The sequence below is a fragment of the Flavobacterium denitrificans DSM 15936 genome (assembly GCF_000425445.1).
GTDB classification, from domain to species: Bacteria; Bacteroidota; Bacteroidia; order Flavobacteriales; family Flavobacteriaceae; genus Flavobacterium; species Flavobacterium denitrificans.
Map to the genome: position 1 here is coordinate 57,672 of NZ_AUDL01000011.1, position 57,671 is coordinate 115,342.

General features: G+C 32.5%; 52 protein-coding genes (2 of these 52 cut by a window edge). 29 read left to right on the plus strand and 23 right to left on the minus strand.

Features of this window, described 5'->3' with window-relative positions:
• A protein-coding gene (locus tag H600_RS0106250) for an LTA synthase family protein (protein ID WP_245176542.1) crosses the window boundary here: on the plus strand, nucleotides 1–99 show its 3' end. It extends 1,854 nt beyond the left edge of the window; only the last 99 of its 1,953 coding nucleotides appear in the window; its start codon lies off the left edge, out of view; its stop codon occupies nucleotides 97–99.
• Between the two features lie 81 nt (nucleotides 100–180).
• Here the strand turns inward: H600_RS0106250 and meaB are convergent, their stop codons facing one another.
• The 3 genes from meaB to H600_RS0106265 form a co-directional block, all read right to left on the minus strand.
• Nucleotides 181–1,278, minus strand: a complete 1,098-nt coding sequence (gene meaB, locus H600_RS0106255; protein ID WP_026727982.1) for a methylmalonyl Co-A mutase-associated GTPase MeaB — start codon at nucleotides 1,276–1,278, stop codon at nucleotides 181–183.
• A gap of 166 nt (nucleotides 1,279–1,444) precedes the next feature.
• Nucleotides 1,445–2,086: an NAD(P)-dependent oxidoreductase gene (locus tag H600_RS0106260; RefSeq protein WP_026727983.1), complete on the minus strand. Its 642-nt coding sequence runs from the start codon at nucleotides 2,084–2,086 to the stop codon at nucleotides 1,445–1,447.
• 57 nt (nucleotides 2,087–2,143) lie between these two features.
• A complete protein-coding gene (locus tag H600_RS0106265; RefSeq protein ID WP_026727984.1) occupies nucleotides 2,144–2,551 on the minus strand; it encodes an RrF2 family transcriptional regulator in 408 nt (135 codons plus the stop codon).
• 348 nt (nucleotides 2,552–2,899) lie between these two features.
• On the opposite strand from H600_RS0106265, the gene H600_RS0106270 reads away from it, so the two are divergent.
• Together H600_RS0106270 and H600_RS0106275 are read left to right on the plus strand one after the other, a co-directional pair.
• The gene (locus tag H600_RS0106270; RefSeq protein ID WP_026727985.1) at nucleotides 2,900–3,811 is read left to right on the plus strand and encodes an AEC family transporter; all 912 of its coding nucleotides are present in this window, start codon (nucleotides 2,900–2,902) and stop codon (nucleotides 3,809–3,811) included.
• 112 nt (nucleotides 3,812–3,923) lie between these two features.
• Entirely contained in the window at nucleotides 3,924–4,562 is a 639-nt protein-coding gene (locus H600_RS0106275) for a peroxiredoxin (protein ID WP_026727986.1), read from the plus strand.
• A 181-nt stretch (nucleotides 4,563–4,743) separates the two neighbouring features.
• Here the strand turns inward: H600_RS0106275 and H600_RS0106280 are convergent, their stop codons facing one another.
• The 4 genes from H600_RS0106280 to H600_RS0106300 form a co-directional block, all read right to left on the minus strand.
• Nucleotides 4,744–6,972 carry a cation:proton antiporter domain-containing protein gene (locus tag H600_RS0106280; RefSeq protein ID WP_026727987.1) on the minus strand — a complete coding sequence of 743 codons (2,229 nt, stop codon included), beginning with the start codon at nucleotides 6,970–6,972 and terminating at the stop codon, nucleotides 4,744–4,746.
• Nucleotides 6,973–7,210: 238 nt separating this feature from the next.
• Nucleotides 7,211–8,557, minus strand: a complete 1,347-nt coding sequence (gene purB, locus H600_RS0106290; protein ID WP_026727988.1) for an adenylosuccinate lyase — start codon at nucleotides 8,555–8,557, stop codon at nucleotides 7,211–7,213.
• Nucleotides 8,558–8,638: 81 nt separating this feature from the next.
• The gene (locus H600_RS0106295) at nucleotides 8,639–9,328 is read right to left on the minus strand and encodes an SIR2 family NAD-dependent protein deacylase (protein ID WP_026727989.1); all 690 of its coding nucleotides are present in this window, start codon (nucleotides 9,326–9,328) and stop codon (nucleotides 8,639–8,641) included.
• Between the two features lie 199 nt (nucleotides 9,329–9,527).
• Nucleotides 9,528–10,835: a BNR repeat-containing protein gene (locus tag H600_RS0106300; protein WP_026727990.1), complete on the minus strand. Its 1,308-nt coding sequence runs from the start codon at nucleotides 10,833–10,835 to the stop codon at nucleotides 9,528–9,530.
• Between the two features lie 196 nt (nucleotides 10,836–11,031).
• On the opposite strand from H600_RS0106300, the gene H600_RS0106305 reads away from it, so the two are divergent.
• Nucleotides 11,032–11,694 carry a TrmH family RNA methyltransferase gene (locus H600_RS0106305; RefSeq protein ID WP_026727991.1) on the plus strand — a complete coding sequence of 221 codons (663 nt, stop codon included), beginning with the start codon at nucleotides 11,032–11,034 and terminating at the stop codon, nucleotides 11,692–11,694.
• Between the two features lie 63 nt (nucleotides 11,695–11,757).
• Here the strand turns inward: H600_RS0106305 and H600_RS0106310 are convergent, their stop codons facing one another.
• From H600_RS0106310 to H600_RS0106345, 7 genes are all read right to left on the minus strand, one after another.
• The gene (locus H600_RS0106310; protein WP_026727992.1) at nucleotides 11,758–13,353 is read right to left on the minus strand and encodes a PepSY domain-containing protein; all 1,596 of its coding nucleotides are present in this window, start codon (nucleotides 13,351–13,353) and stop codon (nucleotides 11,758–11,760) included.
• Nucleotides 13,354–13,444: 91 nt separating this feature from the next.
• Entirely contained in the window at nucleotides 13,445–15,604 is a 2,160-nt protein-coding gene (locus H600_RS0106315) for a TonB-dependent receptor (protein WP_026727993.1), read from the minus strand.
• A gap of 93 nt (nucleotides 15,605–15,697) precedes the next feature.
• Complete coding sequence (locus tag H600_RS0106320; protein ID WP_035108439.1) at nucleotides 15,698–16,042, minus strand: hypothetical protein; 345 nt, start codon at nucleotides 16,040–16,042, stop codon at nucleotides 15,698–15,700.
• 205 nt (nucleotides 16,043–16,247) lie between these two features.
• Nucleotides 16,248–19,592, minus strand: coding sequence for a preprotein translocase subunit SecA (gene secA / locus H600_RS0106330; protein WP_026727995.1), 3,345 nt, complete (start codon nucleotides 19,590–19,592; stop codon nucleotides 16,248–16,250).
• A gap of 87 nt (nucleotides 19,593–19,679) precedes the next feature.
• Complete coding sequence (locus H600_RS0106335; protein ID WP_007138072.1) at nucleotides 19,680–19,901, minus strand: DUF2795 domain-containing protein; 222 nt, start codon at nucleotides 19,899–19,901, stop codon at nucleotides 19,680–19,682.
• A 216-nt stretch (nucleotides 19,902–20,117) separates the two neighbouring features.
• Entirely contained in the window at nucleotides 20,118–20,687 is a 570-nt protein-coding gene (locus H600_RS0106340) for a cob(I)yrinic acid a,c-diamide adenosyltransferase (protein ID WP_026727996.1), read from the minus strand.
• An 89-nt stretch (nucleotides 20,688–20,776) separates the two neighbouring features.
• On the minus strand, nucleotides 20,777–21,469 hold the full coding sequence (locus H600_RS0106345; RefSeq protein ID WP_026727997.1) for an ABC transporter ATP-binding protein: 693 nt from the start codon (nucleotides 21,467–21,469) through the stop codon (nucleotides 20,777–20,779).
• 287 nt (nucleotides 21,470–21,756) lie between these two features.
• On the opposite strand from H600_RS0106345, the gene H600_RS0106350 reads away from it, so the two are divergent.
• Complete coding sequence (locus H600_RS0106350) at nucleotides 21,757–22,416, plus strand: DUF6565 domain-containing protein (protein ID WP_026727998.1); 660 nt, start codon at nucleotides 21,757–21,759, stop codon at nucleotides 22,414–22,416.
• Between the two features lie 56 nt (nucleotides 22,417–22,472).
• Here the strand turns inward: H600_RS0106350 and H600_RS0106355 are convergent, their stop codons facing one another.
• From H600_RS0106355 to H600_RS0106385, 6 genes are all read right to left on the minus strand, one after another.
• Nucleotides 22,473–23,276: an O-methyltransferase gene (locus tag H600_RS0106355; protein ID WP_026727999.1), complete on the minus strand. Its 804-nt coding sequence runs from the start codon at nucleotides 23,274–23,276 to the stop codon at nucleotides 22,473–22,475.
• 25 nt (nucleotides 23,277–23,301) lie between these two features.
• The gene (locus H600_RS0106360) at nucleotides 23,302–23,772 is read right to left on the minus strand and encodes an FKBP-type peptidyl-prolyl cis-trans isomerase (RefSeq protein ID WP_026728000.1); all 471 of its coding nucleotides are present in this window, start codon (nucleotides 23,770–23,772) and stop codon (nucleotides 23,302–23,304) included.
• Nucleotides 23,773–23,850: 78 nt separating this feature from the next.
• On the minus strand, nucleotides 23,851–24,216 hold the full coding sequence (locus H600_RS0106365; RefSeq protein WP_026728001.1) for a four helix bundle protein: 366 nt from the start codon (nucleotides 24,214–24,216) through the stop codon (nucleotides 23,851–23,853).
• An 81-nt stretch (nucleotides 24,217–24,297) separates the two neighbouring features.
• Nucleotides 24,298–26,160 carry an ABC-F family ATP-binding cassette domain-containing protein gene (locus H600_RS0106370; protein ID WP_026728002.1) on the minus strand — a complete coding sequence of 621 codons (1,863 nt, stop codon included), beginning with the start codon at nucleotides 26,158–26,160 and terminating at the stop codon, nucleotides 24,298–24,300.
• 201 nt (nucleotides 26,161–26,361) lie between these two features.
• Complete coding sequence (locus H600_RS0106380; RefSeq protein ID WP_026728003.1) at nucleotides 26,362–27,429, minus strand: acyltransferase family protein; 1,068 nt, start codon at nucleotides 27,427–27,429, stop codon at nucleotides 26,362–26,364.
• A 120-nt stretch (nucleotides 27,430–27,549) separates the two neighbouring features.
• Nucleotides 27,550–28,515, minus strand: a complete 966-nt coding sequence (locus H600_RS0106385) for a hypothetical protein (protein ID WP_026728004.1) — start codon at nucleotides 28,513–28,515, stop codon at nucleotides 27,550–27,552.
• Between the two features lie 456 nt (nucleotides 28,516–28,971).
• Between H600_RS0106385 and H600_RS0106390 the strand changes: the two genes are divergently transcribed.
• The 16 genes from H600_RS0106390 to H600_RS0106465 all read left to right on the plus strand — a co-directional run bounded on the left by H600_RS0106390 (nucleotide 28,972) and on the right by H600_RS0106465 (nucleotide 47,617).
• Nucleotides 28,972–29,397, plus strand: a complete 426-nt coding sequence (locus H600_RS0106390) for an adenylyltransferase/cytidyltransferase family protein (protein ID WP_026728005.1) — start codon at nucleotides 28,972–28,974, stop codon at nucleotides 29,395–29,397.
• A gap of 13 nt (nucleotides 29,398–29,410) precedes the next feature.
• The gene (locus tag H600_RS0106395) at nucleotides 29,411–30,361 is read left to right on the plus strand and encodes a GDP-L-fucose synthase family protein (RefSeq protein WP_026728006.1); all 951 of its coding nucleotides are present in this window, start codon (nucleotides 29,411–29,413) and stop codon (nucleotides 30,359–30,361) included.
• A gap of 76 nt (nucleotides 30,362–30,437) precedes the next feature.
• On the plus strand, nucleotides 30,438–31,520 hold the full coding sequence (gene gmd / locus H600_RS0106400) for a GDP-mannose 4,6-dehydratase (RefSeq protein ID WP_026728007.1): 1,083 nt from the start codon (nucleotides 30,438–30,440) through the stop codon (nucleotides 31,518–31,520).
• A gap of 119 nt (nucleotides 31,521–31,639) precedes the next feature.
• The gene (locus H600_RS21920; RefSeq protein ID WP_051234386.1) at nucleotides 31,640–32,554 is read left to right on the plus strand and encodes a glycerophosphodiester phosphodiesterase family protein; all 915 of its coding nucleotides are present in this window, start codon (nucleotides 31,640–31,642) and stop codon (nucleotides 32,552–32,554) included.
• Nucleotides 32,555–32,713: 159 nt separating this feature from the next.
• Nucleotides 32,714–33,136 carry an FAD synthase family protein gene (locus H600_RS0106410; protein ID WP_026728008.1) on the plus strand — a complete coding sequence of 141 codons (423 nt, stop codon included), beginning with the start codon at nucleotides 32,714–32,716 and terminating at the stop codon, nucleotides 33,134–33,136.
• 4 nt (nucleotides 33,137–33,140) lie between these two features.
• Nucleotides 33,141–35,039, plus strand: coding sequence for an asparagine synthase (glutamine-hydrolyzing) (asnB, locus tag H600_RS0106415; protein ID WP_026728009.1), 1,899 nt, complete (start codon nucleotides 33,141–33,143; stop codon nucleotides 35,037–35,039).
• Nucleotides 35,040–35,087: 48 nt separating this feature from the next.
• Entirely contained in the window at nucleotides 35,088–36,365 is a 1,278-nt protein-coding gene (locus H600_RS21925) for an oligosaccharide flippase family protein (RefSeq protein ID WP_035108441.1), read from the plus strand.
• Nucleotides 36,365–37,594, plus strand: a complete 1,230-nt coding sequence (locus H600_RS0106425; protein WP_026728010.1) for a CDP-glycerol glycerophosphotransferase family protein — start codon at nucleotides 36,365–36,367, stop codon at nucleotides 37,592–37,594. The genes H600_RS21925 and H600_RS0106425 overlap by 1 nt, the downstream gene beginning before the upstream one ends.
• Nucleotides 37,595–37,670: 76 nt before the next feature.
• Entirely contained in the window at nucleotides 37,671–38,879 is a 1,209-nt protein-coding gene (locus H600_RS0106430) for a glycosyltransferase family 4 protein (protein ID WP_035108442.1), read from the plus strand.
• Nucleotides 38,872–39,531 (plus strand): acyltransferase, encoded by a 660-nt coding sequence (locus H600_RS21930; protein WP_084157359.1) that lies wholly within the window; start codon nucleotides 38,872–38,874, stop codon nucleotides 39,529–39,531. Before H600_RS0106430 ends, H600_RS21930 begins: the two co-directional genes overlap by 8 nt.
• 15 nt (nucleotides 39,532–39,546) lie before the next feature.
• Nucleotides 39,547–40,689, plus strand: a complete 1,143-nt coding sequence (locus H600_RS0106440) for an EpsG family protein (protein WP_084157360.1) — start codon at nucleotides 39,547–39,549, stop codon at nucleotides 40,687–40,689.
• Nucleotides 40,690–40,786: 97 nt separating this feature from the next.
• Complete coding sequence (locus H600_RS0106445; RefSeq protein WP_026728013.1) at nucleotides 40,787–41,566, plus strand: glycosyltransferase family 2 protein; 780 nt, start codon at nucleotides 40,787–40,789, stop codon at nucleotides 41,564–41,566.
• A gap of 100 nt (nucleotides 41,567–41,666) precedes the next feature.
• Entirely contained in the window at nucleotides 41,667–42,680 is a 1,014-nt protein-coding gene (locus H600_RS21935; protein ID WP_084157361.1) for a glycosyltransferase, read from the plus strand.
• Between the two features lie 211 nt (nucleotides 42,681–42,891).
• Nucleotides 42,892–44,310: an undecaprenyl-phosphate glucose phosphotransferase gene (locus H600_RS0106455; RefSeq protein ID WP_026728014.1), complete on the plus strand. Its 1,419-nt coding sequence runs from the start codon at nucleotides 42,892–42,894 to the stop codon at nucleotides 44,308–44,310.
• Between the two features lie 133 nt (nucleotides 44,311–44,443).
• Nucleotides 44,444–45,211 (plus strand): polysaccharide biosynthesis/export family protein, encoded by a 768-nt coding sequence (locus tag H600_RS0106460; RefSeq protein WP_026728015.1) that lies wholly within the window; start codon nucleotides 44,444–44,446, stop codon nucleotides 45,209–45,211.
• Between the two features lie 9 nt (nucleotides 45,212–45,220).
• The gene (locus H600_RS0106465; RefSeq protein WP_026728016.1) at nucleotides 45,221–47,617 is read left to right on the plus strand and encodes a GumC family protein; all 2,397 of its coding nucleotides are present in this window, start codon (nucleotides 45,221–45,223) and stop codon (nucleotides 47,615–47,617) included.
• Nucleotides 47,618–47,700: 83 nt separating this feature from the next.
• On the opposite strand, the gene H600_RS0106470 is transcribed toward H600_RS0106465, so the two are convergent.
• Nucleotides 47,701–48,444 carry a tyrosine-protein phosphatase gene (locus H600_RS0106470; RefSeq protein ID WP_026728017.1) on the minus strand — a complete coding sequence of 248 codons (744 nt, stop codon included), beginning with the start codon at nucleotides 48,442–48,444 and terminating at the stop codon, nucleotides 47,701–47,703.
• Between the two features lie 140 nt (nucleotides 48,445–48,584).
• Between H600_RS0106470 and H600_RS0106475 the strand changes: the two genes are divergently transcribed.
• The gene (locus tag H600_RS0106475; protein ID WP_026728018.1) at nucleotides 48,585–49,775 is read left to right on the plus strand and encodes a DUF5009 domain-containing protein; all 1,191 of its coding nucleotides are present in this window, start codon (nucleotides 48,585–48,587) and stop codon (nucleotides 49,773–49,775) included.
• A 71-nt stretch (nucleotides 49,776–49,846) separates the two neighbouring features.
• On the opposite strand, the gene H600_RS0106480 is transcribed toward H600_RS0106475, so the two are convergent.
• Nucleotides 49,847–50,239: a hypothetical protein gene (locus H600_RS0106480; RefSeq protein WP_026728019.1), complete on the minus strand. Its 393-nt coding sequence runs from the start codon at nucleotides 50,237–50,239 to the stop codon at nucleotides 49,847–49,849.
• 3 nt (nucleotides 50,240–50,242) lie between these two features.
• On the minus strand, nucleotides 50,243–50,836 hold the full coding sequence (locus H600_RS0106485; RefSeq protein ID WP_026728020.1) for a hypothetical protein: 594 nt from the start codon (nucleotides 50,834–50,836) through the stop codon (nucleotides 50,243–50,245).
• Between the two features lie 147 nt (nucleotides 50,837–50,983).
• Between H600_RS0106485 and H600_RS0106490 the strand changes: the two genes are divergently transcribed.
• The 7 genes from H600_RS0106490 to H600_RS0106520 form a co-directional block, all read left to right on the plus strand.
• Nucleotides 50,984–52,165 carry an outer membrane protein assembly factor gene (locus H600_RS0106490; RefSeq protein ID WP_245176543.1) on the plus strand — a complete coding sequence of 394 codons (1,182 nt, stop codon included), beginning with the start codon at nucleotides 50,984–50,986 and terminating at the stop codon, nucleotides 52,163–52,165.
• A 30-nt stretch (nucleotides 52,166–52,195) separates the two neighbouring features.
• Nucleotides 52,196–53,359, plus strand: coding sequence for a glycosyltransferase family 2 protein (locus H600_RS0106495; protein WP_026728022.1), 1,164 nt, complete (start codon nucleotides 52,196–52,198; stop codon nucleotides 53,357–53,359).
• Nucleotides 53,360–53,443: 84 nt separating this feature from the next.
• Nucleotides 53,444–54,790, plus strand: coding sequence for a dihydrolipoamide acetyltransferase family protein (locus H600_RS0106500; RefSeq protein ID WP_026728023.1), 1,347 nt, complete (start codon nucleotides 53,444–53,446; stop codon nucleotides 54,788–54,790).
• Between the two features lie 215 nt (nucleotides 54,791–55,005).
• Nucleotides 55,006–55,776 carry a 3'-5' exonuclease gene (locus H600_RS0106505; RefSeq protein ID WP_026728024.1) on the plus strand — a complete coding sequence of 257 codons (771 nt, stop codon included), beginning with the start codon at nucleotides 55,006–55,008 and terminating at the stop codon, nucleotides 55,774–55,776.
• 77 nt (nucleotides 55,777–55,853) lie between these two features.
• Nucleotides 55,854–56,465: a fumarylacetoacetate hydrolase family protein gene (locus H600_RS0106510; protein WP_026728025.1), complete on the plus strand. Its 612-nt coding sequence runs from the start codon at nucleotides 55,854–55,856 to the stop codon at nucleotides 56,463–56,465.
• Nucleotides 56,465–56,809: an Hpt domain-containing protein gene (locus H600_RS0106515; protein ID WP_026728026.1), complete on the plus strand. Its 345-nt coding sequence runs from the start codon at nucleotides 56,465–56,467 to the stop codon at nucleotides 56,807–56,809. Before H600_RS0106510 ends, H600_RS0106515 begins: the two co-directional genes overlap by 1 nt.
• Before the next feature lie 184 nt (nucleotides 56,810–56,993).
• On the plus strand, nucleotides 56,994–57,671 hold the 5' portion of the coding sequence (locus tag H600_RS0106520) for a CinA family nicotinamide mononucleotide deamidase-related protein (RefSeq protein WP_026728027.1). Its footprint extends 576 nt past the window's final position; only the first 678 of its 1,254 coding nucleotides appear in the window; its start codon is at nucleotides 56,994–56,996; the stop codon falls past the right edge of the window.

The following is a 57,671-nucleotide window of genomic DNA, read 5'->3' on the forward strand; positions in this document are numbered from 1 at the left end:
AAATTAAATGAAGATTTAGCAAAAGATGCTTTGGCTCATGTAATTACAGCAGGAAATTTGTATAAAGAAAGTAAATATAAACTTAGAGCTAAAAAATAGGTTCAAAGTAACAAAGGTTCAAAGCAACAAAGTGACAAAGGTTTAAAGAAGCAGAGAAAACTTTGCCACTTTGAACCTTTGTCACTTTGTCCCTTTATCAAAATAAAATTTTAATAACTCAGAAGCCGCTGCAAAAGGTGAAATCTCATCATTTTGCACTGCTTTTTTATTTTGTTCCAATAATGAAATAATTTCCGATTGATTGTAGAAGTTTTGTTTTAACTGTTCATTAATCGTTTCCATCATCCAAAATTGATTTTGTTCGTTTCTTTTTTCTTGAAAAAAACCGGATTGTTTTGTCATTTCAAAATAATCGGAAATAGTGTTCCAGATTTCTGAAATGCCTTCTTTTGTAATAGCACTACAAGTTGTCACTTTTGGTTGCCAGTTTGATGATTTGAGCGGAAATAAATGTAAGGCTTTGTTGAATTCTAATTTCGCTTGGTTGGCTTTTTTCACATTATCGCCATCAGCTTTGTTGATCACAATGGAGTCTGCCATTTCCATAATGCCACGTTTGATGCCCTGAAGTTCGTCGCCGGCACCAGAAATTTTTAGTAAAAGAAAAAAATCAACCATGCTATGAACCGCAGTTTCACTTTGGCCAACACCAACAGTTTCGATAATTATCGTGTCAAAACCAGCGGCTTCGCATAAAATAATCGATTCGCGGGTTTTTCGAGCCACACCGCCCAAAGTCTCTCCAGAAGCACTCGGACGAATAAACGCATTTTCATCTTTCACTAATTCTTCCATTCGGGTTTTGTCACCCAAAATACTTCCATGCGAAATAGAACTGCTTGGATCAACTGCCAAAACAGCCACTTTTTTGCCAAGATTAGTAAGAAAGGTTCCAAAAGATTCAATAAAAGTACTTTTTCCAACTCCGGGAACTCCGGTAATCCCAATTCGAATTGACTTATTAGCTTGAGCTAAACAGCCGTTTATAATTTCGTTTGCTTTTTCGGCATGTTCAGGATTAGTACTTTCGATAAGCGTAATGGCACGGCTTAGAGAGGTTCTGTTTCCAGAAAGAATTCCTGAAATCAATTCATGAGCAGAAGGCTGTTGTCTGCGTTTGTTCTTAATTTGATTTATAGCCGAAACATTGGTGATTTCAGGAGATGAAATTCCAGCTTTTTCAGTTAAACTACTCGATGTTTTCTTTAAGCTTGACAAAATACTTTTTTAGTATCGTAAAAGTACTGAAAACAAAAACAGTTTCAAAAGACAAATACTCCTTTGAAACTGTGTTGGTAAGTTTGCCACAAATTAGTGTAATTTGTGGCAAAAAAAACTAAGAATTTGAAAGCCTTAGCAACTTAGTATCTCAGCAACCTAAAACTTAATATCCAGCAGTAAAACGAATTTGGTGGTGTTTTGGACTTTCTGTTTCGTCAGCAATTACGACTGCTAGATCTTCAACAGATAAAATACTTCTTTGTTCGTCATTGAAAACTGGATTTTCTAATCCTAAACGGTATTTTCCTGTTCTTCCTGTTTTAGTTCCAGCGTGCATTTCAAAAGCCGGACTAAAAAATGCCCAATCCAAATCTTTTTCTTCTTTGATAATATTCAAATAATGTCTTGCAGCGTTTGCACCTGGAAAAATTTCTTTTGGAAAATCAGGAGTATCTACCGCTTGTAAATCAGGCGCAACAAATAAACTTCCTGCGCCACCAATAGTTATAAAACGTTTAACACCAGATTTTTTTACCGCTTCCTGAATTGCTTTTGATCCTGCTAAAAAATCATCATAGATGTTTGGGTTCGTCCAACCTGGATTGTAAGCATTTATAACGGTATCATGTCCTTTTAAAATTTCTGCTAAAGCATCAACATTAAAAATATCTCCAGCAACCCATTTTGCATTGTCAGTATCTTTTGGAGTTCTTGCAATGGCTGTAATTTCGTGTTTTCTGTCTGCTAATTCGTTTAAAATTGCTGAGCCAACAAATCCTGTAGCTCCAATAAGTGCGATTTTCATAATATATAAATTTATTTAGTAATAAAAAATGTTACAGTTTAAGTCAAAAAAATAGTTTTAAAACTGATTCGAAAAATCTTCTAATGAAATTTTTTCGAGTTGTGTGCTGACTTTTTGATTCATTTCGGCATATAAAGCATCCAGATTCTGATTGATTTTTTTTCCAACTGGACAATCAGGATTTGGTTGATTTTTGGCATAACCTAAACCAATGGTTTCAAAAGTCATTTCAAAAATCTCTTTTAATGTCAGTTTAGATGAATCTACAGCCAATTTTGTTCCGCCATTTTTTCCTTCTTTACTTTCTACAATATGATGTGCTTTTAGGTTTGCAATTTCTTTTCGAACCAGAACAGGATTTAAATTCATGCTTCCCGCAATGTATTCCGACGACAAATAATCATTTGGGAATTTATTGAGCAAAGTAAGAATGTGAATCGTTATGGCAAATTTACCTGAAAGCATACTGTAATAAAATATGTTACAAATGTAAGAGGTTTTTTAATACGAAAATAAATTTTAACTAACTTTTTGGAAATTAAGGAGTGAGTCGAAAGTCGAAAGTCGAAAGTCAAAAGTCGAAAGTCGAAAGTCAAAAGTTGAAAGTTGGAAGTTGAAAGTTGAAAGTTGGAAGTTGAAAGTTGAAAGTTGAAAGTTGAAAGTCAAAAGTCGAAAGTCAAAAGTCAAAAGTGTGATGTTATCTTTCTAACAAAAGAAATTCAATAGTTAGTATTTGTAAAAAAGAGCTAATTACCATTCACTTTTCATTAATCACTAATACAGAAATAACTATTTTTGTCCTGATCTTATTATATGAACAACTTTATTCTAATATTTTTATTTCTTTCTCTGGGCTTAGTTTTACAGCACGTAAAACAATTTCCTACTCATATTTATAAGACGCTTAATAAGATTGTCATCTATTTTTGCCTTCCTGCGATTACCTTATATCATATTCCAAAGATAAAATGGAGCAGTGAATTGTTGTTTCCAATAGGAGCGGGGTGGATTACTTATATTTTAGCTTTTATCTTTTTTCATTTTTTAGGAAGAAGAAATGGCTGGTCTAATAAATTAATTGGCTGTCTGATTTTGACAGCGGGATTAAGCAACAGTTCGTTTCTTGGATATCCAATTATTGAAGCTTTGTTTGGAAAAAAAGGTTTGGAAACAGCTGTTCTAGTAGATCAGCCGGGAACTTTTGTAGTGGTTTCAACTCTGGGTGTTTTTACAGCAGCTTTTTATTCTAAAGGCAGTCTGAATGCTTTGGGGATTTTCAAAAAGATTATTTTGTTTCCGCCCTTTTTAATGTTTGTTTTGGCCTGTCTGATGAATATTTTTGATTATAATTTAAATGAAAGTATTCAATCAATATTGTTGAAAATTGGAAGTTTGGTAACGCCTTTAGCATTGCTTTCAGTTGGTTTGCAATTGACTTTTGATCGAAAGAGCCAGCATTGGAAGTTTTTACGACTGGGACTTTTTTTTAAATTGCTTTTAGTTCCTTTCATCATTTTTGTGTTGTATGTGTTTATTTTTGATCAACATTCTGAGGTCATAAAAATCACACTGATGGAAACTGCAATGGCCCCCATGATTACAGGTGCAATCCTAGCATCAACATACGGATTAAAGCCAAAATTAAGCAGTATGATGATTGGTTTTGGGATTCCAATTTCCTTTGTAACCCTTGCTTTTTGGTACTTCATTCTTAGTTTTATTTAGCAATAAAATACTAATTATATCGACAAGGTAGAATTTTAACTTTTTTTTACCTTTTGAATGTTTTCCTAATGTATTTTTTGGTTAATTTTATTGGAACTAAAAAATATAAATTATGTCAACATTAAGATTAGGCGATATAGCTCCAGATTTTCATGCAGAAACCACACAGGGACCAATCAATTTTCATGAATATTTAGGTGATTCATGGGGCGTTTTATTTTCGCATCCAGCTGATTTTACTCCGGTTTGTACAACTGAATTGGGAACAGTAGCAAACTACGTTCCAGAATTCAATAAAAGAAATACAAAGGTTATTGCTTTGAGTGTAGATGGATTAGAGTCTCATAAAGAGTGGATTAAAGACATCAACGAAACTCAAAATACAGAAGTTAATTTCCCAATTATTGCTGATGAAGATAAAAAAGTAGCAACTTTATACGATATGCTTCATCCAAATGCTAGTGATAAGTTTACAGTGCGTTCTGTTTTTGTGATTGGTGCTGATAAAAAAATCAAATTGACTTTAACATATCCAGCTTCAACAGGAAGAAATTTTGACGAATTGCTTCGCGTAATTGACAGTTTGCAATTAACTGCAAATTATAGTGTTGCAACTCCTGCAAACTGGAAAGATGGAGAAGATGTTGTAATTGCTCCAGCTATTCCTGACAGCGATATTCCAGCAAAATTTCCAAAAGGACATACTCCAATAAAACCTTATTTGCGTTTGACACCGCAGCCTAATAAATAAGTTTCTAAGATGCTGAGATTCTAAGATATTGAGATTCTAAGATATTGAGATTTTGAGTATGTTAGGTACTGAATTGACAAAAGGCGTTAAGATTTTCCATTTATGAAAATCTTAACGCCTAAGTTTTTTTACTTATTTTAAAAAAAAACTTAGCATCTCAGTATCTTAGAAACTTAGAATCTTATCTAGCCAACAAAGCCGTCATTCTTTTTTTATCCCCTACAACCCAGAGAATGTCATTTTTTTCTAATATTAAACTCGATTCTGGATTTAAGATACGGTTTCCGTTTCGTTCAATTCCTACTACCATTCCGTCGGTTTTGGCTCTAAACTGACCAATGCTTTTTTTGATGAATTCATCTTGAGACACTTCAAGCTGACGCAAAACAATATCGGTTTCTTCTACTTTTGAAGGTGGTTCGACTTCATTTTGAGTTAGAAATTTCGTGAATTCAGCAATTTGTGCATCGGTTCCAATTACGCAAATTTCATCACCTGGAAATAAACGTTCCGTTTTGGTCGGTATTGGAATTGTAACTTCGCCACGTTTAATGTAAGCGATATTAATTCCTAATTGCTCACGGATTTTAAGTTCCTGTAAAGTTTGGCCAACTAGATTTGATTCTTTTTTAATTTCAAAAAACGACATGTGACCGTCCCAAGGCATTAAATTGGCATAACGTCTATCGATTTTTTTGTTTTCGCGATCGTTTAGGTTTTTCAAAAAGTGATTTTCGATTTTATGATATTGCTCGTTTAATTTTTTAGGAAATATTTGATACGCTCCAATAGCAATTATAAGTGCAACAAAAGCAACTAAAGGCGAGAAGAAAATATTCAATAAAAAGCCCACAAAAAATAAACCAAGACTCATTCTGATTAAAATCAGCATTAAAAGCGCGCCTCGATATTTTCGTTCTTCCCACAAAATTTCAACTTCATCCACTTTTACTCTTCGTAAGGAAAGTGCCCATAAAAACGGAGCAATAATTACTAACGTAATTAATGCTGCAAGTGTATTCCCAAATCGGGTATCAGCCACTAAAGGCGCAACAAATTTGGCAGATAATAAAATAATAGCAGTAATGATTATGGTATGAAGTATAATTTGCGTTACCGAAGCCCGCAATACAATTTGCCAGGTACTAACAGATTTAATCGCCTGCGCATTCATACTATAACGGTTAATGTTTTTAACCCATCTTTTTGGCATTTTTGATTCTAAAAACAAAGCAAAAGTTTCAGAATATTTAATTAAAAACGGCGTCGTAAATGTAGTAACTGCTGAAACTGCCACAATTATTGGATATAAAAAGTCACTTGTAACTTTCAATGACATTCCCAGTGTGGCAATGATAAACGAGAATTCCCCAATTTGTGCCAAACTCATTCCGGTTTGTACGGATTGTTTTAACGGCTGTCCTGAAAGCAAAGCTCCAAAAGCAGAACTTAATGCTTTTCCAAAAACAGTTACCAAAGTAATAATCAAAACAGGAAGCGCAAAATCAACCAAAGTTACTGGATTAATCAACATTCCAACCGATACAAAGAAAACTGCTCCAAACAAATCTTTTACAGGCTGAATCAAATGTTCAATTTTTTCTGCCTGAGTTGTCTCAGCAATAATAGAACCCATAATAAAGGCACCCAAAGCTGGTGAAAATCCAACATTGGCAGCAAACATTACCATCATTAAGCATAAGGCAAGTGAAATAATTAAGAGCATTTCATCGCTTAATAAATGTTTTGCTTTTTTTAGAATCGTAGGAATAATGAAGATGCCGCCTAAAAACCAAATAATTAAAAAGAAAACTAATTTTAAGACCGATTGCAATAAAGCAGTTCCTGAAACCTGATCGCTAACAGCAATCGTTGACAATAAAACTAACATCAAAATGGCCACAATATCTTCGACAATCAAGGCGCCAAATACAATTCCAACGAATTTTTTTCCTTTAACTCCCAATTCATCAAATGCCCGAATAATAATAGTTGTGGATGAAATAGAGAGTGTTGCGCCAAGAAAAATACTATCCATTTTTCCCCAACCCATCCATTGGCCAACCATGTAACCAATCAAGGTCATGAACATAATTTGAGTTATGGCGGTGATGGAGGAAGTGCCTCCAACTTTCATCAGTTTTTTAAAACTAAATTCGAGACCTAGACTGAAAAGCAAAAAGATAACTCCGATTTCGGCCCAAACTTCAACACTTTTCATATCCGTAATCGAAGGAAAAAAATCAAAATGATTTCCTGCCAAAAATCCAGCAATCAAATATCCTAAAACCAAAGGCTGTTTCATTTTTTTAAAAATAAGAACAGCAATTCCAGCAGTCATCAGGATTAATCCCAAATCACTGATTAAGGGTTGTAAATGGTGGGTAGTTTCGGCGTTTAATGCAATCATATAAAATGTGGTATTTTTTTCAGGAGCTAATCCAGCTTTCCATTTCAAGCTTTTGTTCAAAACGCCTATTTTTTAAGCAGTTCCAGGAGCTTCCTCCGGTCGCTCTGTACCTGCAAAAAAATATGGCTTTTTTCACAAAAGGCTTTTCATTTCAATCTGGGCTAAAAGAGTCTGAGTTAAATAAAAAAAGCTATCTCGATAAAGATAGCTTTTTTTGGGAAAATATTTTAGGTTTTTCTTAAATACCTGTGTAATTGCTAGGTGTTATCGCTAATAATTCTGCTCTAACACTATCAGAAACTTCTAAAGTTGCAATGAAATTATGAATTGCGTTTTTATCAATAGCTTCATTTGTTCTAGTCAAACCTTTCAAAGCCTCATACGGATTTGGATATGCCTCGCGACGTAAAATTGTCTGAATAGCCTCGGCAACAACTGCCCAGTTTTTCTCTAAGTCTTCTGCAAATTTGCTTTCGTTCAAAAGCAATTTGTTCAAGCCTTTTAAAGTTGCTTCAAAAGCAATGATTGTATGTCCAACAGGAACTCCAACGTTTCTTAAGACAGTACTGTCAGTCAAATCTCGCTGTAATCTTGAAATAGGAAGTTTAGCAGCCAAATGTTCGAAAATAGCATTTGCAATTCCTAAGTTTCCTTCTGAGTTTTCAAAATCAATTGGGTTTACTTTATGAGGCATTGCCGATGAACCAATTTCGCCCGCTTTGATTTTTTGTTTAAAATAATCCATTGAAACATACGTCCAAATATCACGATCTAAATCGATAATGATATTGTTGATTCTTTTCAAACCATCAAAAAAGGCAGCAAAATGATCGTAATGCTCAATTTGTGTTGTTGGGAAAGAATGTTGCAAGCCTAAGCTAGTTTCAACAAATTTAGTTCCGAATTGTTTCCAATCAATTTGAGGATAAGCAACATGGTGCGCATTGAAGTTTCCGGTTGCACCACCAAACTTAGCAGCAAAAGGAATGTTGAACAGCAAACGCATTTGCTCTTCTAAACGCTCCACAAAAACCAGAATTTCTTTTCCTAAACGAGTAGGAGATGCTGGTTGTCCGTGCGTACGCGCCAACATTGGAATGTCCTTCCATTCAACACTTAATTCTTTTAATTTAGAAATTACCGATATTAAAGTTGGCATATAAACTTGCTCAAAAGCTTCTTTCGTAGAAAGCGGAATCGCAGTATTGTTAATATCTTGAGAAGTTAACCCGAAGTGAATGAACTCTTTGTATTGAGATAAACCTAATTTTTCAAAGGCATCTTTAATAAAGTATTCAACCGCTTTTACGTCATGGTTGGTTACTTTTTCAGTTTCTTTAATCCAAAGCGCATCTTCAGTTGAGAAATTTTTATAGATGTTTCTTAAGCTGTCAAATAAACCTGAATCAATGCCTTTTAGCTGTGGCAACGGAATCTCGCATAAAGAAATGAAGTATTCCACTTCAACTAAAACGCGATATTTTATTAAAGCTTCTTCAGAGAAAAAAGGTGCTAAATTTTGAGTTTTATTTCTATATCTTCCATCAATTGGCGATATAGCATTCAATTCGTTTAGAGTAGTCATTGTTATGTTGTTTTTTCGAAAGGTGCAAATATAAACAGAATTTAGCGATTTGAAGTAATCAAAAACGTCATTTATATGTGTTTAGATAGATTTTAGACGATCTCTCAAATCGGCAACACCTTCTGATGCAAATTTGGCAATCGTTTCTACTTTATTTCTAATATTCGGAATTGCAATTGGTTTTGGATCAATATAAAAAACCGGAGTTGTACTTGGTGCGTAAGAAATTAGACCCGCTGCAGGATAAACTTGTAATGAAGTTCCAATTACAGCAAAATAATCAGCGGTTTCTGTAATGTCGATTGCTTCTTCTAATGCAGGAACTTCTTCGCCAAACCAAACAATATGCGGTCTCAATTGATATCCATTTGTATCAAAATCGCCTGTATGTAAATCTTCTGTCCAATCTAAAATCAGATTTTTATTTTGTACACTTCGAACTTTTAATAATTCGCCATGCAAATGCAAAACCTTTGAGCTTCCGGCGCGTTCATGCAAATCGTCAACATTTTGGGTGATAATATGAACGTCGAAATCTTTTTCTAATTCGGCTAGAATAATGTGGCCTAAATTTGGTTTTACTTCTTTAAGCTGTTGGCGTCTCTTATTATAAAAATCCAAAACCAATTCCTGATTTTTATGCCAACCTTCAGGAGTTGCGACTTCCATCACATCGTGACCTTCCCATAAACCATCACTATCTCGAAACGTTTTGATCCCGCTTTCAGCGCTGATTCCAGCTCCAGTTAAAACGACTAATTTCTTTTTCATTTTTCTTAATTATAATTTGGCGAGGTACTTTTTAACACATAGAAACATAGTTTTAGAAGCTTTTAAAAGGCGTTTCACTAACTTAAATTCACATAGTTTAGCTATGTGTGGAAACTTGTTTTTTTTTGGATTCTTTTTTTCGACATAAAAACTATATCTCTATGTGTTAAAGTTTTTTATAGCCAACAGATTGATTATGTTATTTCGGCAACTGATTTACTTCCAAAACCTTTACCATAGTTGGTTCAGATTTTGCCAATCCTTCGCCATCAACTTGATTTACATTTTGAAGAAAGATATGAAGTTTTTTTTGTTTTTCCCAAAGCGAAATATCATAATTCGGTTCCCATTCACCTATCGATGTTGTGGTTAAGTCGGTTACTTTCCAAGGATTGTTTTCGCCTAAATTGGTGTAAGCGACTGAAACTTTGTTTTCTCTTTCAGCATCTCTGAATAGAAGATACAAATTGTGTTTTTTGCCTTCTTCTTTAATCAATAAATCAGGTCTGGAAATTGGGATTTTTTTCGTTCCGCCACCGCCTAAATAAAAGGAAGTTTTTCTGAAGCCTGTATTTGATTTTTTCCAAATACCGTTTTCTAAATAAACAATCTGAAATTGCGGAATGCCGTTTTCACTCCAATAATTGGCAATATATGGATTTCCGTTTTCATCCGTCGTCATTGAAGTTTGGTTAATTAAACTTGATTTTTCAGGGATTTTCCAAGCAATTTCTGCCGATGCAACCGTTATGGGCAAATTGTATTTTTCTCCGTTTGATTTTTGCCAAGTTAAACCTCCGTCTTTTGAGCGGGCATAACAAATATCATGGTTGGTTGAAACATCCCAGCTTTCTCTCCAAACCCATGAAAGATGAATGGTGCCTTTTTGATCTATTTTTGCTTGCCAATAGGCGCTTCTTTGTTCTTCGCCATTTACTAAATTGCTTTGGATTTGAGACCACTTTTTGTCTTTTATCGAATACGAATTGATGATCATATTTCCTCGTCCCGAAGCGCCCGAGCGGTAAAAAAACAATAAATTTCCATTTGGCAGATTGTGAAATTCGGGATACGTTACTTTTTGTTCGGCAATTCCGGTCATTGATTCTTCTCTTCCTAAATCTAAACTTAATGGTGATTTACCTTTTGCATATCGAAGTTTTGTATCGTGATGATCCCAACTGATGTGTAAATAGCCATCGCCATCAATTGCAATGCTTATCGTGTTATGTGCATCTTTCACATTTCCGGTATAAGGTGTTTTTACAATTTCCCACTTCGCCGAATTCAATTTTCTTTTGCCTAAAACAACATAGCCGTCATTATCGTAATAAGCTATAAACTGAAAATTTTTAAAAGTCGTCAAAGCATTTTTTCTGAATTTTACCGTATTGACAGAATTGCTGCTCCAGCCATTGCCTACCGGAATTTCAATGTTTTGTTGTGCGATACAGGAAAATGAGATAAAAAGAAGAAAAAAAAGGATTTTGTGAAAATGTGGTTTCATTAAAAAGTTGCTGTTTGGTTGTAGTTAGTAAGAAATGAAAATGGATTGAATTTTTCCAATTAGTAAAAATAACCGATTTAAGTATAATGAGGACTCAAACCATACCAGTTTAAATCTATAAATGAATTTGTGTCTATAAGAAGTCGCTTTGTTCGATATGACAATTATTGTTATTTTTGCCGGAAATAAATACGAAATGATTGATTTAGATTACCTGGCATTCCTTGAAAATATATTAACCGAAAACCGTAAAGAAAGGTTTTTGCATGTTCTAGAAAATCGTACCAAACATTTTACAGTTGCTGTGGAAGATGTTTTTCAAATGCACAATACGAGTGCGGTAATGCGAAGCTGTGAGGTTTTTGGAATCCAAGAATTAAATGTAATCGAACAGCGTTTCGGGAAAAGAATTGACAAAGAAATTGCTCTTGGCGCTCAAAAATGGGTCGATATCAATAGATTTGATTCGGTTTCGGGATGCCTTACTGATTTAAAAAGCAAAGGGTATCAGATCATTGCAACGACACCACATGAAAAAGATTCGATGTTGGAAGATTTCGACATCACAAAACCAAGTGCCTTGTTTTTCGGAACAGAAAAAGAAGGTCTGTCGCAAGAAATAATGGACAACGCTGATGGTTTCTTAAAAATACCAATGGTTGGTTTTACTGAAAGTTTGAATATTTCGGTTTCTGCCGCAATCGTGATTCAGAATTTGACAAACAGACTTAGAAGATCTGATATCAAATGGCAATTATCTGAAGAAGAAATTTTAGTGAAGCGTTTAGATTGGGCCAAAAATTCAATAAGAGATATTAAACGAATCGAGGCAAGATATTATCAAGATAATCCGAGATAAATTTAAAGTTACTAAGATTCTGAGTTACTAAGAATAGAAACTCAGGATCTTAGCATCTTTCAACTATTTTTTCAAAAAAAGAATAAAACCTAAAACACTGACAATTAAAATAGAAAGTGCCGCTAAAACTGTTGTCAGATCGCGAATGTTTTTTCCTGCCCAATCCATAAATAAAAATTTATGCAGAATAGCAAAAGAATAACCCTCAACTCGATCTGAATTGCTTACAACAGCTGCCAATCTCGATGTTGCGGTTTCAATAAAATAAGTTGTTTTTTGAGGTGTGTCATAAGCCAGTTTTACAACAGGAAGTCTTTTGTTTACAAAACCATATTCTCGACTGTCAAAATCGGTCAAGACTTTTGATTCAAGTAATTTAATGTTTTCAAAAGAAGGTTGAGAATCATCTTCAGATGTGTCAATCATTTCGCAACAAGAAGCTTTTGGAGCGCCATCAGTAAAATAGTAAGCTAAAAATTCAGCATATTCTAAATCCAGATTTGGTGCAATTTTGTTTGTTGTGGCATTGATGTAAATAACTTCATATTTTGGATCTTCTTTTTTATTCCATTTTGAATCTTTTGGCATTTTGAATCTTTTTGTGTCTTTTTCAAGCAATTGACATCTGTAATAAGTCGTGTCATTCAGCGTAATAAGACTGCTATTTTGAAATCGATTCCAATCTAAATTTAAATTGTTGTTTCCGCCAGGAATTTCCTTAGTTATAAAAGTTGGTTCGTAAACCATTTGCGACAACGTATAAGGCGCCCATTTTGTAGTGGCATGATACGCGCCACTGAAAGCAAAAGTCAATGTAAAAAGCGAAATCCAAATTCCAATTTGACGATGGTATTTTCGCAAACCTTTTTTTGGCGCTAAACTATCTGTTTTTTTGAATTGTTTCCAAAGCAAACCATAAATTAAGATGCCGCTCAAGGCAGAAAATCCAATAATTGACAAAAGGAAAATCATTGTAATAATTCGGACGCTGTTGTTGCTTATTGCATCTACGAATGACCAATTGTGAAACGTGTCAAAAAACCAGATAAAAAATTGTCGCGAAGTTGGATTATAAGTTGCCAGTTTGCTCGATGAGGTTTCTACATATACCTGCATGGCATCTGAACGGTCAAAACTTAATTTGTAAACTGGCAAGTAACGATTTACATATTTGTATTGCGAAGTAAATTCGGTTACAATTTCACTGTTTTTTACAGGACTTTTTTGATCGTCTAAGAAATAACGCGAAAGCCATTCCGCGTATTTTTGATCTCCGTTTTCTAATTTTTTGGCCGTTGAAGCATCATAATACCAAAGTTCGCCAATAATAGTTTTTACTTGATAATAAGTCGCGTTATTAAAATTGACAATTCTGAAGTTTTTGAATTGCGATATTTCATTTTTCAGCAAAACTTCCTGAATAGAATATTGCAATTGATTTTTGTCGATTATAGGTTGTTCGATTTTGTCGTGAGCAATTTCAGGTTTGAAAAAGTGCGCCATAAAAGGATGCATCAAACCAGAAAAGGTCCAGAAAATTACGGGAACAATTGTGATCAACCCAATAACACGATGCCATTTGTACATGTTTTGTTTGATTTTTTTGATGAATTTGGAATCTTTCCTCTTCGAAGATTTTTTATGTGTTTCTTTACTCATGGTCAATTTTTTTTTTTGCCACAGATTTAAAAGATTAGAAAAGATTATTTAATCTGTGTCAATCATTTTAATCTGTGGCGAAATTTTATTTTTATTTTTTTAATGAGAAATTATATTGAATTCCGAATACAAAAGTTCTCGGTGCAGCTGCGGTATAAGTTGGCTGAGCATTGGCAACATTGGTTCTAGAAACATTGTAAGCGTATAATTTATCTGTAAGATTCAGCACGTTTCCGTAAATCTCAATTTTTTTCCATTGGTAACCAATTCGGGCATTGAAAATATTGTAGCCATCGTATTTTACAGTATTGATCTGATCTTGATAATAACTGCCAACAAGTTGCCATTCAATTGAAGTTCTTAGATTTGGAAGCCAATTTGGATAATAACTCACTTCTGAATTTCCTGACCATTTTGGAGCAGATGGCATTTCTTTTCCGTTTAAATCCTGAATAGGATCTGATGGTTTGTCTGAAAGTTTAAAATCGATATACGTATGTTGGGCATAAGTACCGCCCACGCGAATATTGAACTGTCTTGAAGGTTTGTATGAAGCGCCAAACTCAATTCCTTTATGACGCGTTTCTCCAGCAGAACGATAATCGGTTGAATTATCTGGAAGTTTGATGTTTAGTAATTCATTTTTACCTTCCATATAATAAAAAGCGTAATCAAGGTTTAATTTGTTTTGGAAGAAAGAAAACCATCCGCCAACTTCATAATTATCAAAATCTGCCGGTTTTAAGTTATAATAAAATTCGGCAGGAACTCCTGATGTACCGCCAGTTCCCGGTTTAGCTCTGAAAATTGATGTAATTCCAGGAGGCGCAAAACCTTGAGAATAGTTCCCGTAAAACCCAGCAAATTCTACCGGATTATAATTTGCTCCAGCCTTAAAAGTAAATTTGTCGTACACTTTGCTTCCTGTAGAAAGGTCAATTGCATTGTCATAATTCACTTTCATGTTGTCATAACGCCCACCAACTGTTACCACTAATTTTTCAATAGGATTAAAACTGATTTGCGCATAACCAGCCGTGTTGAAAATATCTGCTGTATAATCTGAAAGTTTAGAATCCGGATGTTCAGCAATTATTTCATATGAATTAACGGTTTGTTTTCCCGGTTCCCCCGGATTTAAATTGGCTTTTAAATCAATCACGTACGACCAATATGTTACAGGCGAATAATCGTATAAAGCGCCAGCAACAATTTTAGTATTCAAGAAATCAAATTTTTGTGTGTGTTGTCCAATTGCGCCATAGCTTTTAAAGTTGTTCGAATTTACTTCGCCTTTGGCTGTTGTCGGATTTACTGTTGGACTCCATTTGATTCCGTAAGAGGGATTTTGGCCTAATTTATTGTCACGTAAATAAGCTGTAATGTAACTGCTAGAATTTTCGTTCCAATCGTGTTCTAGTGTTAAACGGGTTCTCAACGCATCAGATTTTCTATAAGTGAAATCAGAAGTGCTTTTATATGTTCTGTTGTTGAAAGCTTCTTCGTTTACAGTGCCACTCATGTCTGAATAATACTTTCCGTACATAATATTGCTGATCAATCGGGTAGAAGGCGAAATGTTGTAATCAATTCTCGCATTCAGATTATTTTTATTATAGTCAGAATACGTCATCCAGCCATTTTCCTGCAAACTTGAAATTCCAGCAATATGAAAACCAACTTTTCCAATTGTTGCACCTCCTGCAGCCTGAAATCTTTTATAGCCATAATTGTCAGCTTGGATTCCGAATTTGAATTCTGGATCAACTGGTGGTTTTATCGAAATCAAATTAATTGTCCCGCCCACAGCTTCAGGTCCGTATAAAGAAGAAACTGGCCCTTTTACAACTTCAATACTTTGTAAATTATATTGATTTATTTCTAATAAAGCATTGTGATTGAAAATTCCCATAGGGCGAATTGGCAGTCCATCTTCTAAATATAGATAGTAAGCATTTGTGGTCATAGGCTGACGAATAGACATCATGTGCTGTTCGTTTCCTAGATTTACCATCAAAACTCCCGGAGTTTTATTTATGATTTCATAAACTGCAGTTGCTTTGGCTTCGTTAATGGTTTTAGCTGTCAGTTTGCTTATGGCAACAGGCGTTTCTTTTCTTAAAGTTGCTGTACGATTTGCTGTCACAAAAACATTTTCAAGTTCGTGCGATTTTGTTGTGTCTTGCGCTATTTTGTTTTGCGCAAAAACACATTGCCCCATGATGAATAGGGTAAAGTATATTTTTTTCATTTTGGATTATATAAATTAAGCTATAAGCTATAAGCTATAGGCAATAAGCCATAAGCTATGAACTGTAAGTCTTATTGTTATGACTTTTAAAATTTATATAAAATAGGATGGAGGGTGAAAAATTGAATTTGCGATTGCAATAGGTTTTTTATCGAATGAAGCAAAAATTTTTGCTTTCGATTCTATAATTCCTGTCAATTTGAAGTTGTGTAAGATTGAAGTCTGAATGTAAACTACTTCTGCTTTTTCTTTCAGATTGTTTTGCATTCTTTTTTCGTTGTCTGCGTATTTTTTTAAGCTTTTTTGAAGTTCGCAACGACCATTACAACTATTGAAAACCATTTTACGTTGTACACAGATTGTTTTTGAAATTTCTTCCTGATTTAATTTGAAGGAGGTATAAACAAAGAAACTGCCAAAAGAAGGAACTAATAGCATGCAAGAAAGAAATATGACGAAAAATCGTTTCAAAATGTGTTTCGTTGTTTTCGAGAGCAAAAATACATTATAAATATTATTTACAAGAATGATTTTTGTCATTTAATGTTAAAAAACAGCAACGAGGGATTTTTAGAAAAGAAAAACCCGACAGCTTTCAAAAATCTGTCGGGTCTACTTATGTTTACTGTTTTAAATAGAAATATTAGTTAATTAAAACCCAAGTTCCAGCTGCTAGTAAAGCTTCAGCTTTTTTGTACTTCATTGTTTCTGTTTTGCCAGTAGCAATTTCTTGTACTACAACAGTGTCATTTCTGTTGATTTTTGGCATATCTCTAACGATCGTTTCAGTAACTTGACGTTGTTGAGTTTCTCCAGCCTCACGGTTAATGCTTTCGCTGTTAGGAATTTCGTCTTTGCTTAATTGTAAATTCTCTGCTTGACGAACTTCTCTCGCTTCGTGAATTTCAGAGCTAACGTTTTGAGCAGGCAAATCACCTTTGAATAAGAATGAAATAACTTCTTTGTTAACGTTGTCCAACATTCCTCTAAACAAATTGAAAGCTTCTAATTTATAGATAAGCAATGGGTCTTTTTGCTCGTGAACAGCCAATTGAACAGATTGTTTCAATTCATCCATTTTACGTAGGTGTTTTTTCCAAGCTTCATCTACAATTGACAATGTGATGTTTTTCTCGAAATCAGCGATCAATTGAGCACCTTGGCTTTCGTATGCTTTTTTCAAGTCTGTAACTACATTCAAAGTTTTGATTCCGTCAGTGAATGGAACTACAATTCTTTCGAAATGGTTGTTTGGTTCTTCAAAAACTCCTTTAATGATTGGGAAAGCTTCTCTAGCGCTTCTTTCTGTTTTTTCAGTATAGAAAGCTAAAGCTTCTTTGTATACTTTTCCGGTAACTTCGATGTCTGATAATTTTGTGAAATCAGCTTCAGAAATTGGAGATGTGATTCCGAAATAACGAATTAAATCAAATTCATATCCTTTAAAATCATTCGCTACTTTATTATTGCTTACGATTAATTCGCAAGTATCATAAAGCATGTTTGCAATATCCAGTTTCAAACGCTCTCCAAACAATGCGTGACGACGACGTTTGTAAACTACTTCACGCTGTGAGTTCATTACGTCATCATATTCCAATAAACGTTTACGAACACCAAAGTTGTTTTCTTCTACTTTTTTCTGAGCACGTTCGATAGATTTAGTCATCATAGAATGCTGAATAACTTCACCTTCTTTCAATCCCATTCTGTCCATTACTTTCGCTACTCTTTCAGAACCAAATAAACGCATTAAGTTGTCTTCAAGAGAAACATAGAATTGAGAACTTCCTGGATCTCCCTGACGACCAGAACGACCACGTAACTGTCTGTCCACACGACGAGAATCGTGACGCTCAGTACCAACGATTGCTAAACCTCCTGCAGCTTTTACTTCTGGAGATAATTTAATATCGGTACCACGACCAGCCATGTTTGTTGCGATTGTTACAACTCCAGCTTTACCAGCTTCTTCCACGATTTGTGCTTCTTGCTTGTGCATTTTAGCATTCAATACATTGTGTGTGATTCCTCTCATTTTAAGCATACGGCTTAATAATTCTGAAATCTCAACAGAAGTTGTTCCAATCAATACTGGTCTTCCTGCTTGTGATAATTCTGTTACGTCTTCGATTACTGCGTTGAATTTCTCACGAGTTGTTTTGTAGATGTAATCTTCTTTGTCAATTCTTGCAATTCCTTTATTTGTTGGAATTTCAACAACATCCAATTTATAGATTTGCCATAACTCACCAGCTTCAGTTACGGCAGTACCCGTCATTCCAGCTAATTTGCTGTACATTCTAAAGTAGTTTTGCAATGTAACAGTTGCAAAAGTTTGAGTTGCAGCTTCGATTTTTACGTTTTCTTTTGCTTCGATCGCTTGGTGCAGACCGTCAGAGTAACGACGTCCGTCCATGATACGACCTGTTTGTTCATCGACAATCATAATTTTGTTGTCCATGATAACATACTCTACATCTTTTTCAAATAAAGCATACGCTTTTAAAAGCTGAGTAAGAGTATGGATACGTTCGCTTTTTACACCAAAATCTTGGAACAATCTTTCTTTAGCTTCTGCTTCAGCGTCTTTGTCTAGTTTTTGTTTTTCAATTGCAGCGATTTCTGTTCCAATGTCTGGTAAAACGAAGAAATCAGAATCAGTATCTCCAGAAAGGTATTTGATACCGTTGTCTGTCAATTCTACTTGATTGTTTTTTTCTTCAATCACAAAGTATAAAGCTTCGTCAACTTTATGCATTTCGCGATTGTTGTCTTGCATATATTGATTTTCAGTTTTTTGAAGCAATTGTTTGATTCCTTCTTCACTTAAAAATTTAATTAATGCTTTATTCTTTGGTAAAGATCTGTAAGCTCTTAATAATTGGAAACCTCCGTCTTTAGTATTGCCTTCTTTGATTAATTTTTTAGCTTCTGCCAAGAAACCATTTGCTAACTGACGTTGTTGTGCAACTAAGTTTTCGATTTTTGGTTTCAATTCGTTGAATTCATGACGATCTCCCTGAGGAACCGGTCCTGAAATGATAAGTGGTGTTCTAGCATCATCAATCAATACAGAGTCAACCTCGTCGACAATTGCAAAATTGTGTTTTCTTTGAACTAAGTCGCTAGGCGAGTGCGCCATGTTATCTCTTAAGTAGTCAAAACCAAATTCGTTGTTGGTTCCATAAGTGATATCAGCATCGTAAGCTTTTTTTCTTTGTTCTGTACTTGGCTGGTGATTGTCGATACAGTCAACAGATAAACCGTGGAATTCGAATAAAGGTGCTTTCCAAGTACTATCACGTTTTGCCAAGTAGTCATTCACAGTTACTAAGTGAACTCCGTTTCCTGTCAAAGCGTTTAAATAAAGTGGAAGAGTAGCCACTAAAGTTTTACCTTCCCCTGTTTGCATTTCGGCAACTTTACCTTCGTGCAATACCATACCACCAATTAGCTGAACATCATAGTGAATCATGTCCCATGTGATATCTTTTCCTGCTGCATTCCATTTATTGGCCCAGATTGCTTTGTCGCCTTCAATAGTAATGTATGGTTTAGCTGCTGAAAATTCACGGTCTTTTGGAGTTGCAGTAACTTCAATATGTGAGTTTTCTTTAAAACGACGAGCGGTTTCTTTAACTACAGAAAATGCTTCTGGAAGAATTTCCAATAAAGTTTTTTCTGAGATTTCATAAGCCTCTTTTTCAAGAGCATCAATAGCATCATAAAGATCTTCTCTTTTGTCGATGTCTTCGATGTTTTCTACTTCTGCTTTAAGCGAAGCAATTTTAGCATCTTTGTCAGCTCTAGCTTCTTTGATTCTATCTTTAAAATAAACAGTTCTTCCTCTTAATTCGTCGTTTGAAAGACTCATTAACGGAGTTTCGAATGTTTTAATTTTATTTAAATAAGGTTGTAAAGCTTTGACATCTTTCTGTGATTTATCACCTACAAAGACTTTAATAATACTGTTTATGAAACTCATGATTTATTGTATTTCTTTATTATTTTATATGTATTTGAACCAAAAAAAAAGTCTCTGTGATGAGACTTTTTCATTTGGTTTATTTTTTTAATATTCATCCTCATTCCAAAGATAATCTTCGTCTGTTGGATAATCAGGCCAAATTTCTTCCATTGATTCATATATCTCGCCTTCATCTTCGATTGATTGAAGGTTTTCTACTACTTCTAATGGAGCACCAGCTCTAATAGCGTAGTCAATAAGTTCGTCTTTGTTAGCAGGCCATGGCGCATCACTTAAATAAGATGCTAATTCTAATGTCCAATACATCTGTTATCTGTTTAGTTTGTGCAAAAATAAATTTTTTACTGAAAAAGACAAGTAAATTTTGATTTATTTTAATAAAATTTAAGAACGTCCTTATTAGTAATCAGTTTTCAGAGGCAGTTTGCAGTATGAAAACTGATGTTTGCTACTAATTACTGTACTTTAAAGTTTTCAGTTTTCGTGTTAGTTTGCAGTATGAAAACTGAAAACCGAGACTGTTTACTTACGCGGTATCCATTTTACTTCCTCCGCTTTTAAGTCAAACGACAACTTCCGTGCCAAGACAAAAAGGTAGTCAGAAAGTCGGTTTAAATACTGAATTGATATTTCTGGAACGTGTTCGTTATGGCTTAAATGTACTGCCAAACGCTCTGCGCGACGGCAAATACAGCGCGCTATATGACAATGTGACACAGTTGGATGACCGCCCGGTAAAACAAAATGTGTCATTGGCGGAAGGCTTTCTTCCATTGTATCTATTTCGTTTTCGAGCAATTCGATATCAGAATCAATTATGCCGAGATTTTCTAACCGAAGTTTTCCATTTTTCAAAACTTCTTTTTCCTGAGGAGTTGCCAAAATGGCACCAACAGTAAAAAGACGATCCTGAATTTCGATTAAAATGGTTTTATAATGAGGATTCATTTCCTGATCACGAATCAATCCTATATAAGAGTTTAATTCGTCAACAGTTCCGTAGCTGTCAATTCTGATGTGATCTTTAGGTACACGAGTTCCTCCAAAAAGTGCTGTGGTACCTTTGTCGCCTGTTTTGGTATATACTTTCATTTTTTTTAATATGCTAAGATTCTAAGATGCTAAGATGCTAAGAGATTAAGTTTTCTCTTTTGCGATTAAATGATTAATCAAATAAATGGTTAAACTTCTTTACGAGTATCGCTTTCAATTAACCCGTCTCTCAAACGAATTACACGATGCGCATAAGCTGCAATATCTTCTTCGTGAGTTACTAGGATTACTGTATTTCCTTGTGCATGAATATCTCCAAAAAGCTTCATTATTTCTACAGAAGTTTTGCTGTCTAAGTTTCCTGTTGGCTCATCGGCCAAAATAATTGAAGGTTTGTTGACTAAAGCGCGAGCAACGGCAACACGCTGGCGTTGTCCTCCAGAAAGTTGATTGGGCTGATGATCCATTCTGTCAGCTAGATTAACTTGTTTTAAGACCTCAGTTGCGCGAGCAATTCTTTCTGATTTTCCATGACCGGCATAAATCATAGGTAATGCCACATTATCTAAGGCAGTTGTTCTTGGCAATAAATTAAAAGTTTGAAAAACGAAACCAATTTCTGTGTTTCTAATGCCGGCAAGCTCATTGTCTTGCATTTGGCTGACATCTTTTCCATTCAAAATATATTGTCCAGAAGTTGGCGTATCCAGACAGCCCAGCAAATTCATTAAAGTTGATTTTCCAGATCCCGAAGGCCCCATTAAGGCAACATATTCGCCTTTGTTTATTTCTAGATTAATTCCTTTTAACACATAAACGATTTCATTTCCAAGGACAAAATTTCGTTTTATATCAGTTATTCTAATTAATGGATTTGCCATTTGTTTTTCAATTTTGGATTTAAAAGTACAAAACACTTTTCAATAAAATGATAAGTAGTTGAGAATTGGATTTTGTTACAAAGCTTATTCATGAATAAGTAGTAAATCAATATGGTTTTTACGAAAACAATTGTTATATCTTTTTTGTTTAAATTTGTATAATTATCACTATTTTGTATGTTTTATAGATTTAAAATGTTTTTTGATTTTAAAAGGTGATAATAATGTAATTTATTGCGTGATGTATTGAGTAAATTTGGTTATGTATTAATTAAATAATCAAGATTATGAAAAGCATAAAAATAGCTACAGGAATTACATTACTAGTATTAGGATTAGCATCTTGTAAAGATGAAAAACAAGAAAAAGCGCAAAAAACTATTGAATCATACGTGGTGTATGTTGATTCAGTAAAAAACATCAAATCTGAGGAATTGAAAGATAATTGGAATGATGTTGAAGCAGAGTATAATAGACGAGCTGAAAATGCGCAATTGGCTTTGGCAGATCTTAAAGATAATACTGCTGAAACGGCAAAAATAAATGCTAGTAAAGTTAAATACGAAGAATTTAAAAACGAAATGACTGTTGCATTGGCACCGCCAGCTCCAAGTCCAAAACAACAATTGCGAAATGCATTATTTGGAGAAGGAAAAATTGGCGATGATATGAGTTTTGCATGGGTAAATGCTCAAAATATTCATAGTGTGTATCAGCAATTTGTTCATACAGTTGAAGATAATAAAGATCGTTATTCTAGAGAAGACTGGGATGAAATCAAATTATTGTATGAAGCACTTGATAGCCGAAAAAATACTGTTGAAAAAGAAGGTTTGACTGCCGAGGATAACAGAAAAATTGCAGGTTTGAAAGTGAAATTTGCTCCAATGTATACTGTAAACAGAATGGGAGCGAAGTCTGAAGAAAATAGAGATGCTAAAAAATAAGAATCTCAAAATGTTTTAATAAAAAAAGACAATCAGAAATGATTGTCTTTTTTTATTTATGTTCTTATTACAAAATGTTCCTTCGGCTGTTCGTATCTAAAAAAGACGAATCCCCATTGGTAAGTATCAATTGTGACTTTTACTTTTGGATGATTTTTAATCATTTCCCAAGCTTCTTCCATATCAGATGACCAATGGATGTCATCAAAAATCCAAACTGAATCATTTTTTATTGTTGGCAATAAAAGTTCAAAATAGGCAAGAGTTGCTTTCTTTGAATGATTTCCGTCAAAATAAATTAAATCGAAATTCTCACTTTCGGCTTTTAGACTTAGATTGATATCTTGAAGATAATTTTCAAATTCTGTTACTATAGGATCTACATTGTTGCAATCAAATTCATTTAATTGATTTTTTGCAATATTTGCCGTGTTCGGACAGCCTTCGAGTGTAATTACTTTTGCGTTTGTCCCGAGGCTTCGGGATCCTAGAGCCAATGCTGAAGTTGCCAATCCTAGAGAAGTTCCGATTTCTAAAATAGTTTCTGACTGAAAATAACGAACCACGCGGAATAATAATTCGGCACGTTTTGATGAAATTCCAGCAGTTTTTGCAATTTTAGAAATCTGTCTTCTATTCGATTTGAAAACTTTTGAACCTGCGCCAAAATCAGTTACTTCAATAAAATTTTTATTTTCTAAAAGTGACTTTCTATATTTTTTCAGAATGGCATATTCAGGTTTTGTTTCCTTATCATAAAAACACTTTGTCAATAAATTAAAAACAAATGGCGAATGCACCGCATGTTCGTTTTTAGATTTCCACAGAAATTTTAGATAGGATTTTATTTGAAAAAGCATTTTGAATTTACAGATAAAGATGGATTTAGTTTACTGAAATTAATTTTACATCAAAAATCAGAACAGATCCTGCCGGTATACTGCTAGTAGATCTGTCTGCATACGCTAAATGAGCTGGAATCAAAAGTACACCACTACCGCCTTCTTTGAACAATGGAATTCCTTCTGTCCAGCCAGCGATAACTCTGTTTAAAGGAAAAGTAGCTCCATTAATGCTTTCGTCAAATACTTTTTCGTTGGTCAAATAACCTTTATATGCAACAGTTACTGAAGATGTTGCAGTAGGTTGCTTGCCAGTTCCTGGTTCTGTAATAATATAATATAAACCAGAATCTGACCTTTGTGCAGTTAGATTTTTTTTAGCTAAATAATCGGTTATTTCCTTTTCGTTTTCAGCTGAATAATCTTTTGGTGGTGTTGTAGATGTTTCTTTGTCAGATACAGTGCAAGAAATAAAGAGTGTTAAAGTAAAAAGAGTAAATAGTAATTTTTTCATTGTGATATTTTTTAGAACCGTAAATATAAAATAAAAAGAATTAGTTTTTAGTCTCAGTCTCGGTCTCAGTTTTCAGTTTTATCCGCATCCAAACTTGTAAGGATTGTTGATCATATAATTTATTAATCGCCCAATTTCAAGACTTTTAATATTTAGTTTTTCGAATGTTTCTTTTGTAATATATTGGCATTCTAGTGAAAATTCGAGCCATGTATTTGTTTCTGAGTTTTCAGCGTCACTATCAGTTAATTTGCTTATAAAGTGATTAGTATATCTTCTTTTCCTGTAAGATTCAGCAATATTTGCACTAACACTTCTTGAAGATCGGCGTATTTGATCAGTCAAGGAAAATCGTTCTTCTTTAGGAAACGTTTTTGACAATTCAAAAATTTCCATTGCAAGCTCAAATGACTTTTTATAAGCTAATAATTCTTTAAAATCCATAGTTTAGTTTTTTTACTAAAATAAGAATTTTCTTTCTTTTGTTCGAAACTGAAAACTGTCACTGTGACTGAGAGCTAAAATCTATCCTTCAATTTTTGCAGAAAGTTCAAACCAGCGTTCTTCTTTTGCGTCAATTTTATTAATGATATTTTGAAGCTCATTTGCTTTTTTCTCGATATCGGCATCTGCAACTTTTCCGTCAGAAAATAATTGCTCGATTTTAGCTTTTTCGATTTCTAAATCTTTGATTTCACGCTCGATTTTTTGATATTCTTTTTGTTCGTTGAAACTAAGATTTCCAGTTGGATTGTTTTGTTTCCAATCTTTCTTTTCAGCTTTGTTTTCTTCTTTTTGAGCAACGTCAGCACTGTCTTCATAAGCGCGGAAATCAGAGTAGTTTCCTGGGAAATTTTCAATTTCTCCTTGTCCTCTGAAAACAAATAAATGATCGACAATTTTGTCCATAAAATAACGATCGTGCGAAACTACAAGCAAACATCCTGGATAATCTAAAAGGAAGCTTTCCAGAACATTCAAAGTTACAATGTCCAAATCGTTTGTTGGCTCATCGAGAATCAGGAAGTTCGGATTCTGAATTAAAACCGTACACAAATACAAACGTTTTAATTCGCCACCACTCAATTTTTCTACATAATCGTATTGTTTTTTGGCGTCAAAAAGAAAGCGTTCCAATAACTGAGAAGCTGAAATGATCTTTCCTTTTGCAAGCGGAATATATTCTCCATATTCCTTAATAATATCAATAACGCGTTGGCCTGGTTTCGGATTAATTCCGGATTGTGTATAATATCCCACTTTTATTGTGTCGCCTTTTACGACGCGTCCGCTGTCAGGCGGAATTGTGCCCGTCAAAAGATTCAGGAAAGTCGATTTTCCAGTTCCGTTTTTACCAATAATTCCGATTCTTTCGCCACGCTGAAAATCAAAACTAAAATTATCCAGAATAACGAGATCTTTGAATTTTTTAGAAAGTTTGTGAAGCTCAATAATCTTGCTTCCCATTCTTTCCATATTAATTTCAAGCTCAACTTTGTTTTCTTTTCTTCGGCTTTGAGCCTTTTCTTTAATAACGTAAAAGTCGTCCTGACGCGATTTAGATTTGGTTGTTCTTGCTTTTGGCTGGCGACGCATCCATTCTAATTCTTTTACAAATAAGTTTTTAGCTTTGTCAATACTTGCATTTTCAGAAGTGATTCTTTCTTCTTTTTTCTGCAGGTAATAAGAATAATTTCCTTTGTATTGGTATAATTTTCCGTTGTCAAGTTCTAGAATTTCGTTGCAGACACGCTCCAAAAAGAAACGGTCGTGCGTAACCATAAACAATGTGATGTTTTCTTTAGCAAAATAGCTTTCAAGCCATTCGATCATTTCAAGATCCAAATGGTTGGTAGGCTCGTCCAAAATCAATAAATCAGGGCGATTGATCAAGATAATTGCCAATGAAAGGCGCTTTTTTTGCCCTCCCGAAAGATTCTTTACTTTAAGTTTAAAATCCTCTAATTTTAATTTAAACAGGATTTGTTTGTATTGCGTTTCAAAATCCCAAGCATTATGCTGATCCATAGCATCAAAAGCTTTTTGATATGCTTCTTCGTCGTTTGGATTTTCAAGTGCTTTTTCGTAGGCTTCAATAACTTTCAAAGTTTCATTATCTGAAGCGAAAATACTTTCTTCAATTGTCAATTCATCTTGCAGATTATTATCTTGAGAAAGAAACGCCATTCTAATTCCTTTTCGCAAAACAACTTGTCCAGTATCGGGTTCGTCCAAACCATTAATAATGCTCATAATGGTGGTTTTTCCAGAACCATTTTTAGCGATAAAAGCAATTTTTTGATCTTTATTGATTCCAAATGAAATGTTGTCAAAAAGGACTCTTTCGCCAAATGACTTCGATATATTTTCTACAGAAAGGTAATTCATGGTTTAAAATGGCCTAAAAATAAGGCTTTTAATAGGTTTAAAACTAGAGATTTCGAACTTTGATTGAAAGTCTGAAATAATTTGCAAAGATACTTTTTTGAATCCAACAAAAAAAGATAGCAGAACGCTATCTTTTGGATTTTGTAAAGTCACTTATTATGAGCTTATTTATATACGAAAAAATGTTTTTTTAAAAGAAATTTACTTTCTTTTTTGAGTTAAATAATGGCGTATTGGGATGTCTATATACCTCATTGTTAGATACGCAATGCCTATTAAAACTGCAGTTGACAAAGAAACAACGGCAAAAAGTTCAAATCCGCTGCATTTGTAATTTGCTTGATAAACGGCAAATATCCAAATTGCAAAATAATGCGTCATGTATAACGGATAAGATAGGTTTCCTGAAAAGTTGCAGATTTTTTTTGTCACCGACGAAGCAATAGTTCCTGCGCCAAGTGCAACCAAAAAGGGAAAATACAAAATCACTATAAGTGGTTCTGTTATGTAATTCGTTTCTGGGTTAAACGGATATAAAAATGCCGGAACTAAAAGCAAGGCAAGTCCGATAAAACCAAGTTTTGATGGAATAATTAATTTATAGCGATAGACCAAAATACCAGCAGAAAAGGAGTAAAAGACACGTGCTCCTCCGTGCCAAAACGTTAATCCGTCCCATCCTCCTAAAATGTTTTTTGCCTGATAAGCGACATAAATCAAAATAATTGCGGCTACGACATTTAGGGATACCATGGTTTTACGTGATACTCGCCACAAAATCAATGAATAAACAATGTTTGCAATGTATTCCCAAAATAGCGACCAAGCGGGTGCATTCAGTCCGAAGTTGTTGTTATAACGCTCTTTCATGATAGGAAGCGGAATCAATAACAGCGAACAAATAAAAATCAGTAAAATTTCAAAAATGCTTCTTTCTCCAATGCCGCCATTTGGCATAAGAAAATAACCAGCCAGACCAAGAATCGACCCTACAATAACAAGCGGATGCAATCGAATAAGACGTGATTTGAAAAACTCGGTAATTCCCATTTTTTCAATACGATCGTCGTAAGCATACGCAATTACAAATCCCGAAAGGCAAAAGAAAAAATCAACTGCAAGAAAGCTATGGGCAAATAAATTTTGGCTCGGATCTGGGAAAGCGACTTCTAAAAAGTGAAAAATCACCACGGCTAAAGCTGCGACGCCACGAAGTCCGTCAAGGATTTCAAAATGTTGTTTGGTTTTGGTTAGATTAGGGTCATTCATGCTGCAATATTATTTATTGCGTGCTAATATATAGCTTTTTTGAATTTGCATCGCCTCTGCAATGATTTCGGATGTGTTTTTTATATTCACTAAAAAGCTATTAGTAAAAACAGTAAATATTTATTTGATAAGAAAAGAACTCAAGATGTTAGTCAGGTCCAAATAATGAATTTGTGCCGCAACATTTATAATGGGTTTCAGAATCAAAGTTTCATTAGTCAAATAATAATGAAGTCCGTCTGCAGTTGCAATTCCTTCAATTTGATGAAAAGAAAGCTGAAGGTCAATTCGGCGTTTGTTTCCAGATTCAAAATCATAGTTTTTAAAATCATACAGAAGATAAAGAAATGGTTTGCCGAGTTTAGAATACCCGCAAAGCGCAATTAGTTTTTTGGACTCCAAATAAGTTGCACCTGTAACAAGTCCTTTGGTGTCAATTGTTTGTTTTAGTTGAGCGGTGTGGTTTCCAGCTTGATTAGGAAGTGCATAAATACTCGTTTTCGACGATTTCCATTGTTTTGTAAAAAGAAAAATACTGTCTTTAGAAACAATAAATGCTTCGCAGTCAAAATCAGTTGAATTTGGTTTTTTAGTAACGAAATCAGTTTGATCAGCATATTTAAAATTAATAGTTTCTATCGTCGCATTTCCAGTCAAAAAATCTTTTTTGTTGATTTTCAAAATGTTTAAATCATTTCTGTTTCCAGCATAATTATTGCCAAAATCGCCAATATAAATATGCGCGCTGTCTTGCGAAATTTCTTCCCAGTCATGATTAATGTTTTTATCTAAAATAATTCTTTTTTGAATTTTGCCTAAAGTGTCAAGCCCGTAAATGGTTTTGTCATGGTCATCATTGTGTGTCCAAAGCAGATTATCAAACCAAATTAAGCCAGAAGTTTCTTTGATTGAATCATTAAGTCGCAAAGAGTATTTTGGTTTTATTTTTAAAGCTTCATATTGACAGCTTCCATTGTTTGTAGTAGCTGTTTGATCATAATTTTTGGCAAGTGAATCAGTACAACCACGGGTCTGCGAATAGCCAGTGTTAAAAATTAGAAAAAAAAAGAAAATTAAATTTTTCATCTATGAACTTTTCTATCAATTACATACGCAAAAGTAATTTTTAATAAGATGAAAAAGGAGCAAAAATGGAACAATATTTTTTTTAAAAGATGCAATTTTTTTTAAATTAAGTTGTTATCTGTTGCAGTGCTATTAGGGTTGATGTGTATTAAATTAAGACAATTCTTTCTTTATAGCTTTCAGTATTCATTTTAGAAATGTATTTTTGCAAAAATATTAGAAGAGCATTCTTACGAAGCTTTTGGTATGTATTTGTTTTTTAATGTTTTGTGTTTTTTAAGGGCTTTTTTAACAAGTTTGTTAAAGTGTTGTCTGATAAAAAAAAACTTAAAATTTGTCGATATATTTGCCGCTAATGTGAATTTTTCTGCTTTCAAATTTTGGGAGTCGGAAGGGCGAAGCCGTGTGTTGAAAGTAAGTGTTAATTAGTTGTAAAATTAAAGTAAGCAAATAGTTATGAAAATAGGAATTACGTTTAGTGCATTTGATTTATTACATGCCGGTCATATCACAATGTTAGAAGAAGCAAAGAGACAATGTGATTATTTGATTTGTGCTCTGCAAACAGACCCAACTCTTGATCGTCCTGAAAAGAATAAGCCAACACAGACAGTCGTTGAGCGTTATATACAATTAAAGGGATGTAAATTTGTAGATGAAATTGTTCCTTATGCTACAGAACAGGATTTAGAAGATATTTTACGTTCATTCAAGATTGATGTCCGTATTTTGGGAGATGAATATAAAGATAAAAACTTTACAGGAAGAGCATATTGTGAGGAGAAAGGGATAGAATTATATTTTAATAAAAGAGATCATCGTTTTTCAAGCAGCGGACTTAGAAAAGTTGTGGCTGAAAAGGAAGCTCTTAAAGTAATTTAAAAAAAAATACTTAATGGATAAGGAAAGTAAGATCTATATAGCAGGACACAATGGGATGGTTGGAAGTGCTATTTGGAGAACATTATTAGCCCAAGGATTTAGTAATTTGGTTGGAGTTTCTAGTAAGGAACTAGATCTTAGAAATCAACAGCTAGTTCAAGATTTTATTGCTAAAGAAAAACCAGATGTTATTATTGATGCGGCAGCACGTGTAGGTGGGATTTTAGCAAATAATGATTATCCGTATCAATTTATTATGGAGAATATGCAAATTCAAAATAATTTGATTGATGCCGCTTTGCAAAATAATGTTGAAAAGTTTGTTTTTCTTGGAAGCTCTTGTATTTATCCAAAATTAGCTCCACAGCCTTTAAAAGAAGATTATTTGCTTACAGATACTCTTGAGCCAACAAACGAATGGTATGCAATTGCGAAAATTACAGGGGTAAAAACATGCCAAGCAATTCGAAAGCAGTTTGGAAAGGATTTTGTGAGTCTTATGCCTACTAATTTGTATGGCACTTATGATAATTTTGATTTAAACACTTCACATGTTTTGCCTGCAATGATTCGAAAGTTCCACGAAGCAAAGGAAAATAATAATGCTTCTGTAATATTATGGGGAAGTGGAACGCCAATGCGTGAGTTTTTATTTGTTGACGATATGGCGAAAGCAGTAGTATTTGCTTTAGAAAATAAATTACCGGATTATTTATATAATGTTGGTACTGGAAAAGATTTGACCATTAAAGAATTGGCCGAAACGATCCAGAAAATTACAGGGCATACAGGAGAGATTATTTGGGATTCTACTAAACCAGATGGTACTCCAAGAAAATTAATGGATGTTTCAAAGATGCATGATTTAGGTTGGAAACATCAAGTAGAACTTGAAGAAGGAATTAAAAAAACTTATGATTGGTTTTTAGAAAATATTCAAAACTTTAAACAAGTTAAATTATAGTCAAATATTTAAAAGACAGACTGATAAATAAATTCAGTTTTTTCTATTTTAAAATAAAATATAAAATTCTTACCAAATGAGCACTCAAAAGACAGCACTTATAACGGGAATAACTGGCCAGGATGGATCATATCTAGCAGAATTATTGTTAGAAAAAGGATATGAAGTGCACGGAGTAAAAAGACGTGCATCTTCTTTTAATACCCAACGCATCGATCATCTTTATCAAGATCAGCACGAAGCACACGTTCATTTTAAATTGCATTATGGTGATTTAACAGACTCGACTAATATTATTAGAATCATCCAAGAAGTACAGCCTGATGAAATTTATAATTTAGGCGCTATGTCTCATGTGAAAGTATCTTTCGATTCTCCTGAATATGTTGCAAATGTTGACGGTATTGGTACTTTGAGAATTTTGGAAGCTGTAAGGATTTTAGGTTTAGAGAAAAAAACAAGAATCTATCAAGCATCAACTTCAGAGCTTTATGGCGGCATGTCAGAGAATAAAAATGAAAAAGGTTTTTATGATGAAAACTCGCCATTTTATCCTCGCTCTCCCTATGGTGCTGCCAAAATTTATGGTTTTTGGATCACAAAAAATTATAGAGAGGCCTATAACATGTTTGCGTGTAATGGTATTTTGTTTAACCATGAATCTCCTAGACGTGGTGAAACTTTCGTAACTCGTAAAATTACTATGGCAACAGCTGCTATTGCGAAAGGAAAGCAAGAATGTCTTTATTTAGGAAACCTAAACTCGCAAAGAGATTGGGGACATGCTAAGGATTATGTTGAGGCAATGTGGAGAATTTTACAGCAAGATATACCAGAAGATTACGTAATAGCAACAGGGGTCACTACTTATATTCGTGATTTTGTCATTATGGCTTTTTCAGAAATAGGCGTTGAATTGACCTTTGAAGGGGAAAATGAAAATGAAGTAGCTAAAATTAAAGCTTGTAATAATCCCTTATATCAACTGGAAGTAGGAAAAGTAGTAGTGCGCGTTGACCCTGAATATTATCGTCCTACAGAGGTTGACCTTTTAATTGGGGATCCTACAAAATCTAAAACTAAGCTAGGCTGGAAGCCTCAATATGATTTGAAGGCTTTAGTTAGAGAAATGGTTGCAAGTGATTTAGAATTGTTTTAAAATTTATTTCACAAGAAATAGAAATGGCAGATTAAAAAAATAATAAAAAATAGTAAATATTGATTTAAAAAAATTATTATTGCAGACAGTTAATAAATTGATTTTAAAACAATAAGTATATGAAAAGAAAGTTACTTTTTTTTGCAACATTATGTTTTGTTTTTTTTGCCAGTTGTTCTGCAGAAGATGTAAATCATTTTACTTCGAGGCCAGTAAATGTTGCCAATCCATCTGAAACAGATTATTCTGATACAATTGGAAAACCTGGGTTGATAGATAATCCCGATCCCGATAGTGCAATAATTGATGGCCCAATTGTTATTAAAAATAATATCGTTGCTCATCGTGGTGCTTGGAAAAAAAATAATCTTCCTCAAAATTCAATAGCCTCTTTAAAAGAAGCTATTCGTTTAAAGTGTAGAGGGTCTGAATTTGATCTTTGGCTCACCGCTGATGATTCTTTGGTAATATGTCATGATAATTCATATAACAATCTTAATATTCAAAATTCAAACTATTCTCAATTGGTGGTTTTTAAACTATCAAACGGTGAAAAATTACCCACGTTAAGAGAATATATACAAGCAGCAAAACAAAACAATAACACAACTCAATTGTTTTGTCATGTAAAAGATTTATTAAGCGCAGCACGAAGAAAAGTATATGCCACGAAAATACTCGAATGTGTTAATAAGCTTAATGCTCAGCCGTTAATAGTATATGCTAGTGAAAATTATAATATACTAAAAGAATTACGAGCATTAAGTGATTCAGCAGATATTCGATCTTTTCTAACTAATGTTACACTTTCTCCTGAAGAAGTCAAGAAAGATAACATATCAGGTATTTTTTATTATGATTATGTATATTACAAAAATCCAGATTGGATAGAAAGGGCTAGACTAAATAATATTTCTTTAAGTGTGAGTGTAATTAATAATGCAGACGGGATAAATTGGTTTTTAAAAAATAAATTTGATGCCATATTAAGTGATGAACCGGAATTGGCATTAAATCTTCAAGATAAATTATAATTAACGGCAAAAAGCATTAAATAATTAATCGTAAGAAAGTTTTAATTTGTTGGTTTGAAAATTCTATAATTAAGGAATTTTTACAAATAGAAAATCAAATTATTAATCACAAATTTTATATAAGTTAAGAATAATATAATTCAATATAATAATAAAATAATGAAAATAGGATATACGACTGGAGTTTTTGATTTATTTCATATCGGACATTTAAATTTGCTAAGAAATGCAAAATCAATGTGTGATAAACTAATTGTAGGAGTGACCACCGATGAATTAGTTTCATATAAAAATAAAAAAGCAGTAATTCCTTTTGAAGAGCGTGCTGAAATTGTGAGAAATTGCAAATATGTGGATGTAGTTATCCCTCAGCCATCGATGGATAAATTTGAAGCTTGGCAAAAACTTAGGTTTGATATAATGTTTGTCGGAGATGATTGGTTTAATACTGATAAATGGAAAGATATTCAAGCACAATTTGAAGAAGTTGGAGTTAAAATTGTTTATTTTCCTTACACAAAAGGGACATCTTCAACTATTTTAAATGAGACATTAGAAAAATTGAGACAAAATAATAAATAAGTTTATGTGCGGAATATTAGTAAATGCAGGAAATGTTGGGAAGGATAAATTTATTCAAGCTTTAAATTTACAAGCACATCGCGGTCCCGACAGTTTCGGGTATGATAAAATTGATAATGTAAGCTTTGGGCATAGACGACTAAGCATAATTGATCTTAATGAGTGTTCAAATCAGCCTATGCATAACTACAACAATAGATATACTATTGTTTTTAATGGAGAAATTTATAATTATAAAGAAATTAGGCAAGAATTACAGGATTTAGGTTATATTTTTAAAACGGATGGTGATACTGAAGTTATATTAAATGCCTACGAAGCTTTTGGAGCAAGAGCCCTGGATAAGTTCATTGGAATGTTCGCGTTTGTTTTATACGATAATTTAAATAAAGAATTTTTCATTGCTCGAGATAGATTGGGAGTTAAACCTCTTTTTTATACAATCAATGATGATGGAATTAGTTTTAGTTCTGAAATAAAGTCCATTTTATTTTTAGATAATTCAAAAAGACAATTAAATTTAAGAGCAGTTAGCTCTTATTTTTCTTATAGATACCCTATTAATAATGAAAGTTTTTTTGAAGGCATTGAAGTGTTTCCGGCAGCGCATTGGATGCGTATTGATTCAAACGGTAATAGAACTATCGAAAAATACTGGGATTTTAGAGATAAAATTTATTTGCAAAAAGAAGACAGGGGAGAGCAGTTTTATATCGATGAGTTGAAAGAATTAATGACTTCTTCAGTAAAATATAGAATGGTCTCAGATGTGCCAGTTGGTGCTTATCTTTCTGGAGGCGTTGATTCGAGCGTAACTACTTATGAATTAGCAAAATTAAATAAAAATGTTGTAAATACTTTTACTATTGGATTTGCAGAAGAAGGATATAATGAATTTTCATATTCTAAAATAGTATCAGAATTATGTAATACTAATCATAAAGAAATTCTTCTTGATGAAAAAAATTATTTTGATTCTATGTCTGATTTGATTAAGATAAAAGATGCTCCGTTAGGTGTGCCTAATGAAGTTCCTCTTTATTTGATGTCGAAAGAATTAAAAAAGGATGTGACAGTTGTTTTATCTGGTGAAGGTGCTGACGAAATATTTGCAGGTTATAGTAGACTATTTAGTTCATCTGAAGATTTTAATCAAATGAAAGATACTACTATTGATAAAAAAAGTGAATTATACACGAAGCTAATTAATAAGTATGGAGAGAGTTTTCCAAAAACTGAGATTGAACATTTTTTAGGATTATATCAATATTGCTCATCTTCATTTAAATCAAAATTATTTCATAAGAGAATTAATTCAGATAAAATTGAAAAAGAGTTAAATGAAGTTTTTTTAGCGGTGTTTGAAAAATTAGATGATGAGTCTTATTTAAACAAGATGCTATATTGTTTTGAAAAAATTCATTTACCTGGTTTATTAAATAGATTGGATACAACAACAATGGCAGCCAGCGTTGAAGGTCGTGTGCCTTTTGTCGATCATAGATTAATAGAGTTTGCTTTTTCTATGCCGAATCATTATAAATTAAAATGGAATGAGGATGAAGTGGCTTTAGAAAGCAAATTAGGCAGTGAAATGGCTGAAAATCAAAATACACCAAAATATATTTTAAAAAAGGCTTATGAAAATATTCTGCCAAACGAAATTTTATATAGAAAGAAAATGGGATTTCCTGTTCCTTTGAATACTTGGTTTGGAAATGACTTTAAAGATCTAGCGTTTAATAAAATAATAAACGGGTATCTCGTTCAGAATGATATTATTGATAAAGATTTTTTTATTCAATTGATCAATAATTATGAAGCCAATGGAAGCAAAGAAGATATAGGTATGAAAATTTGGATGATATTAAATATGGAACTCTTTTTATCAGAATATTTTTAATGGGCATTAAATTTAATTATCATATAAATTTTTTATAAATATAAGTAAGTGCGCTTTAAAAATAATAATCTAAATCCAGCCCTTATTTCCAATTTTTTTTCTTTGGTAATATTACAAGGTGCTAATTATTTATTCCCTCTATTAACAATTCCATACTTATTTAGAACACTTGGTGTTGATACTTTTGGATTAATTAGTTTTGCTACTGCATTTGCTCAGTACTTTGTAATTCTGACTGATTTTGGATTTAATCTTTATGGAGTACAGTATATATCTGTTAATAGAGATAATAAGAATTTGCGTGATGTTTTCTTTGCAAATGTTGTAGTAGCACAGCTTTTTTTGTTTGTAATTGGTTTGCTAGTATTAATCAGTATCATTTTTACTTTTGATAAGTTTTATAATGAGAAATGGATTTATCTACTTTCTTATTCAACTGTGTTCGGGACTGTGCTTTTACCAACTTGGTTTTTTCAAGGAATTGAGCAGATGAAGTATATTACAAAAATCAATATTTTAACACGTACTTTTTCAATAATTCCAATATTTTTCTTTGTAAAATCTGATGCAGATTATCTATTAGTGCCTTTTTTTTATGGATTAGGATCTATTGCTTCAGGATCTATTGCTCTTTATGTTGCAAAAAAGCATTTTAATGTGAATTTCAATTTTTCTAAGGTTTCATTTCTGGGTATCAAAGAATGTCTGAAAAATAGTTCGGAATTTTTTGTTTCTAGAATTTCTGTTTCCTTATATACTATTAGTAATAGTTTTGTTCTGGGTTTAGTTTTGGGAAATATTTCCGTAGGTTATTATGTAGCGGCCGAGAAACTTTATGGAGCAATACAGAGTCTAATTGAGCCCCTTAACAGTGCCTTATACCCTTACATGGTCAAACATAAAAACATTAATACATTCACAAAGATTTTTGTTAGTGTATTACTTATTATTTGTATTGTTTTGCCTATTTGTATTTATAATGCGGATTTTATAATGCATTTAATTTATAAAAGTGTTGCAATCGAAAGCGTTATTGTCTTTAAAATACTTTTAGGAGTATGTATTCTTTCTGTTCCTGCCATTTTATTAGGTTATCCATTGCTTGGTGCATTTGGATTTTCAAAATATGCTAATCGTACTGTAATTATATCTTCAATTTTTCATATAACAGCACTTAGTATAATGTTTGTAACTAATAGTATTTCGGTTATTGCAGTAGCCAGTTTGGTATTAATAACACAATTTATTGTATTGTTGGCGAGAGTTATTGGAGTTTATAAGAATATATATAAAGCTGCCAAACAAACAAATGAAATAAATACGTAATGAACATTAAAAATATATTAAAAATATTAATATTTCCATTTACCAGAGTACTTTACTTAATATCTGGTTTAATTCCTAGAAATCCTAAAATTTGGGTATTTGGTGCACAAAAAAATGCATTTAATGACAACACAAAATATTTGTTTATTTCATTAACAATGGAGAGGCCTGATATCAAAGCAATATGGATTACATCAAATAGAGAAACAATAAAAAAAATCAGAAACAATAGTGGCTTAGCTTATTATAGATGGAGCTTAAAGGGGATTATTTATACTATATTGGCTAAATATTGGTTTGTGACGACTACTGTAGCGGAAATTGACTATTATACATCTAGAGGTGCAACGGTAATTAATCTCTGGCATGGAATACCAATAAAGAAAATTTATTTTGATACAGATAATGTTGAAGATTTTAATAGGTATCACAATCCCTCATTTATTCAAAAGTGGATAGATGAACCTTCTGTTTTTAGATTGTCGAATTATATGGTTTCAACTTCAAATCACGTTTCTGTTAATGTTTTTTGTTCGGCATTAAAAGTTGAATTGGAAAATTGTTTAAATTTTGGACAAGCGAGAACAGATATTTTTTTCTTTGATGATCAAAAATATAATGAATGGGTAAATAAATGGGAATCTAACTCATTTATTTCAATTATTGATAGGGCTAAAAAATCTAATTATGTTTGGATTTATATGCCAACATGGAGAGAAAGTAATCCTTCCTTTTTAGATGATATGGGGCTAAATTATGATAAGATCAATAAGTCGTTGTCTGCAAAGGATGAATTATTAATAATGAAACTTCATCCATATACTCCGATTGATTTCTTAAATAAACTAAAAGGATATTCTAATATTGTTGTAGTGGAATCTTCACAAGATATTTATCCTTTATTAAAATTCACTGATGCACTTATTACTGATTACTCATCTATTTTTATTGATTACTTATTGTTAAATAAACCTATTGTTTTTTATTGTTTTGATTTAGAGGATTATATATTGAGTTCTAGAGGGTTTTATTATGATTATTCGGAAGTAACTCCGGGCATTAAGGTAAAATCAACGGACGATTTAGAAAATTTATTATGTTTAACTAAAACGATTGATTCTAAAAGTGATGATCAAATCAAGATAAATAAGCTTTTTTATGATTATATGGATGGAAAAAGTTCTCATAGAATTACAAACTTTTTTGATGATAAAAAAGATGTAAATTGATTTAAGTCATTCTTACTTAAGATAAATAGTAGAAATATAAACTTATTTGAATAGAAAAGCAATTAATAAATATTATATGAAAGTCCTTTGGTTTACAAATACTGGTTCGAATTTTTTAAATAATGATAGTCATAATGGAGGAGGTTGGATATCATCTTTAGAAACTATATTAGTTAAAAATTTAGATATAAGTTTATCAATTGCGTTTAATATCACTACTAAGCATGATAAAACGGTTAAGGAAAATGTTTGTTATTATCCAATTTATAAAAGCAAAATACCGTCGATTAACTCATCAGATGATATTAAGAAATATCTTGATGTTGTAAATGATTGTAATCCAGATATAATACATATTTTTGGGACTGAACAGAATTTTGGATTAATAATTCCTTATATAAACAAGCCAGTTGTAATTCATTTGCAAGGAATATTAAAGCCTTATCAAAATGCATTGCTACCGCCAAGATTTTCAAAATTGGATTTTTTCTTTCAAAATGGTTTTAATCCGTTTAAAGTACTTTTAAATTATTATAGATATAAAAGTTGGGAGAGTCGATCTGATCGTGAGTTAAATATTTTAAAGCATTGCAAATATATAATGGGTAGGACTGAATGGGATAGAAACATGTCTAGACTTCTAGCTCCTAATTCAGAATATTTTTATTGCAGTGAAATTCTTAGAAGTATATTTTATGTAGATGAAAAATGGAAAAGAAATGCAGGAAGTAAAAAAATTATTGTATCCACTTTATCATCACCATTATATAAAGGGGCAGACTTAATACTCAACACAGCAAAAATTTTAAAAGAAATACCAGGAATTGATTTTGAGTGGATAGTTTTTGGTGTAAATGATATAAAATATATTGAAAAAAAGTTAAAAATAAAGGCAAAAGATGTTAATGTGAATTTCTATGGAGTTGTAAATTCTGAAAAATTGAAAAGTAATTTGCTAGAGTGCGATGTGTTTGTTCATCCTTCTTACATAGATAACAGCCCTAATAGTGTATGTGAAGCCCAAATATTGGGTGTGCCTGTTATAGCTTGTAATGTCGGAGGCTTATCCACGATTATTAATCATAATGTAACTGGACTATTAGTGCCTGCAAATGATCCTTATATGTTGGCAATTAATATTTTTGACATTTTAGCAAATAAAGATGAAGCTGAAAGAATTAGCAACAATGAAATTAATACAGCCCTTTTTAGGCATGATCCAAAAAAAATAACGCAAGATTTGATTGGTATTTATGAAACAATATTAAAGAAACAAAATGAATAAATTTGCATATTTTGTATACATATTAAACTTTATACTATGGAAAATAGGATATAAAATTTCTATAATATATAATAAAATAAAGTTTAGCATATTACTTGGAGAAAAGTGTGGGAAAAATTTTGAGGTTGCTGGTACATTAAATCTTTATTTTGGAAGCCGAAAATCTGTGCTTAGTATTGGTGACGATTTTCATTCATTAAACGGAAATTTTTATAATCCTTTAACCCGAAACTCTCAGGGCGCTATAATGGTTGAGGAGAATGGTAAGATTATCATTGGTAATTGTGTTGGAATGTCTTCAATTATGATGAGATCACATAAATCTATTATAATAGGTAATTATGTGAATATAGGCGCAGATTGTATGATTCTGGATACAGACTGTCATTCTCTGAATTACCTTGATAGAAGAACTCGTGGCGAATTGGATTCAGCCAACGTAATTTCATCAGAAATAATTATCGAAGACGATGTGTTCATTGGGGCACGCACAATCATTATGAAGGGTGTTCGTATAGGTGCTAGAAGCATAATAGGAGCGGGTAGCGTGATAACAAAAGATATACCCTCTGACTCTATTGCAGCTGGAAATCCGTGTAGGGTAATAAAAAAAGTAGTAGATGGTGAAAATTATTTGGAATTTCAACAATAAATTTTTCTATTACTAATGATATACTTTGTAATCTTGTTTTTGGCCTATTTTTTAGCGCCTTTAAGTAAAAAGAGGATTGTTTTTTCTCAGAATAATTTTACTTCAAAGGTAGGTACAGCTAAGGGTAAATTAGTATACTTTTATTTTTTTACGTTTATTTTGATTTGTATTTGTGGATTGCGAAGTGTTAAAATTGGTCTTGATACTCCACAGTATTATTTTTTATTTCGCGATGCAAGTAAATTTGAAAATTTAATTGATTTTATTTCTCATATTAAAAAAGATAAGGAACATCCTGAGTGGGGATATATTGTTTATGAATGGGGTTTGAGCTTGTTCGGTAATTACAATTTTTTTCTTTTTTCAACAGCTATACTAACCATATTGCCATTAATGTGGCTAATTTATAAATATTCAAAAATTCCATGGCTAAGTATTGCCCTGTTTATTTTATTTGGATATTTTACTTTTTATATGTCAGCATTGCGACAGGCAATTGCCTTAGCATTTTGTTTTTTTGCTTTTCATTATTCGTTGCAAAATAAGCTATTGAAATATTTACTTTGTATGGTTTTAGCTTTTTTGTTTCATCAGACGGCAATAGTTTTTTTTCCAATTTACTGGATCAAAAAGATTCCATTAAATAGAAAAGTATTATTTGCAACAATTGCACTTATTGTTTTTTCTTTTATCATTAGGGATTATATTTATATGCTGTTTTTGTCAGTTTCACGGACTGATTATACTGAACATATTGCGGCTGGTGGCTTTCGTATGTATATTACCATGTTGTTAGTTATTGTTATAGGCTTTCTTTCGATGAAAGAAATAAAAGATGATGAGTTAAATAAAAAGCTGTTTTATATGATGATTGTTTGTGCTTTTTTATGGCCCATTCTTTCAATTGGTAGCCCTGCATTATATAGACTGTATTATTATTATCATATTTTTATAATATTGTTTAGTGCAAATCTAGCAATGTCAATTAAGTTGAAATTACGTAAAAATATTGTTGTTTTGTTTTTTGTACTTATTGGTTCAGCCTATTTTATTACACAGGTTATGTATGGAGAGTCAAATGTATATCCGTACAATTTCAATTGGGAAGTTCCTGTAAACTTAAATACTTTACAACATTCATGGGAGGAAAAAAAATAAATTACAATAAAAATAAGATAAAAATTTTTTTTTTCTTAATACATTTTTTTTCGCCTTTGTAGAACTTATTTAAAAAAAATATTAATATAAAAATAAAATGCCTAAAATTTCAATTGTAACAATTAGTTATAATAGTATTAGATGTATTGAAAATTGTATTCAGAGTATTGTAGGTCAGTCATATAATGATAAAGAATTTATTGTTATTGATGGAGGATCAACAGATGGCACTCTTAGTGTAATTGAGAAATATAAAGATCAAATTGATTATTTTGTATCAGAACCGGATAAAGGAATAAGTGATGCATTTAATAAAGGGATTAAAGCTGCAACAGGTGATGTTGTTGTATTTATAAATTCTGATGATTTATTAGTTGAAAATGCTTTAGAAATATTTGCAAAATATTATGATCCTGCAATCGACGTTTATTGTGGTAATGTTATATTATGGAATTCAAAAACTAATTACAAGGCATTAGGGGCCGCATTGATAGAATTTCCACATATTCCTTTTAAATATAGACTTTGGCATCAAGCTGTTTATATAAGAAAATCTGCTTATGAACGTTACGGTTTATACAATGTAGATTTACGCTATATAATGGATTTAGATTTAGTAATGAGAATGTATCAAAATAAAGCATCTTTTAAAAAAATACCTGAAACATTAGCTGTTTTTCAATTGGGAGGTATTTCACAAAGTTCAACAGCGAAGTTATGGGCTGAAAGGAAAAAGGTAATTCTAGATAACGGTGGAACAAAACTAGATGCAATAATCTGGATTTCTTATTTAAAAATTAGAACATTTATAAAGAACATAGTTTCCTTATTTGGTGAGGATCTAAGATTGCTATTTGTTAACAAAAGATATAAATAAGAATTCTAGTTTTAATAATACTAAAAAAAAAACAATTTAAATTACTTGTTTCTAAATAAAATTTAATTGGAAAGCATTGAGTTGCATATTTACTGGAATTATGAAAACAGCATTTATAACGGATTGGTTAGATAAATATGGTGGTGCTGAGCGTGTGGTTACTGCAATAAATGAAATTTATAAATTTGATTACTATTATGCTTATGTAAATAAGATGAGTCCTGAGCTTCAGAAAAGAACTTTCGGAGGACGTGATGTTATGGTTGAAAGCTCAAATATCATGTCTCTTTTTAAATATAAATTTCGAGCATTAATGCCGCTTTTCCCACAAATAATAAAGGCATTTAATCAACAAACAAAGAATAATACTATTGATTTAGTTATAAGCTCTTCTTGGGCAATGTCTAAAGGTTACAGGTCAGGAAATGAAATTCATGTATGTTATCTTCAGGCTCGAAATTTTAAATACGTATGGGAAGAAGCCGATTTGTATTTTAAGGGACCTTTGAAATTGTTTTCTTTTGTAAAGGGTTTTTTACAGCGATTTGACGTTGCTAGTGCTCAAAATCCTAATTATTTGATTTCTAATTCTATTTTTGTACAGAATTGGGTAAAAGAGAAATATAAAAGAGAATCTGTTGTTATTTATCCGCCTGTTGAAGTTGAAGATTTTTGCATTTCGGATATAACAGAAGATTATTATATCACTGTAGGGAGATTGGAGCCATACAAACGTTTTGATATTGTAATCGAAGCATTCTCTTTAAGCAAGAAAAAACTTATTGTTGTAGGTGATGGAACACAGTTGGCCTACCTAAAATCAATTGCTGGAGAAAATATTGAATTTGTTGGTTATTTAGACAAAAGGGAAATTTGCCAATATTTATCTAAAGCAAAAGGATTTGTTTATGGTGGAGTTGAAGATTTTGGAATTGCAATTGTCGAAGCACATGCATGCGGAGTACCAGTAATTGCTTTTAAGGGAGGTGCTTCTAGTGAAATTATTAGCGCAAACAATGGATTATGTTATAATGAACAAAATCCTAAATCATTAAACGAAAAAATTGATGTTTTTGAAAATCAATTTCATATATATATAATAAAAACGAAATAAGGAAATCCTCTTTTAGATTTTCGAAGAAACGATTTCAAAATGAACTTAAAAGTTTCATATCTTCATTAAAAATCAAATAATTGTTCTATTAATCTTGATTATAATTTAAATTGAATTATGTCTTCGATTTCAATCGCATACCTGCAAGGTGTTTTTTTTGTAATCTTACGTGATTGTTTCGAAAAATGATATGTAATATGCTAATAATAAAATGAAAATTTTACAAGAACTCTCAGAATATCGTTTTTCACGATATTTTAAACTTTTATTTGTAATATGGGATATTATACTTCTCAATACTGCTATTGTTTTATCTGCTTTATTAAGATTTGGCACAATTGATAAGTTATTCCTGAAAGAAGTAGAAACTATTTCATTATTAGGTAATTTGGTATGGATTGGTCTTTTGTTATATAAAGATTCTTTCAGAATTGTACGCGTTGAGCCAATTGAGTCTATTTTAAAGCGAACGATAAAAAAAGTCATTATTCATATAGTGATAACTGCTTTTTTTGTAGTGTGTCTAAAATATAGTGATATATCAAGGCTTCGATTGGTTTATTTTTATATGATTTTCTTTTTTCTATTAATGGTTTCTAGATATTTATCGATGAAATTGTTAAAGTATATTAGATCTAAAGGTTATAATTTTAGAAGTTTCGTAATTATCGGGGCAAATGATACTGGAGAAAGAATGCGAAGAATCTTAGCCAAAGATTTAACATATGGTTATCGATTTTTAGGTTTTTTTGATGAAAAAGTTGATCCCTTTGCGTTTATTTCACATCCTGTTCTTGGCGGATTCGATCAGATAGAGGAGTTTATTATTAGTGAAGAAGTTGATGAAATGTATGTAGCGTTGCACATTGACAATATTGCGGTAATAAATAAATTAGTGAAAATTTGTGAGCATCATATGGTGCGAATTAAGTTCATTCCGGATTTTCAGCTATATACAAAATCAAATAAGGTTGAGATGACCTTTTATGAAAACACACCTGTCCTAATGTTTCGTCGGGAACCTTTGGAGGCCGCGGTCAATAGATTTATAAAAAAAGTATTTGATATTTGTTTTTCATTGTTTGTTTTACTGTTTATATTTCCTTGGTTGTTCCCTATTATCATGCTAATCATTAAGATAGAATCTCCTGGTCCAGTTTTTTTTAAGCAGGAACGTTCAGGTAGAGATAATAGATCTTTTACATGCTTGAAATTTAGAAGTATGCGCTTGAATGGTGCTGCAGATAATAAGCAAGCCGTAAAAGGTGATAGTCGCGTTACTAAATTTGGAGCTTTCATGCGAAAAACAAGTATTGATGAGTTGCCACAGTTTTTTAATGTGTTCTTTGGTGATATGTCGGTGGTGGGACCAAGACCACACATGGTAAATCATACAAAGCAATATAGTGAGCTAATTAACAACTATTTAGTGCGTCAATATGCAAAGCCAGGTATAACGGGATGGGCACAAGTTAATGGTTATCGTGGTGAAACTAAGGAACTTATTGATATGGAAAATCGAGTAGAGTACGATATTTGGTATATTGAAAATTGGAGCCTACTCTTGGATATAAAAATAATTATCAAAACCGTTCTCAATGTATTTAAAGGAGAGGAAAATGCTTATTAGTCTTCTCAAATACATAATTAGATATTATCTAAATCTTTAAAAGAGCTTAATGCTTTACTCTAAATATTTTTTTTAATCCTTATATTTGCCCCCGTAAATTTTAGACCTGATGAAATTGAACCCTTCCTTTTTAATGAAAAACGTTAGTTTTTTATTGCTTTTATTTTTATGTTTTTCCTGTGGATCAAAAAAAGACGTAGTTTATTATCAGAATATTGATGGAATGACTGCTTCGCAAAATCCAAATTCTTACGAAATTAAATTACAGGCTGATGATTTGCTAATGATTTTAGTTTCAGCAGATGATCCGGAAGTTGCTATTCCTTTTAATCTTAGAACATATAGTACAACAAACAACAGCAGATTGGATATTACCAGAGGGCAAGAAACAGTCCAATTGTATTTGGTAGATCAAAGTGGAAATATTGAATTCCCTGTGCTTGGGAAGTTAAAGGTTTCTGGATTAACACGTACTGAGGTACTTAAATTATTGCAAGATAAAATTGGGGCCTATATTAAAAATCCAATCATCAATCTTCGTATAATGAATTTCAAAATTTCATTGCAAGGAGAGGTTAATTTACCGGGAACTTATCCGATTGCTTCAGAAAGAGTTACTTTGATCGAAGCTTTGAGTATGGCAAAAGACCTAACGATTTATGGTCGAAGAGATAACATATTAGTAATTAGAGAAACGAATGGTGTAAAATCATACAATAGAGTTGATATAACTAAGTCAGATTTCATAAATTCTCCTTTTTATTACTTGGCACAAAATGATGTTGTATATGTTGAACCAAATCAGACTAAAGTAAATGCATCGGCTGTTGGTCCTAATACTTCAGTAATTATTTCCGCAATATCTATTTTAGTATCGCTTTCTGTCCTAATCTTTAAATAAAATATTAAAATGCAAAAACAAGATTTTTATAATGATCTTATTGATGATGAAAATGAAGACTTTAATCTTAGAGAACAATTAGATAAATATTTAGTTCATTGGCGTTGGTTTTTATTAAGTGTTTTTTTGGGATTAGTTTTATCTTTTTTATACTTAAGATATACTGTGCCAAGTTTTGAAGCATCTACTACGATATTAGTAAAAGATGAAAAAAAAGGAGGGATGCTTTCTGAATTATCTGCTTTTTCGGATCTTGGGATAGGTGGTAGTATGATAAACAATGTAGATAATGAAATTGAAATTTTAAAATCTAGAACATTAGTAGAGAGTACAATAAAAAAGCTCAATTTAAATGTTGGCTTGTTTGTAAAGGGCAATGTAATAGATTTGGATATATATGGGAAATCTCCAATAAATGTTTTTGTCATTAATAAAACTGCTTTTTTTGATGAAACAGATGTTGTTTTCAATTATATTCTTTTAGATGATAATTCCTTTCAATTAGAAATTGATGATGATGTCGTGAGTTCTGATGCTGAAAATGTTATTTTATCTGCCAAAAAGAAGTTTGGATTTGGAGAAAAGATCGCTACACGATTTGGGACTTTGGTAATTACAAAAAGTCAATATTATGAGAAAAATAAAGAAGGCAAATTCAGAAATATTCACATAGTTTTATCGCCCTTGGATGAATTAACAGAAGGCTTTAGAAAAAGACTAAAAGTAGATCCAATTAGTAAAACTAGTAGTGTTGTTAGTGTCTCTGTCTCTGACCCTGTTAAAAAAAAGGCAGAGAATTTTCTTGACAACATGATTCAAATCTATAATGAAAATGCAGCTGAAGATAAAAATTATATTTCGGAGAATACTTCTAAATTTATTGCAAGTAGATTAGCATTAATTGCGCAGGAATTAGATGGAGTAGAACAGGATGTTGAAAGTTTTAAAAAGACAAACAAACTTACTGATATTGAATCTGAGGCAAAACTTTTTATAGAAGGATCAACCGAATATGATAAAAAAGGAGTTGAAACCGAAATTCAGTTGAATGTGGTTTCTTCACTTTTAGACTTTATTAAGAAGAGTAATAATTCTGATTTATTGCCTTCTAATATGATTGCAGATAATAATGATGCAAGCGGATTAATTTCTTCTTACAATCAATTAGTTTTAGATCGAAATAGAATCTTAAAATCTGCAACTGAAGAAAATCCATCAGTGGTGAAGTTAGATCAACAAATCACATCTTTAAAATCAAATGTTGCGGCCAGCCTAAGACGTATGCAGGCTAATTTACTGATTCAAAATCGTGATATTAAAAGCCAAGAAAGTTTATTGAATAGCAAAATTGGTAAAATTCCGGTTCAGGAACGTCAGTTCAGAGTAATTGCAAGGCAACAAAAAGTTAAGGAAGAACTGTATTTGTATTTGCTTCAAAAACGTGAAGAAACTGCGATTTCATTATCTGCGACGGAGCCTAATGCTCGAGTAATTGATGTTGCAAAAGTAGATAAAGACCCAATCAGTCCAAAGAAAAAAAATATTTATTTGATCGGAATGCTTTTAGGATTGCTAATTCCGTTTGGAGTTATTTATGGTAATGATCTTTTAGATACAAAGATTAAAAGTAAATTGGATATTGAAGGGAAAACACAAATTCCATTTATCGGAGATGTACCAACTTCGGATGATATTGCTGAATTGATTAAATCAGAAAGCAGAACAAGTTCGGCCGAGGCAATTCGTATTGTAAGGACTAACTTGGAGTTCATGCTAACTAAAGTGCCTGAAGGAATTGCAAAAACGGTCTTTGTGACGTCGACTTTCCCTTCAGAAGGAAAAACTTTTATATCGGTAAATCTTGCTGCAACTTTTGCTTTATCTGGACGACGTGTTTTATTGGTTGGTTCTGACATTAGAAACCCAAAATTTGGAGAATACATTAATGTCCCAAGTGTAGGTTTGACTAATTATTTGTCATCAACTGATAAAGATGTACGAGATTATATCATCAAACATGAAGGATATAAGAATTTCTTTATTCTGCCTTCTGGGGTAATTCCGCCAAATCCGGCTGAATTGTTGATGAGTAATAAAGTGGATCAGCTTTTTGAAGAACTTAAAAAAGAGTATGACTATATTATCGTGGATACGGCTCCAGTAAGTTTGGTTACTGATACACTGTTGATTGCTAAAAATGCGGATACTTTTGTGTATGTAATGCGTGCAAATGTTCTAGAAAAACGTATGTTGAATATTGCTAACACATTCTATAAAGAGAAAAAATTACCTAATATGTGTATCGTTCTTAACGATACCGATTCTACGAAAGGTTATGGATATGGTTATGGCTACGGAGTTAGAGTAGAGAAAAAACCTTGGTACAAAAGAATAATCTCTAAATAATTAAAAAGATTTTATAAAAAAAACGGCTCAATTAATTGAGCCGTTTTTTTTATGACAATACTTTCAGATTTGATGAAAGTAATTTAGAATTTGAAAAATTGATTATTATCAATAATTTCTTTTAAGACCTTAAGATTGTTATTCTCAATTTTTATTTTCTGATTAAATGATGCGATGTGATTATTATGGTGTACATCTGTACCAACAAAATCATACATTCCTTTTTTCAAAAGTTCGTCTGCGACTTTAGTGATGTCCCCGCCGTAGTATCCAACCGTTGCCAGCAAATTGAGCTGAAATAAACACCCTGCTTTTTTTAATTTATCATATTCATTGAAATTTTTATGATAAAATAAATAACGTTCTGGATGCGCTAAAACTGGAATGTATCCCGCGACCTGAAGATCAAAAAGGATTTTGTATAATTGAACTGGTGCATTCATGTAAGACATTTCAACTAAAACATAATTGTCTTTCAATGTCAAAAGTTTTTCGTTTTGAAAATGGCTTTCAAACCAATCATCCATGAAATATTCTGCAGCGGCTTTAAAAGGTATTTTTACATTTTCAGCTTCCAACAAAATTTGAGTTTCTTGCTGTTTGTCAAGAATTTCTTGAGGCGAATTATCCCAGATATAATGACTAATATGTGGTGTTGCAATAAATTGAACAACACCCATTTCCTGAAAAGACTTGGCAAGTTTGCTTGTGTCTGCTATTGTTTTGGCACCATCATCAATTCCGGGTAATAAATGTGAATGAATATCAACATAGTTCCCAGCAAGAAGGTCCTTTAAGTACGGTTTTGATTTTAAGAATGATAACATGCTGCAAAAGTAAGTAAACTACATCGTATTTTGCGTCATAAAAGGTAAACTTTTTATTACAGCAACATTTAGAATTGTGATATGATTTTTCTATCTCAGCAAATATTCTATATTTGTTTGTAGTAATAATTTATTATTTTATGAGGATTAAAGAGAATTTGTATAATCAAAGAATTGTTTCTATAGATGCTTTGCGAGGAATTACAATTTTTATAATGATTTTTGTAAATGAGTTGGCGAGCATAAAAAATGTACCTCAATGGATGAGGCATATGCCTGCGGATGCAGATGCTATGACTTTTGTTGATGTAGTCTTTCCTGCTTTTTTGTTCATTGTGGGAATGTCCATTCCGTTTGCTTTTAATGCGAGATTAATAAAAGGTGATAGTGCAAAAACGATTTGGACGCACACTTTGAAAAGAGCATTGGCCTTGATAATTATTGGGGTGTTTATGGTCAATGCAGAATATGGATATGATGCTTCAAAAATGATTATTGCACCAGCTTTTTGGGGGTTATTGGCATATTCAATGCCTATTCCTATTTGGAATAAATATTCTAAAAATTTTCCGGTTTGGTTGAAATATACGCTCCAGTATGGAGGAATGCTTGTTTTGACGACGCTTTATTTTCTGTATATTCAAGATACAGGTGAAAGAGGAATGACGCCAAAATGGTGGGGAATTCTTGGACTTATTGGTTGGGCTTATCTTTTTACAGTTGTTTATTACTGGCTTGTCTCAGGTAGATTATGGGCAATGATTGTCTTTTTGTTTTTTTGTGTTGCCGCTAATTCTATTAATTTGATAGAAAGCTCACCAGTAAACCAATCATCTTGGTTTAGTTTTATTGCAGGGCATTTGACACATGCTTCTTTAGTAACTGCTGGAGTAATAATTTCACTACTATTTTTTGATCAAAAAATACAAAGCAAAATCAATTGGCCAGTCATTGGGTTTGCGGCTTTGTTTTTTGTCGTTGGTTACTTATTGCGACCTTACTATGGTATATCAAAAATTAAAGGCACGCCATCATGGACAATGTTTTCAGCAACGATTTGTACACTATTATTTTATTTTTTGTTTTGGCTGATAGAAGTCAAAAAGCAAACAAAGTGGAGTGAATTTTTTATGCCCGCCGCCGCAAATCCGTTATTGATTTATATTTTGCCTGGTGTTATTTATTATTTCAATTTAGCGTTTCATATTCAAATCATTCCAGAATATTTTCGAGAAGGAGTTCCTGGAATTATTTGGTCATTGCTTTTCTCTACGATTATGCTTTTCGTTATGAAAATCTGCAATAAATATAAAATTCAGTTGCATTTGTAGAAAAAGTTTCAAGTTTCAGGTTTCAAGTTGGTCACTATGAAAAACTTAAAACCTGAAACTTGAAACAAATTTCATCGAACTCTTTTGAAGGCAATTGGACCACTTCGATCCTTATTGTCCTTAAAAGTTCCTTCAAGTTTGTTCCCGTCTTCAGACAAAGTTAGAGTGTGGGTTCCAGCCGTGGCCCAGCCTTCAATTGGCAAAGTAACATTTACGGTATACGTAATTGTATTTCCAATTCTTTTTCCAGTACCGCTTTCTACAAATTTTTGCCCTTTCCATTCTAAATAATGAGTGAAAATAATTTCTCCGTTTTGTTCCGATATAATAGCAACGGCATTCTCGACTCCGGAATTAATATCTTCCCAAACACCATTAATATCTATTTTTGGAACAGATTTCTGTTGGCTATAGCCATGATTAAAAATAAGTACTGCAACATAAAGTAAAAGTCTTGTTTTCATGTTTTAATTTTGAATTAGAACGGATTTGATTTCTAAAGTTGTACCAGCAACTGGTTTATAATTCACAAAATTGAATTTGCAAAGATTATGAATATTCAAAAGTCTTCCATTTGATAATCCATCTTGTCTGAAATTTGTCCACGGAATTTTTACGGTAATAAATTTTTTAGGAGATGGCTTCAAATCAACTCTTGGATGCGATCCGCCATGAAGGCAACCCGTTCCGTTTTCATTTCCTTCTCGCGCTTGAAGTTTTATCAAGTGAGAAGATTTATAGGTAATGCTTACAAATTTCGATTTCGATACATTTGTAGGTTTTCCGTCGTTTGAATCAGAAGGCGTAATCATTACATTCAATTCAATTTCTCCTTTCGGATTTTCATTTGCAGTAACTTTCACAATGTCATTTTCTAGTCTGACCTTATTTATTGTTTCTTGATTTTCAACTGCAGGCCCGGCAATGTACCAAGTAGAATTTTTGACAAGATTCAAAATAGATTCTTGTTTGTTTTCTTTTGGAGAAAAGCCAAAAAGAAAGCAACATGATACATATAGTAAGAGAAATAAATGAATCGAAACTTGCTTTTGATTTCGCATAAAAATGGATTGTTTCAAGATGAAATCAAAAATATCATTTTTTAAGATAATTAGTTCTTTTCTTAATTTTTATTATTTTCCAAAATCAACTTCTGTTCCGAATAAAATTTTAAATTTGTAAGAAGTTGTTTCAGAAAGCCTTATACGATGAAAAATACGAAATGTCTGATTGTCTTGTTTTTCTTTTTCTTGATGCCGTTTTGTTATTCGCAAACTGATTCAATCACGAATAATAAAAGAGATATTCTAGATGTTTTGTATAAACTTTTTCATAAAAATGATTCTGTAAGAACTGGAATGGACAAAAAGATTGCTTTTTCATTGTTGCCTGTTCCTATTAATGCTGATAAAAGTGGCGGATTAGTGGTTTCTTTTTTAACTTCTTTTTATTTGGGAGATGAAAAAACGACCAATATGTCTCAAATAACATTTTCGCCTTATTTCAGTTTTACCAATCAGTATGTTTTTCCCATCCAATCTTATATTTATACTAGAGATAATCATTGGAATTTTATCGGAGATTATCGTTTTATGATTTATCCTCAAGACACTTATGGTTTGGGAGGCAATAATACCGCCGATGAAATGTCAACACTTGATTATCAGCAATGGCGTTTTTATCAATTTGCAACACGAAAGATAGTTGGCAATTATAGGGCAGGACTTGGATTGTTGTATGACAATTACCAGAATATTTCTGAAGAATCATTTATAGATGGCGAAACGGATTATTACAAATATATGAACGGAGATTTTTCAAACGAAACTTCGTTTGGAGTTGCGTTTCAAGGGCTCTATGATTCCCGTGAAAACAACGTGAATCCGGAACAAGGAATGTATATCGAAGCCGATTATAGAATAAATACAAGTGGCGTTGAAGGGAAAAAATGGAATTCAATTTATATAGATGCGAGAAAATATCATTCTTTTAGCAAACAAAGGCACAAAGTTTTAGCCTATAGAGCCTTTTATTGGTCGACTTTTGGAGGAAAACCTCATTATTTAGACCTGCCGAGTATTGGTTGGGATCGTGACGGAAAAACTGGAAGGGGTTTTACCCGAAATAGATTCAGAAGTAATGCGCTTTTGTATTTTGAAGGAGAATACAGGATGGACATTTCTAAAAATGGATTTTGGGGCGCTGTGTTTTTTACTAATATTTCATCGGTTTCAAAGTTTGATACTTACGATTTCTCTAAATGGAATCCCGCAGTTGGTACGGGATTGCGCATTAAGTTTAATAAAAAAAACAACAGTAATTTAGTGTTGGATTATGGAATTAGTAAAAACGACTGGTCCTTACGGTTAGGTTTATCTGAAAATTTCTAACTTCCCCAAAAATAAATTTTCTGTTTTTTTATGCGGCTTTCGGTTATTATTTTAAATTACAATGTACGTTATTTTCTGGAACAGTGCGTTTTGAGCGTTCAAGAAGCTATTTCGGCAATAGATGCCGAAATCATTGTCGTTGATAATAATTCCTCTGATGATTCTTGTTTGATGATGCAAGAGCGATTTCCTTTCGTAAAATTGATTCAAAACAGAGAAAATTTTGGATTTCCAAAAGGTAATAATATTGGCGTTAAAGAGGCAAAAGGAAAATACATTTGTATTTTGAATCCAGATACAGTCGTTGCTGAAGATACTTTTACAAAAATTTTGGCTTTCGCTGAAGAACAACAGGATTTAGGAATAATAGGATGCAGACTAATTGACGGAAAAGGAAATTTTTTGCCCGAAAGCAAACGTGGAATCCCAACACCTTGGGTCGCTTTCACAAAAGTTTTAGGGTTGTATAAAATCTTTCCGAATTGGAAAATCTTCAATCAATATTATGCGCAGCATATAAATGAAAATAAAAACGGAAAAGTCGAAATTCTAGTTGGTGCATTCATGTTGATGAAACTAGAGCTATATAATAACTTGAATGGTTTTGATGAAAATTGTTTTATGTATGCTGATGATATTGATTTGTCGTATCGTGCGTTGCAAAAGCAAAAGTCAAATTATTATTTCGCTGAAACAACAGTTTTACATTATAAGGGAGAAAGCACTATAAAAGATGAGAGATACATGAAGCGTTTTCAAGAAGCAATGAATTTCTTTTATAACAAGCATTTCAAGAAATCTTTGTTTTTTAGTTCGTTTATTCAAATTGGGATTTGGTTTTTTTCTTTTGTAAAAATGTTTCAAGGAAAACCAAAGCGAAAACCGCTGCCTGAAAAGTATATTTTTTACTCTTCAAATAGTATTTTGTCTGAAAAATTACCATCAATTCTAAAAAATAAAGTTCAGTTTTTAGATTTCAAAAAAGAAAAAATGGTAAATTCGTGCCACGTTTTTAAGGGTAAAAGAGTTGAGATTATTTTAGACAATCAGTACGTTTCATTCGAAAAATGTATCAAAATCATAGAAACTCTTAAAGATAAGAATGTTACTTTTAAGATTTTCCCCAAAAAAGCAAATTTTATTATTGGAAGCAATTCGCGAAATGACAGGGGGCAAATTGTAAAAATTGAGTAAAAAATTATATTAAATGTAATTTATGTTTAAAAAATTCGGTAATTTCGCAATCTGAAAATCAAAATCACCCTTGAGGTTAACAATATGGCAAGATTTGAATTAAAACTTCCTAAAATGGGAGAAAGTGTCGCTGAAGCAACTATTACAAACTGGTTGAAAGAAGTTGGAGACAGAATTGAAGCTGATGAAGCTGTACTGGAAATTGCAACTGACAAAGTTGACAGCGAAGTGCCAAGCGAGGTATCAGGAGTTTTAGTTGAACAATTATTTGGTAAAGATGATTTGGTTCAAGTAGGACAGACTATTGCAATTATTGAAACAGAAGGTGATGCTCCAGCTGAAACAAAAGTTGAAGAAGCGGTAATTCCAGCAACTGCTGTAGAAATTGAAAAAACAATTGAAGCCGTTAAGGAAACAGTAAGCGCACCGCAGGATTTTGCTTCATCGGATAAATTCTTTTCACCATTGGTTAAAAATATTGCTAAAGAAGAAGGCATTTCTATCGCTGAGCTTGACAGTATTAAAGGTTCAGGAAAAGATGGTCGTGTAACAAAAGAAGATATTTTAAAATATATTGAAGATCGTAAATCTGGAGTGACGGCTCCTGTTGCCGCAGAGCCTGTGAAAGAAGTTGTTGAGCCAGTAAAAGTGGCTGAGCCAATAAAAGCTGTAGAACCTATGGTTCAAAAAAGTCATCAAGCGGTTCCCGTTTCTGTAAATGGAGGTGATGAAATCATTGAAATGGATAGAATGCGTAAACTGATTTCAGGTTACATGGTGGCTTCTGTACAGACTTCGGCTCACGTTCAGTCATTTATTGAGGTCGATGTGACGAACATTGTAAAATGGAGGGATAAAGTAAAAACGGCTTTTGAAAAAAGAGAAGGTGAGAAATTGACCTTTACGCCAATTATGATGGAAGCGGTTGCAAAAGCTTTGAAAGATTTTCCAGGAATGAATATTTCGGTTGATGGTGAATATATAATCAAAAAGAAAAATATTAACTTAGGAATGGCGGCGGCTTTGCCAAACGGAAACTTAATTGTTCCTGTAATTAAAAATGCAGATCAGTTAAATCTTGTTGGAATGGCAAAAGCGGTTAACGATTTAGGAAACCGTGCAAAAGCTGGAAAATTAAAACCAGATGATACACAAGGAGGAACTTATACGGTTACTAACGTAGGGACTTTTGGAAGTGTTTTTGGAACGCCAATTATCAATCAGCCTCAAGTTGGAATTCTAGCTCTTGGAGCGATTCGTAAAGTGCCAGCGGTTATCGAAACTCCAGAGGGTGACTTTATCGGAATCCGTCAAAAAATGTTCTTATCGCACTCTTACGATCATAGAGTTGTAGATGGGGCTTTAGGCGGAAGCTTCGTAAAAAGAGTAGCTGAATATTTAGAGGCTTTTGATGTCGATAGAGATTTCTAAGTGATTCACAAATAAATTTAGAACCCGGAAAATGAGATGATTTTCCGGGTTTTTTATTAACAAGAAAATTGGAGGTTAAAATTTCAAGACTATCATTTAATGCTCTTGATTAAAGTTAAAATCTAATAAAAGGCTTTTTTTTAGGCAAAAAAAATAAAGATAGGGGCGGAAAATTCGGCTTTAAAATTTACATTTGTAACCTTATAAAAATTAAAATGGAATTAAAACTAAACAAACCAATTTGCTTTTTTGATCTTGAAACAACAGGAATTGATATCGGTAAAGATCGTATCGTAGAAATTTCAATTTTCAAAGTTTTCCCAAATGGGAACAAGGAAAGTAAAACATGGTTGGTGAATCCTACAATTCCAATTCCTCCTCAAACAACCGCTGTGCATGGTATTACTGATGAAAAAGTAGCAAACGAACCTACTTTTGCAGAACTTGCACCTCATATTTATAATATGATAAAAGATAGTGATTTGGGAGGTTTTAACTCAGATCGATTTGATATTCCTTTGCTTGCTGAAGAGTTGCTTCGTGCAGGAGTGGATTTTGATATGAAAAACAAAGTTTCTGTAGATGTTCAGACTATTTTCCATAAAATGGAAGAGCGTACTTTGAGTGCTGCCTTGAAGTTTTATTGTGGAAAAACTTTGGATAATGCGCACTCAGCAGAAGCTGATACAATGGCGACTTATGAAATTTTAAAAGCGCAGCTGGATCGTTATCCTGAATTGGAAAATGATATGAAAGCATTGTCTGAGTTTACGACGCGCAAAAAAATCGCTGATTTTGCAGGAATGATTGCTTTTGATAAAGATGACGAGGAGATTTTTACTTTCGGAAAACACAAAGGAGCCAAAGTTGAAAAAATTCTTGAAACTGAACCAGGATACTTCAGTTGGATTCAAAATGCAGATTTTCCGTTGTACACCAAAAAAGTTTTGACAGCGATTAAATTAAGAAAATTAAATACAAAATAAGTTTCTAAGTTGCTAAGATTCTAAGATGCTAAATTCTTAGGGTCTTAGTGTCTTAGAATCTTAGCAACTTAAGAGAAATGAAGATTATTTGCATCGGTAGAAATTATACCAATCATATTGAGGAACTAAAAAACGAACGCCCAGACGAACCGGTTATTTTTATGAAGCCGGATTCGGCGGTTTTGTTGAAGCAGCATCCTTTTGTAATTCCAGAATTTTCTGAGGAGATTCATCACGAAATTGAGATAATTGTTAAAATAAACAAAGTAGGAAAGTACATCGAGCCTAAATTTGCGAATAAATATTATGACGAAATTAGCGTAGGTATCGATTTTACAGCCAGAGATTTGCAGGAAAAGCTAAAAGCAAAAGGGTTGCCTTGGGAAAAAGCAAAAGCATTTGATGGATCTGCTGTCATTGGAGATTTTTTGCCAAAAAGTGATTTCGTTTCTATGGAAAATCTTACTTTTGAATTGAAAAACAATTCTAATACAGTTCAAAAAGGCAATACAAGCTTGATGCTTTGGAAAATTGATGAGCTTATTGCTTATGTTTCGCAGTTTTTCACATTAAAAATTGGAGATATTATTTTTACAGGAACTCCTGCAGGTGTTGCGTCTGTAAAACCAAATGATGTTTTAGAAGGCTTTTTGGAAGATAAAAAATTATTCAGAATACAAGTAAAATAATGGCTTTAAAGTACAACCTTTCGAAAGTATATGCGCTTTCAGATAATGATCCGGAATTTGTAAACGAAATTCTTAAATTATTTGTCACTGAAGTTCCTGAAGATTTAAAGCAAATCAAGGAAGGAATCAAGAAAAAGGATCATAAATATGCCTACTCCTATGCGCACAAAATAAAGCCTACGCTAGATTTGATGGGCTTGAATGTAGCTTTTGAAGAAATTCTTCAAGTTGAAGCATGGACAAAGGCTGAAGGCAAAAAGAAAGATATTATTGAGACTTTTAAAAGTATTAGAGTACAAGTAAAAGAAGCAATAAAAGAAATCAAAAAAGACTTTGATCTTTAAAATCCTAATTTGACTTATTCCTTAGTCTGCTTATAGATAGGAATAAGTCAAGTTTTTTATTTTTTAAATTTTGTGAAAGTGGCTCTTGCTGCCGGCCCTTAAATACCTCCTCAAAAACAAAATTTACAATTCTATAATTTTTTGGCTTACTTGTATGTAAGAAATAATAAAGCATTTTAATGTTATGAAAGCAACTATTATAACCATAGGAGACGAAATATTAATAGGTCAGATTATTGATACGAATTCAGGTTTTATTGCAAAAGCGTTAGACCGAATTGGAGTGGAAGTTGTAGAGATGATCTCTATAAGCGATGATAAAAAACACATTCTGGATACATTTGCTCAGCTTCAAAATAAAGTTGATATTGTAATTGTAACCGGAGGTCTAGGTCCGACAAAAGATGATGTCACTAAAAAAACATTCTGTGAATATTTTGATGATGAGTTAGTTGTGAATCCAGAAGTTCTGGCGCATGTAACGCAATTGATAGAGGGTTTTTACAAAAGGCCAATTTCGCAATTAAATAAAGATCAGGCGTTGGTTCCTTCGACTTGTACGGTTTTGCATAACCAAGTAGGCACTGCGCCAGGAATGTGGATGAAGAAAGAAAATACTGTTTTTGTTTCGCTTCCGGGAGTTCCGTATGAAATGAAATATTTAGTTGAAGAAGAAATAATTCCAAAAATAGTTCGTGAATACAAACGTCCTTATATTATCCATAAAACTATTTTGACTTACGGACAAGGCGAAAGTTTGGTTGCAGAACGTATTGAGAATTGGGAAAACAATTTGCCGGAATTTATCAAACTGGCTTATTTGCCAAATCCAGGAAGAGTTCGTTTGCGTATGACTGCCCGA

Excerpts from the sequence above, each read along its gene's own strand:
- H600_RS0106355 (WP_026727999.1), bottom strand. The coding sequence starts at position 23,276 with ATGCTTTTTCAAATAAAATCCTATCTAAAATTTCTGTGGAAATCTAAA.
- H600_RS0106395 (WP_026728006.1), top strand. The coding sequence starts at position 29,411 with ATGGATAAGGAAAGTAAGATCTATATAGCAGGACACAATGGGATGGTT.
- H600_RS0106490 (WP_245176543.1), top strand. The coding sequence starts at position 50,984 with ATGAAAAATACGAAATGTCTGATTGTCTTGTTTTTCTTTTTCTTGATG.
- purB (WP_026727988.1), bottom strand. The coding sequence starts at position 8,557 with ATGACTACTCTAAACGAATTGAATGCTATATCGCCAATTGATGGAAGA.
- H600_RS0106300 (WP_026727990.1), bottom strand. The coding sequence starts at position 10,835 with ATGAAACCACATTTTCACAAAATCCTTTTTTTTCTTCTTTTTATCTCA.
- H600_RS0106510 (WP_026728025.1), top strand. The coding sequence starts at position 55,854 with ATGAAGATTATTTGCATCGGTAGAAATTATACCAATCATATTGAGGAA.
- H600_RS0106465 (WP_026728016.1), top strand. The coding sequence starts at position 45,221 with ATGCAAAAACAAGATTTTTATAATGATCTTATTGATGATGAAAATGAA.
- H600_RS0106305 (WP_026727991.1), top strand. The coding sequence starts at position 11,032 with ATGATTGATTTAGATTACCTGGCATTCCTTGAAAATATATTAACCGAA.
- H600_RS0106380 (WP_026728003.1), bottom strand. The coding sequence starts at position 27,429 with ATGAATGACCCTAATCTAACCAAAACCAAACAACATTTTGAAATCCTT.
- H600_RS0106480 (WP_026728019.1), bottom strand. The coding sequence starts at position 50,239 with ATGAAAACAAGACTTTTACTTTATGTTGCAGTACTTATTTTTAATCAT.
- H600_RS0106365 (WP_026728001.1), bottom strand. The coding sequence starts at position 24,216 with ATGGATTTTAAAGAATTATTAGCTTATAAAAAGTCATTTGAGCTTGCA.
- H600_RS0106460 (WP_026728015.1), top strand. The coding sequence starts at position 44,444 with ATGAAAAACGTTAGTTTTTTATTGCTTTTATTTTTATGTTTTTCCTGT.
- H600_RS0106335 (WP_007138072.1), bottom strand. The coding sequence starts at position 19,901 with ATGTATTGGACATTAGAATTAGCATCTTATTTAAGTGATGCGCCATGG.
- H600_RS0106275 (WP_026727986.1), top strand. The coding sequence starts at position 3,924 with ATGTCAACATTAAGATTAGGCGATATAGCTCCAGATTTTCATGCAGAA.
- H600_RS0106505 (WP_026728024.1), top strand. The coding sequence starts at position 55,006 with ATGGAATTAAAACTAAACAAACCAATTTGCTTTTTTGATCTTGAAACA.
- H600_RS0106280 (WP_026727987.1), bottom strand. The coding sequence starts at position 6,972 with ATGATTGCATTAAACGCCGAAACTACCCACCATTTACAACCCTTAATC.
- H600_RS0106270 (WP_026727985.1), top strand. The coding sequence starts at position 2,900 with ATGAACAACTTTATTCTAATATTTTTATTTCTTTCTCTGGGCTTAGTT.
- H600_RS21935 (WP_084157361.1), top strand. The coding sequence starts at position 41,667 with ATGAAAACAGCATTTATAACGGATTGGTTAGATAAATATGGTGGTGCT.
- H600_RS0106475 (WP_026728018.1), top strand. The coding sequence starts at position 48,585 with ATGAGGATTAAAGAGAATTTGTATAATCAAAGAATTGTTTCTATAGAT.
- H600_RS0106350 (WP_026727998.1), top strand. The coding sequence starts at position 21,757 with ATGAAAAGCATAAAAATAGCTACAGGAATTACATTACTAGTATTAGGA.
- gmd (WP_026728007.1), top strand. The coding sequence starts at position 30,438 with ATGAGCACTCAAAAGACAGCACTTATAACGGGAATAACTGGCCAGGAT.
- secA (WP_026727995.1), bottom strand. The coding sequence starts at position 19,592 with ATGAGTTTCATAAACAGTATTATTAAAGTCTTTGTAGGTGATAAATCA.
- H600_RS0106485 (WP_026728020.1), bottom strand. The coding sequence starts at position 50,836 with ATGCGAAATCAAAAGCAAGTTTCGATTCATTTATTTCTCTTACTATAT.
- H600_RS0106495 (WP_026728022.1), top strand. The coding sequence starts at position 52,196 with ATGCGGCTTTCGGTTATTATTTTAAATTACAATGTACGTTATTTTCTG.
- H600_RS0106340 (WP_026727996.1), bottom strand. The coding sequence starts at position 20,687 with ATGAAAGTATATACCAAAACAGGCGACAAAGGTACCACAGCACTTTTT.
- H600_RS0106315 (WP_026727993.1), bottom strand. The coding sequence starts at position 15,604 with ATGAAAAAAATATACTTTACCCTATTCATCATGGGGCAATGTGTTTTT.
- H600_RS21930 (WP_084157359.1), top strand. The coding sequence starts at position 38,872 with ATGAATAAATTTGCATATTTTGTATACATATTAAACTTTATACTATGG.
- H600_RS0106440 (WP_084157360.1), top strand. The coding sequence starts at position 39,547 with ATGATATACTTTGTAATCTTGTTTTTGGCCTATTTTTTAGCGCCTTTA.
- H600_RS0106265 (WP_026727984.1), bottom strand. The coding sequence starts at position 2,551 with ATGCTTTCAGGTAAATTTGCCATAACGATTCACATTCTTACTTTGCTC.
- H600_RS0106430 (WP_035108442.1), top strand. The coding sequence starts at position 37,671 with ATGAAAGTCCTTTGGTTTACAAATACTGGTTCGAATTTTTTAAATAAT.
- H600_RS0106500 (WP_026728023.1), top strand. The coding sequence starts at position 53,444 with ATGGCAAGATTTGAATTAAAACTTCCTAAAATGGGAGAAAGTGTCGCT.
- H600_RS0106360 (WP_026728000.1), bottom strand. The coding sequence starts at position 23,772 with ATGAAAAAATTACTATTTACTCTTTTTACTTTAACACTCTTTATTTCT.
- H600_RS0106370 (WP_026728002.1), bottom strand. The coding sequence starts at position 26,160 with ATGAATTACCTTTCTGTAGAAAATATATCGAAGTCATTTGGCGAAAGA.
- H600_RS0106445 (WP_026728013.1), top strand. The coding sequence starts at position 40,787 with ATGCCTAAAATTTCAATTGTAACAATTAGTTATAATAGTATTAGATGT.
- H600_RS0106455 (WP_026728014.1), top strand. The coding sequence starts at position 42,892 with ATGAAAATTTTACAAGAACTCTCAGAATATCGTTTTTCACGATATTTT.
- H600_RS0106385 (WP_026728004.1), bottom strand. The coding sequence starts at position 28,515 with ATGAAAAATTTAATTTTCTTTTTTTTTCTAATTTTTAACACTGGCTAT.
- H600_RS0106410 (WP_026728008.1), top strand. The coding sequence starts at position 32,714 with ATGAAAATAGGATATACGACTGGAGTTTTTGATTTATTTCATATCGGA.
- H600_RS0106515 (WP_026728026.1), top strand. The coding sequence starts at position 56,465 with ATGGCTTTAAAGTACAACCTTTCGAAAGTATATGCGCTTTCAGATAAT.
- asnB (WP_026728009.1), top strand. The coding sequence starts at position 33,141 with ATGTGCGGAATATTAGTAAATGCAGGAAATGTTGGGAAGGATAAATTT.
- H600_RS0106425 (WP_026728010.1), top strand. The coding sequence starts at position 36,365 with ATGAACATTAAAAATATATTAAAAATATTAATATTTCCATTTACCAGA.
- H600_RS21920 (WP_051234386.1), top strand. The coding sequence starts at position 31,640 with ATGAAAAGAAAGTTACTTTTTTTTGCAACATTATGTTTTGTTTTTTTT.
- H600_RS0106470 (WP_026728017.1), bottom strand. The coding sequence starts at position 48,444 with ATGTTATCATTCTTAAAATCAAAACCGTACTTAAAGGACCTTCTTGCT.
- H600_RS0106390 (WP_026728005.1), top strand. The coding sequence starts at position 28,972 with ATGAAAATAGGAATTACGTTTAGTGCATTTGATTTATTACATGCCGGT.
- H600_RS0106345 (WP_026727997.1), bottom strand. The coding sequence starts at position 21,469 with ATGGCAAATCCATTAATTAGAATAACTGATATAAAACGAAATTTTGTC.
- H600_RS0106260 (WP_026727983.1), bottom strand. The coding sequence starts at position 2,086 with ATGAAAATCGCACTTATTGGAGCTACAGGATTTGTTGGCTCAGCAATT.
- H600_RS0106310 (WP_026727992.1), bottom strand. The coding sequence starts at position 13,353 with ATGAGTAAAGAAACACATAAAAAATCTTCGAAGAGGAAAGATTCCAAA.
- H600_RS0106320 (WP_035108439.1), bottom strand. The coding sequence starts at position 16,042 with ATGCTATTAGTTCCTTCTTTTGGCAGTTTCTTTGTTTATACCTCCTTC.
- H600_RS0106295 (WP_026727989.1), bottom strand. The coding sequence starts at position 9,328 with ATGAAAAAGAAATTAGTCGTTTTAACTGGAGCTGGAATCAGCGCTGAA.